General features: G+C 69.2%; 58 protein-coding genes and 3 pseudogenes (2 of these 61 running past the window's edge). 24 read left to right on the top strand and 37 right to left on the bottom strand.

The annotated features are described in order from the left end of the window. From fdh to AB0F15_RS13725, 6 genes are all read right to left on the bottom strand, one after another. Positions 1–1466: the 5' portion of a formate dehydrogenase gene (gene fdh / locus AB0F15_RS13750; protein WP_360269739.1), read on the bottom strand. It extends 1816 nt beyond the left edge of the window; the window shows 1466 of its 3282 coding nt (coding positions 1–1466); its start codon is at positions 1464–1466; its stop codon lies beyond the left edge, outside the window. A gap of 47 nt (positions 1467–1513) precedes the next feature. Next, the gene (locus AB0F15_RS13745; protein WP_360269737.1) at positions 1514–1810 is read right to left on the bottom strand and encodes a hypothetical protein; all 297 of its coding nucleotides are present in this window, start codon (positions 1808–1810) and stop codon (positions 1514–1516) included. Between the two features lie 4 nt (positions 1811–1814). Further along, the gene (locus AB0F15_RS13740; protein WP_360269735.1) at positions 1815–2294 is read right to left on the bottom strand and encodes a DUF4383 domain-containing protein; all 480 of its coding nucleotides are present in this window, start codon (positions 2292–2294) and stop codon (positions 1815–1817) included. Beyond that, on the bottom strand, positions 2291–2779 hold the full coding sequence (locus AB0F15_RS13735) for a YetF domain-containing protein (protein ID WP_360269733.1): 489 nt from the start codon (positions 2777–2779) through the stop codon (positions 2291–2293). Before AB0F15_RS13735 ends, AB0F15_RS13740 begins: the two co-directional genes overlap by 4 nt. 81 nt (positions 2780–2860) lie before the next feature. Then, on the bottom strand, positions 2861–3244 hold the full coding sequence (locus AB0F15_RS13730; protein ID WP_360269731.1) for a phage holin family protein: 384 nt from the start codon (positions 3242–3244) through the stop codon (positions 2861–2863). 468 nt (positions 3245–3712) lie between these two features. Further along, on the bottom strand, positions 3713–5188 hold the full coding sequence (locus tag AB0F15_RS13725; protein WP_360269730.1) for a potassium/proton antiporter: 1476 nt from the start codon (positions 5186–5188) through the stop codon (positions 3713–3715). A 310-nt stretch (positions 5189–5498) separates the two neighbouring features. On the opposite strand from AB0F15_RS13725, the gene AB0F15_RS13720 reads away from it, so the two are divergent. Beyond that, on the top strand, positions 5499–5630 hold the full coding sequence (locus tag AB0F15_RS13720) for a hypothetical protein (protein ID WP_360269728.1): 132 nt from the start codon (positions 5499–5501) through the stop codon (positions 5628–5630). 24 nt (positions 5631–5654) lie between these two features. On the opposite strand, the gene AB0F15_RS13715 is transcribed toward AB0F15_RS13720, so the two are convergent. Then, on the bottom strand, positions 5655–6671 hold the full coding sequence (locus AB0F15_RS13715; protein WP_360269726.1) for an SDR family oxidoreductase: 1017 nt from the start codon (positions 6669–6671) through the stop codon (positions 5655–5657). Between the two features lie 176 nt (positions 6672–6847). On the opposite strand from AB0F15_RS13715, the gene AB0F15_RS13710 reads away from it, so the two are divergent. Continuing rightward, entirely contained in the window at positions 6848–7276 is a 429-nt protein-coding gene (locus tag AB0F15_RS13710; RefSeq protein ID WP_360269724.1) for an SPW repeat protein, read from the top strand. A gap of 24 nt (positions 7277–7300) precedes the next feature. On the opposite strand, the gene AB0F15_RS13705 is transcribed toward AB0F15_RS13710, so the two are convergent. Both AB0F15_RS13705 and AB0F15_RS13700 read right to left on the bottom strand, forming a co-directional pair. Further along, a complete protein-coding gene (locus AB0F15_RS13705) occupies positions 7301–7795 on the bottom strand; it encodes a DUF4232 domain-containing protein (protein ID WP_360269722.1) in 495 nt (164 codons plus the stop codon). Positions 7796–8162: 367 nt separating this feature from the next. Next, entirely contained in the window at positions 8163–9935 is a 1773-nt protein-coding gene (locus tag AB0F15_RS13700) for a glycoside hydrolase family 15 protein (protein WP_360269720.1), read from the bottom strand. A 222-nt stretch (positions 9936–10157) separates the two neighbouring features. Between AB0F15_RS13700 and AB0F15_RS13695 the strand changes: the two are divergent. From AB0F15_RS13695 to AB0F15_RS13680, 4 genes and pseudogenes are all read left to right on the top strand, one after another. Further along, positions 10158–10324: pseudogene (locus AB0F15_RS13695) on the top strand (L-cystine ABC transporter ATP-binding protein YecC); the annotation flags it as partial. An 86-nt stretch (positions 10325–10410) separates the two neighbouring features. Next, positions 10411–10836 (top strand): hypothetical protein, encoded by a 426-nt coding sequence (locus AB0F15_RS13690; protein WP_360269718.1) that lies wholly within the window; start codon positions 10411–10413, stop codon positions 10834–10836. Further along, positions 10745–11176 (top strand): annotated as a pseudogene (locus AB0F15_RS13685) (universal stress protein); the annotation flags it as partial. The gene AB0F15_RS13690 and the pseudogene AB0F15_RS13685, both read left to right, overlap by 92 nt. Positions 11177–11261: 85 nt before the next feature. Next, positions 11262–11705 (top strand): universal stress protein, encoded by a 444-nt coding sequence (locus tag AB0F15_RS13680; RefSeq protein WP_360269716.1) that lies wholly within the window; start codon positions 11262–11264, stop codon positions 11703–11705. 354 nt (positions 11706–12059) lie between these two features. On the opposite strand, the gene AB0F15_RS13675 is transcribed toward AB0F15_RS13680, so the two are convergent. The 4 genes from AB0F15_RS13675 to AB0F15_RS13660 form a co-directional block, all read right to left on the bottom strand. Further along, positions 12060–13244 carry a ferritin-like domain-containing protein gene (locus AB0F15_RS13675; RefSeq protein ID WP_360269714.1) on the bottom strand — a complete coding sequence of 395 codons (1185 nt, stop codon included), beginning with the start codon at positions 13242–13244 and terminating at the stop codon, positions 12060–12062. Then, on the bottom strand, positions 13241–14092 hold the full coding sequence (locus tag AB0F15_RS13670) for a PhnD/SsuA/transferrin family substrate-binding protein (RefSeq protein WP_360269712.1): 852 nt from the start codon (positions 14090–14092) through the stop codon (positions 13241–13243). Before AB0F15_RS13670 ends, AB0F15_RS13675 begins: the two co-directional genes overlap by 4 nt. Beyond that, positions 14092–15219: an acyl-CoA dehydrogenase family protein gene (locus tag AB0F15_RS13665; RefSeq protein WP_360269767.1), complete on the bottom strand. Its 1128-nt coding sequence runs from the start codon at positions 15217–15219 to the stop codon at positions 14092–14094. Before AB0F15_RS13665 ends, AB0F15_RS13670 begins: the two co-directional genes overlap by 1 nt. A gap of 590 nt (positions 15220–15809) precedes the next feature. Further along, the gene (locus AB0F15_RS13660) at positions 15810–16109 is read right to left on the bottom strand and encodes a DUF3040 domain-containing protein (protein ID WP_360269711.1); all 300 of its coding nucleotides are present in this window, start codon (positions 16107–16109) and stop codon (positions 15810–15812) included. A 487-nt stretch (positions 16110–16596) separates the two neighbouring features. On the opposite strand from AB0F15_RS13660, the gene AB0F15_RS13655 reads away from it, so the two are divergent. Beyond that, positions 16597–16956, top strand: coding sequence for a nuclear transport factor 2 family protein (locus AB0F15_RS13655; protein ID WP_360269709.1), 360 nt, complete (start codon positions 16597–16599; stop codon positions 16954–16956). A gap of 43 nt (positions 16957–16999) precedes the next feature. On the opposite strand, the gene AB0F15_RS13650 is transcribed toward AB0F15_RS13655, so the two are convergent. Further along, the gene (locus AB0F15_RS13650; RefSeq protein WP_360269707.1) at positions 17000–17197 is read right to left on the bottom strand and encodes a hypothetical protein; all 198 of its coding nucleotides are present in this window, start codon (positions 17195–17197) and stop codon (positions 17000–17002) included. Positions 17198–17574: 377 nt separating this feature from the next. Between AB0F15_RS13650 and AB0F15_RS13645 the strand changes: the two are divergent. The 4 genes and pseudogenes from AB0F15_RS13645 to AB0F15_RS13630 form a co-directional block, all read left to right on the top strand. Continuing rightward, positions 17575–17820: pseudogene (locus AB0F15_RS13645) on the top strand (ion channel); the annotation flags it as partial. 412 nt (positions 17821–18232) lie between these two features. Next, positions 18233–18610: a hypothetical protein gene (locus AB0F15_RS13640; protein ID WP_360269769.1), complete on the top strand. Its 378-nt coding sequence runs from the start codon at positions 18233–18235 to the stop codon at positions 18608–18610. Positions 18611–19008: 398 nt separating this feature from the next. Beyond that, positions 19009–19437: a hypothetical protein gene (locus AB0F15_RS13635; RefSeq protein ID WP_360269705.1), complete on the top strand. Its 429-nt coding sequence runs from the start codon at positions 19009–19011 to the stop codon at positions 19435–19437. A 47-nt stretch (positions 19438–19484) separates the two neighbouring features. Beyond that, entirely contained in the window at positions 19485–21242 is a 1758-nt protein-coding gene (locus tag AB0F15_RS13630) for a chloride channel protein (protein ID WP_360269703.1), read from the top strand. A 327-nt stretch (positions 21243–21569) separates the two neighbouring features. Here AB0F15_RS13630 and AB0F15_RS13625 read toward each other — a convergent pair whose 3' ends face one another. The 7 genes from AB0F15_RS13625 to AB0F15_RS13595 form a co-directional block, all read right to left on the bottom strand. Beyond that, positions 21570–22064, bottom strand: coding sequence for a MarR family transcriptional regulator (locus AB0F15_RS13625; RefSeq protein ID WP_360269701.1), 495 nt, complete (start codon positions 22062–22064; stop codon positions 21570–21572). A 238-nt stretch (positions 22065–22302) separates the two neighbouring features. Continuing rightward, complete coding sequence (locus AB0F15_RS13620) at positions 22303–22944, bottom strand: DUF4142 domain-containing protein (protein WP_360269699.1); 642 nt, start codon at positions 22942–22944, stop codon at positions 22303–22305. Between the two features lie 66 nt (positions 22945–23010). Continuing rightward, positions 23011–23712 carry a helix-turn-helix domain-containing protein gene (locus AB0F15_RS13615; RefSeq protein WP_360269698.1) on the bottom strand — a complete coding sequence of 234 codons (702 nt, stop codon included), beginning with the start codon at positions 23710–23712 and terminating at the stop codon, positions 23011–23013. After that, complete coding sequence (locus AB0F15_RS13610) at positions 23709–23924, bottom strand: hypothetical protein (RefSeq protein ID WP_013227537.1); 216 nt, start codon at positions 23922–23924, stop codon at positions 23709–23711. The genes AB0F15_RS13615 and AB0F15_RS13610 overlap by 4 nt, the downstream gene beginning before the upstream one ends. A 4-nt stretch (positions 23925–23928) precedes the next feature. Next, positions 23929–24129, bottom strand: coding sequence for a hypothetical protein (locus tag AB0F15_RS13605; protein ID WP_360269695.1), 201 nt, complete (start codon positions 24127–24129; stop codon positions 23929–23931). Next, positions 24126–25490, bottom strand: coding sequence for a HAMP domain-containing sensor histidine kinase (locus AB0F15_RS13600; RefSeq protein WP_360269693.1), 1365 nt, complete (start codon positions 25488–25490; stop codon positions 24126–24128). Before AB0F15_RS13600 ends, AB0F15_RS13605 begins: the two co-directional genes overlap by 4 nt. Further along, positions 25487–26167, bottom strand: a complete 681-nt coding sequence (locus AB0F15_RS13595; protein ID WP_360269691.1) for a response regulator transcription factor — start codon at positions 26165–26167, stop codon at positions 25487–25489. The genes AB0F15_RS13600 and AB0F15_RS13595 overlap by 4 nt, the downstream gene beginning before the upstream one ends. Positions 26168–26276: 109 nt before the next feature. Between AB0F15_RS13595 and AB0F15_RS13590 the strand changes: the two genes are divergently transcribed. From AB0F15_RS13590 to AB0F15_RS13570, 5 genes are all read left to right on the top strand, one after another. Further along, positions 26277–26831 (top strand): TetR/AcrR family transcriptional regulator, encoded by a 555-nt coding sequence (locus AB0F15_RS13590; RefSeq protein WP_360269689.1) that lies wholly within the window; start codon positions 26277–26279, stop codon positions 26829–26831. Between the two features lie 19 nt (positions 26832–26850). Then, positions 26851–28044, top strand: a complete 1194-nt coding sequence (locus tag AB0F15_RS13585) for an FAD-dependent oxidoreductase (protein ID WP_360269688.1) — start codon at positions 26851–26853, stop codon at positions 28042–28044. Further along, positions 28041–28499 (top strand): nitroreductase family deazaflavin-dependent oxidoreductase, encoded by a 459-nt coding sequence (locus tag AB0F15_RS13580; RefSeq protein WP_360269686.1) that lies wholly within the window; start codon positions 28041–28043, stop codon positions 28497–28499. Before AB0F15_RS13585 ends, AB0F15_RS13580 begins: the two co-directional genes overlap by 4 nt. Positions 28500–28575: 76 nt before the next feature. Next, entirely contained in the window at positions 28576–29034 is a 459-nt protein-coding gene (locus AB0F15_RS13575) for a hypothetical protein (protein WP_360269684.1), read from the top strand. A gap of 395 nt (positions 29035–29429) precedes the next feature. After that, positions 29430–30149: a DUF4396 domain-containing protein gene (locus AB0F15_RS13570; RefSeq protein WP_360269683.1), complete on the top strand. Its 720-nt coding sequence runs from the start codon at positions 29430–29432 to the stop codon at positions 30147–30149. An 8-nt stretch (positions 30150–30157) separates the two neighbouring features. Here AB0F15_RS13570 and AB0F15_RS13565 read toward each other — a convergent pair whose 3' ends face one another. From AB0F15_RS13565 to ctaD, 4 genes are read right to left on the bottom strand one after another with little or no spacing between them, the layout of a single operon-like run. After that, positions 30158–30391: a hypothetical protein gene (locus AB0F15_RS13565; protein ID WP_360269681.1), complete on the bottom strand. Its 234-nt coding sequence runs from the start codon at positions 30389–30391 to the stop codon at positions 30158–30160. Between the two features lie 10 nt (positions 30392–30401). After that, a complete protein-coding gene (locus AB0F15_RS13560; protein ID WP_360269679.1) occupies positions 30402–31988 on the bottom strand; it encodes a ubiquinol-cytochrome c reductase cytochrome b subunit in 1587 nt (528 codons plus the stop codon). Beyond that, a complete protein-coding gene (locus AB0F15_RS13555) occupies positions 31988–33079 on the bottom strand; it encodes a Rieske 2Fe-2S domain-containing protein (RefSeq protein WP_360269677.1) in 1092 nt (363 codons plus the stop codon). Before AB0F15_RS13555 ends, AB0F15_RS13560 begins: the two co-directional genes overlap by 1 nt. After that, positions 33076–34782: a cytochrome c oxidase subunit I gene (ctaD, locus tag AB0F15_RS13550; protein WP_360269675.1), complete on the bottom strand. Its 1707-nt coding sequence runs from the start codon at positions 34780–34782 to the stop codon at positions 33076–33078. Before ctaD ends, AB0F15_RS13555 begins: the two co-directional genes overlap by 4 nt. Positions 34783–35021: 239 nt before the next feature. Here ctaD and AB0F15_RS13545 point away from each other — a divergent pair, with 239 nt between their 5' ends. Both AB0F15_RS13545 and AB0F15_RS13540 read left to right on the top strand, forming a co-directional pair. Further along, a complete protein-coding gene (locus tag AB0F15_RS13545) occupies positions 35022–35450 on the top strand; it encodes an SPW repeat protein (RefSeq protein WP_360269673.1) in 429 nt (142 codons plus the stop codon). 121 nt (positions 35451–35571) lie between these two features. Continuing rightward, the gene (locus tag AB0F15_RS13540) at positions 35572–36105 is read left to right on the top strand and encodes a hemerythrin domain-containing protein (RefSeq protein ID WP_360269671.1); all 534 of its coding nucleotides are present in this window, start codon (positions 35572–35574) and stop codon (positions 36103–36105) included. Between the two features lie 51 nt (positions 36106–36156). Here the strand turns inward: AB0F15_RS13540 and AB0F15_RS13535 are convergent, their stop codons facing one another. Genes AB0F15_RS13535 through AB0F15_RS13525 form a run of 3 tightly spaced genes read right to left on the bottom strand, consistent with a single transcriptional unit; the run spans position 36157 to position 42220 of the window. Then, positions 36157–39264, bottom strand: coding sequence for an FAD-linked oxidase C-terminal domain-containing protein (locus tag AB0F15_RS13535; RefSeq protein ID WP_360269669.1), 3108 nt, complete (start codon positions 39262–39264; stop codon positions 36157–36159). Positions 39265–39278: 14 nt separating this feature from the next. Continuing rightward, positions 39279–40415 (bottom strand): enolase C-terminal domain-like protein, encoded by a 1137-nt coding sequence (locus AB0F15_RS13530; protein ID WP_360269668.1) that lies wholly within the window; start codon positions 40413–40415, stop codon positions 39279–39281. Further along, positions 40412–42220 (bottom strand): thiamine pyrophosphate-requiring protein, encoded by a 1809-nt coding sequence (locus AB0F15_RS13525; protein WP_360269666.1) that lies wholly within the window; start codon positions 42218–42220, stop codon positions 40412–40414. Before AB0F15_RS13525 ends, AB0F15_RS13530 begins: the two co-directional genes overlap by 4 nt. Positions 42221–42509: 289 nt before the next feature. On the opposite strand from AB0F15_RS13525, the gene AB0F15_RS13520 reads away from it, so the two are divergent. Beyond that, a complete protein-coding gene (locus AB0F15_RS13520) occupies positions 42510–42830 on the top strand; it encodes an STAS domain-containing protein (protein WP_360269664.1) in 321 nt (106 codons plus the stop codon). A 27-nt stretch (positions 42831–42857) separates the two neighbouring features. On the opposite strand, the gene AB0F15_RS13515 is transcribed toward AB0F15_RS13520, so the two are convergent. Both AB0F15_RS13515 and AB0F15_RS13510 read right to left on the bottom strand, forming a co-directional pair. Beyond that, positions 42858–43250, bottom strand: a complete 393-nt coding sequence (locus AB0F15_RS13515; RefSeq protein WP_360269662.1) for a DUF6292 family protein — start codon at positions 43248–43250, stop codon at positions 42858–42860. 17 nt (positions 43251–43267) lie between these two features. Further along, the gene (locus AB0F15_RS13510; RefSeq protein WP_360269660.1) at positions 43268–44728 is read right to left on the bottom strand and encodes a sugar porter family MFS transporter; all 1461 of its coding nucleotides are present in this window, start codon (positions 44726–44728) and stop codon (positions 43268–43270) included. Positions 44729–45004: 276 nt separating this feature from the next. Here AB0F15_RS13510 and AB0F15_RS13505 point away from each other — a divergent pair, with 276 nt between their 5' ends. Next, positions 45005–45541 carry a copper chaperone PCu(A)C gene (locus AB0F15_RS13505; RefSeq protein ID WP_360269658.1) on the top strand — a complete coding sequence of 179 codons (537 nt, stop codon included), beginning with the start codon at positions 45005–45007 and terminating at the stop codon, positions 45539–45541. 59 nt (positions 45542–45600) lie between these two features. Here the strand turns inward: AB0F15_RS13505 and AB0F15_RS13500 are convergent, their stop codons facing one another. After that, the gene (locus tag AB0F15_RS13500) at positions 45601–46470 is read right to left on the bottom strand and encodes a trypsin-like peptidase domain-containing protein (RefSeq protein WP_360269657.1); all 870 of its coding nucleotides are present in this window, start codon (positions 46468–46470) and stop codon (positions 45601–45603) included. Between the two features lie 353 nt (positions 46471–46823). Here AB0F15_RS13500 and AB0F15_RS13495 point away from each other — a divergent pair, with 353 nt between their 5' ends. Next, positions 46824–47108, top strand: coding sequence for a YrhK family protein (locus tag AB0F15_RS13495; RefSeq protein ID WP_360269655.1), 285 nt, complete (start codon positions 46824–46826; stop codon positions 47106–47108). Positions 47109–47169: 61 nt separating this feature from the next. Here the strand turns inward: AB0F15_RS13495 and AB0F15_RS13490 are convergent, their stop codons facing one another. The 6 genes from AB0F15_RS13490 to AB0F15_RS13465 all read right to left on the bottom strand — a co-directional run bounded on the left by AB0F15_RS13490 (position 47170) and on the right by AB0F15_RS13465 (position 51928). After that, a complete protein-coding gene (locus AB0F15_RS13490; RefSeq protein ID WP_360269653.1) occupies positions 47170–47595 on the bottom strand; it encodes a hypothetical protein in 426 nt (141 codons plus the stop codon). 165 nt (positions 47596–47760) lie between these two features. Beyond that, on the bottom strand, positions 47761–48522 hold the full coding sequence (locus tag AB0F15_RS13485; RefSeq protein WP_360269766.1) for an ABC transporter permease: 762 nt from the start codon (positions 48520–48522) through the stop codon (positions 47761–47763). 23 nt (positions 48523–48545) lie between these two features. After that, positions 48546–49457: an ABC transporter ATP-binding protein gene (locus AB0F15_RS13480; RefSeq protein ID WP_360269651.1), complete on the bottom strand. Its 912-nt coding sequence runs from the start codon at positions 49455–49457 to the stop codon at positions 48546–48548. Between the two features lie 16 nt (positions 49458–49473). Next, positions 49474–50865 carry an amino acid permease gene (locus AB0F15_RS13475; protein WP_360269649.1) on the bottom strand — a complete coding sequence of 464 codons (1392 nt, stop codon included), beginning with the start codon at positions 50863–50865 and terminating at the stop codon, positions 49474–49476. Positions 50866–51071: 206 nt separating this feature from the next. Beyond that, a complete protein-coding gene (locus AB0F15_RS13470) occupies positions 51072–51263 on the bottom strand; it encodes a hypothetical protein (protein ID WP_360269647.1) in 192 nt (63 codons plus the stop codon). Beyond that, entirely contained in the window at positions 51260–51928 is a 669-nt protein-coding gene (locus tag AB0F15_RS13465; RefSeq protein WP_360269645.1) for an SAM-dependent methyltransferase, read from the bottom strand. Before AB0F15_RS13465 ends, AB0F15_RS13470 begins: the two co-directional genes overlap by 4 nt. A 224-nt stretch (positions 51929–52152) precedes the next feature. Between AB0F15_RS13465 and AB0F15_RS13460 the strand changes: the two genes are divergently transcribed. The 3 genes in view from AB0F15_RS13460 to AB0F15_RS13450 are tightly spaced (at most 39 nt apart) and all read left to right on the top strand, a layout consistent with a single transcriptional unit that may run on beyond the window. Continuing rightward, positions 52153–53379: a cation:proton antiporter gene (locus AB0F15_RS13460; RefSeq protein ID WP_360269643.1), complete on the top strand. Its 1227-nt coding sequence runs from the start codon at positions 52153–52155 to the stop codon at positions 53377–53379. 39 nt (positions 53380–53418) lie between these two features. Continuing rightward, positions 53419–53865, top strand: a complete 447-nt coding sequence (locus AB0F15_RS13455; RefSeq protein WP_360269642.1) for a CBS domain-containing protein — start codon at positions 53419–53421, stop codon at positions 53863–53865. Positions 53866–53884: 19 nt separating this feature from the next. Further along, positions 53885–54821, top strand: the 5' portion of a protein-coding gene (locus AB0F15_RS13450) for an ArsB/NhaD family transporter (RefSeq protein ID WP_360269640.1). The gene runs 356 nt beyond the window's last position; only the first 937 of its 1293 coding nucleotides appear in the window; the start codon lies at positions 53885–53887; its stop codon lies off the right edge, out of view.

The raw sequence follows: 54821 nt of genomic DNA, 5'->3' as shown, positions 1-54821 counted from the left end.
TCCGTCGAACCCTGGATCGACGCGTGCCCGCGCAGCGCGAGGATCCCGCCGCCCGGGCGGCCGATGTTGCCCAGCAGCGTCTGCAGGATCGCCGCCGTCCGGATGTACTGCACACCCACGGTGTGCTGGGTCCAGCCGACCGAGTAGGCGAAGGCGCTCGTGCGGTCCCGCCCGGAGTTCTCCGCCAGCAGCTCGCACACCTGCCGGAAGGTGGCCTGTGGGACACCGCAGATCTGTTCCACCATCTCCGGGGTGTAGCGGGCGAAGTGCCGCTTGAGGATCTGGAACACGCACCGGGGGTGCTGGAGGGTGACGTCGGCCTGCGGTTCGGCGCCGATTTCCGCGCCGCCGGAACCATGGGCCTCTCCGCGGGCCGCCTCGCTCACCGAGCTGCCCTCGCCGGTGCGCTCTTTCCACTCCTGATCACGCTGCCCCGACGCCGCCTGCATGTCAGTGCCTTCGTACTGCCAGGTCTGCGTGTCGTAGCTGCGCTGCTCGCGGTTCAGTCCGGAGAAGACGCCGTCGAGGTCCTCGGTGTCGGCGAACTCCTCGGCGATGATCGTCGCCGCGTTCGAGTACGCCAGTAGGTACTCCCGGAAGTACTTCTCTTCCTGCAGGACGTAGTTGACGATGCCGCCGAGGAAAGCGATGTCCGTCCCGGCGCGCAGCGGCACGTGGATGTCCGCGAGCGCACTCGTCCGGGTGAACCGCGGGTCGACGTGGATCACTTTCGCGCCGCGCGCCTTGGCTTCCATCACCCACTGGAACCCGACCGGGTGGCACTCGGCCATGTTCGAGCCCTCGATAAGGATGCAGTCGGCGTTCGCCAGGTCCTGCTGGAACGTCGTGGCCCCGCCACGACCGAAGGAAGTCCCCAAACTGGGAACGGTGGCGGAGTGTCAAATACGCGCCTGGTTCTCGATCTGGATCGCGCCCAGCGCCGTGAAGAGCTTCTTGATCAGGTAGTTCTCTTCGTTGTCCAGGGTGGCGCCGCCGAGGCTGGCGATGCCCATGGTGCGCCGGGTGCGCTTGCCGTCGACCTCCCACTGCCAGCCTTCGGCCCGGGCGGCGATCGTGCGTTCCGCGATCATGTCCATCGCGGTCTCGAGGTCGAGGGTCTCCCACTCGGTGCCGTAGGGCTTGCGGTAGAGCACCTGGTGTTCGCGGGCCGAACCGGTGGTCAGCTGCAGGCTGGCCGAGCCCTTGGGGCAGAGCCGGCCGCGGCTGACCGGGGAGTCGGGGTCGCCCTCGATCTGGGTGACCTTCTCGCCCTCGACGTAGACGTTCTGCCCGCACCCGACGGCGCAGTACGGGCAGACCGATTTGACCACTTTGTCCGCGTCCGTGGTGCGAGGGGTGAGTTCGAGGCTGATCCGGCTCTTGGCCGCCGCCCCCCGGCCCGTCGGGTCGTTCTCGGTCAGCTGCCGGTAGACCGGCCACTCCGAAACCCAGCGCTTCAGGCCCATCGCTCACCTCCGTCGCTCTGTTCGCGCATACCCACGCCTTCCCCCGGTCAAACCTGGCTTCCCGCGGCTCGCATCTGCGCGTCGGCGCGGACGCGCTCGGCGATCCAGCGGTGCACCGTCGTGCGGCCGGTCGGATTCTCGTGCCCCGGATTGGACAGGTCCTGTGCGGACGGTGGCAGCCCACGGGCCCGGCGTTCCTCCGGGCTCGGCGCGTCCCCGCCGTCCGCGGGCAGCCCGGTGCCGATCAGGTGGGCCAACCCGGGCGGGATGCCCAGGCGACGGCCGATCTCGGCGTAGTCCAGTTCGGCTGCGGTCATCTGCTGTACCTGCTGCCGGGTCGCCATCACGTCAGACCTTCCGCACGTCTTGCGGCGGGAAGTCGCCGCGTCGCCGGTCGAGCGCGGTGCAGCCGATACCGAGCGCGATCATGCCGACGCCGAGCCCGAGGTGCAGCCAGTTGTCGGCGTCGTTCACGGGGACGAAGTTCGGGGCGCCGGCGCTGTCCGTGCCCAAGCCGTAGACGCACAGGATGAGATAGACCAGGCCACCGATCATCAGGTAGGCCCGAGCGCCGCCGGGGTAGCGGGCCGCGATCACGCCGACGACCCCGAACAGCAGGTGGACGAGGTTGTGCAGGACCGACACGGTGAACACGTCGAACAGCTGAGCCGTCGAATGGTGGCCGGCGAACTGCAGCTGGTCGTAGTGCGTCGTGATGCCGGGAATGAACCCGAGTACGCCCACGATCAGGAAGACGGCTCCCACGACCGTCGTGGTGCGCTGCGCGAGGAGGGCCTTCGATCTGGTGTTGCGTTCGGTTTCGGTCATCGCTGCTCCTGGATCCGGTCGCGACGGCGGACGGTGAAGGCACCTTGGGTTTCGTACAGCACGGATTCGACCTCGCTGACCGAGTCGACGCCCTGCTGCCGGAGGGCCCCGTCGAGGTCGTCCCGCGTGAGCTGGGCCGCACGCATGGTGGCCTCGTCGATCCGGCCCTCGGTCACCAGCGTGCGGACTGGGTGGTCCAGCAGGCGCTTGAGCCGTCGAAGGAACCGCAGGCGTCCGACGAGCGTGTGCAGGACGAGCAAGGTGACGAGTGCGCCGAAACCGACCATGAAGGACGTTCCGGCCGCCGTGGCGGTCCGGCCGATGATCGCGCCGACGGCGACGGCCACGACGAAGTCGAAGATACGCAGCTCCGCCAGCGTCCGGCGGGGAGCGAGCCGGAGACCGACCAAGGCGGTCAGGACGAGCAGTGCGGTTTTGCCGCACGCTTCCCCGACCGCGCCCCAACTGCTGAAGAACCACGTCATGGATCCCGGCTACCTCGTTCTCCGGTGGGCAAACGTCGGGAGCGAAGTGGCGCCCATGCGTGGTTCACCGCCGGGAACACGTCACGGCACAGGGGCACTGTCGGTGCCGTCGAGCGTTTCCCTGGTTTCGCGAATCGTCTCGCGAGGAAGCGCGGACGCTTCGCGCACCTTGCCGATGCCTCGCCGGGCCAGCACTGCCCCGGCGGCCGAAACGCCGGCGCCGACGATCGCCGCGGACACCCAGGGTGGCAGGCGACGGGACAGCAGCAGCACGGCCGCCGCGATGATCGAAGCGCCGCCGTAAAGGCCGGCGACGCCCGCGGCGCCGATCATGCCGCCACCGAGCCCGGCTGACTTCGCGCTCTCACGCAGCTCTTCCTTCGCGTGGGCAATCTCCCGCCGGACCAACTCGGCGATCTGGTCCGCGATCCCTCCGACGGGGTCCGTGTGGTGCGGTTCGGCCATGACCTTTCCTCCCGATCCGTTGTCGTGCTTCCGCTTACCCGCGCCGACCGTCGTTATGCGTCCGGCCGCGCTGCGGTCGGGAAAGCTGTCTCGACCTGCTCGCGAGGCAGGGGCGCTCGTGAGTGCCAGCGCCATGACGACGGCAGTGAGGACCAGCGAACCGATGGCGCCTACCCGACCGAGCGGCCACTCAGGCGTACCAGGTGCAACTGTTGTAGTGAGAAGTCCGTACTTGCCCAGTTCGGCGAGGCGTCGCCAGACAGACGGTGGGGCGCGTACGGCGAGGGTCCTCGATGCGACGCAGCGCGCGGCGTCCATGTTCCGGCAGCATCTCGATCTCCTCGGTGGTCAGCTTGGGCCGCCCGGTGACCTGTGCGACGACATGGTCTCACCGCGCCGGCTGGCCGGGCCGGAACCGCCGAGCGATCCGGGATTGACTCCGAGGGTGAGCGGGACGCACTGAGGGGGTCATTGCTGGGAATGTGCGGTGAACAGCGCCGCCGCGTCCCGTTCGCTGTCCGGGTCGGCCAGCACCAGCACCTCGTCGTCCTGCTCGAGCGTAAGGTCGCCCCGGATTCGCAGTTGCCTGCCGCTGCGCACGACCAGGCTGACCCAGAGGTCTTCGCCGAGGTGGAGGTCGTCGACGGTGCGCCCGGCCGCCGGCGCCCCCGGCGAAATTCGGAACCGCCGAGCCCCGGCCGGTTCCTCGTTCGTGCGGATGCCCAGTGCCCAGGGGCGTGGCGGCCGCTCCCGCATCTCGATCCCGCACCGGGCGGCGACGATGGGCATCAGGCCGCCCTGGACGACGACCGAAAACAGTACGACGACGAAGATGATCTCGTAGGCCAGGACGTCCGCAGCCCGGCCGGAGACCAGGATGTAGGTACCGAGCAGGATCGGGACGGCACCCTTGAGTCCCGACCAGACGACGAACACCCGATCGCCCCACGGCATGCGCGTGGCCAGCAGCAGCGGGCCCACCACCAGGGGCCGGACGACGAACGTCAGCAAGACGGCCAGCACCAGCCCGATCCACCAGGCGTTGGTCGTGAACAGCGAGGACAACGAGACGGTCAAGCCGAGGATCACGAACGCGACGATCTCGGCGAGACTGGCCAGCGACGAGTGGAACCGCTCGATCTCGCGCTTGAACGGGGCCGCGGCGTCGCCGACGAGGACGCCCGCGATGAACACCGCGAGGAACCCGGAGCCGTGGGCGAGGGTGGCGGCACCGTAGAGCACGAACGAAACCGCGAGGGTCCGCAGGGGATAAAGTCCTTCGGAGGGCATTTCGACCCGGCGGACGAGTTGCAGCAGCAGCCAGCCGCCCACGAGCCCGACAGCCGCCCCGACCGCCATTTCCACCGCGAACTTCCCCAGCACACCGAGAAACGCGCCCCCGAACCCGTCGCTGGCGGTGACGCCGGCCAGGCTCAGCAGCAAAGCGATGCCCACCGGGTCGTTGGCGCCGGACTCGCCCTGGATGGTCGTGCCCGCCCGGCCGGTGATCTCGCGATTGCCGAGCACGGAGAACACGACGGCCGGGTCGGTGGGGGAGAGCGCGGCGCCGAGCAGGAGGGCGAGCAGCCAGGGCAGACCGAACAGCAGGTGAGCGGCCACGGCCAGCGCGCCCGCGGTGAGGAAGGTGCCCAGCACGCCGATCGAAACGACCGCGCCCAGGGCAGCGCGCAGTTTCCGGACGCCGATGGTCATGCCGCCGTCGAAGAGGATCACGACGAGGGCGACGGTCACGACGTTTTCCACGACGCCGAGTGACACCTGCCGCAGCGTCGGCACGAGGTCCGACGCCGCGGCCGCGGCGACCAGGAAGAGCGCCGGCGCGGGCACGCGGAGGGCGGAGCTGATCCGGTTGGACACCAGGGCCAGCGTGATGACCGCGGACACGATCAGGAGAGTCAGCCCGAACGACTCGATTCCGCTCACGTGTCCTCCGTCGGTCGGGTGTGGCAGCGGAAGGTCGGATACCCGTTTTCGTCGGTGTGAAAAGGCGACAATTCGGACAGTCTGTAACCCCCTGCAGCACAGCGCTTGGCGGCTGCCGCGCGAGGTAACCGACTCCGCCAGCCTGGGAAGGAAAGGAAAGGCGATGACAGGAAGCACGCGTTCATCCGACAGAGCGATCGTCGGTGGCGTTGGAGCGGAACGCGTATCAACCTCAGCCCGGTCGTGGCGCCGTCCATTCTGGGGTTGCGGTGTACTTCCTCCTGGCCACTGCTGGTGCACCAGCAGTGCGATGCTGCTCAAAGCGGTGCACAAGCGGGTCGTCCCGCCCATGGGCAAGCGGGCCGAACGTAACGTCCTCGGTCGCGAGGCCGAACTCACGATCCAGTTCGAGCTCGGCGACCCGGGCAGCAAGGTCGGCTGACAACGCTGCTGCAGGCGGGTGTCCTCAACGGTTGCCACGCCGGTGAACGAGGGCTCCTGTGGCGGCCGCGGTGGCGGCCCCGGCCACGGCGAGAAGCCCGTGGTGCTGGCTGAACCACAGCTGAGGGCTGCGCGGCAAAGCCTGGTCGTCGAACTCGCCGTGGGCGCCGAAGTCCCGGCCGTCGGTGTCGTCGGCCGGGCTCCAGAGGTTCGCCGGCCGGTCGGGGGACGTCGGTGTGCTGGTCTGCTGGCCCTGGTAGCCGGTGCGGGCCAGGTAGCGGTCGAGCAGGCCGGGAGCGACCGCATTCGCCAGCAGGGTGCCGACCGTGCTCGCCCCGGCCCAGTACTCGCGTCGACGCGGGTGGTCGGCGGCGTACAATACGGCCCGCGCCGCGATCTCCGGCTGGTAGATCGGCGACACCGGCTTGGCGTGGCGGGGGAGCCGGGACAGCACCCAGGAGAACTGCGGCGTGTTCATCCCGGGAAGCTGCACCATGGTCGTGCGGACCTTGCTGCGGTCGTGGAGCAGTTCGCAACGCAGTGCTTCATTGAACCCCTGGATAGCGTGTTTTGCTCCACAGTAGGCGGACTGCAACGGAATACCCCGGTAAGCCAGGGCGGAGCCCACTTGGACGATGGTGCCGTGGTCGCGGGGTTTCATCCGGTTCAGGGCGGCCTTGGTGCCGTGGACGAAGCCGAAATAGCACACCTCGGTGGCGCGCCGGAATTCGTCGGGCTCGATCTCGGTGAACGGTGCGAAGATGGAGCTGAAGGCGACGTTGACCCAGACGTCGATCGGGCCGAGTTCGTCTTCCACCTTGCTCGCTGCCGCGTCGACCTGCGAATAGTCGGCGACGTCGGTGGGGATCGGCGGGGGCGTGCCGCCCGCGGCGCGGACGTCCTCGGCGGCACCGTCCAGGCCTTTTCTGCCCCGGGACAACAGAGCGACACGAGCGTGCCGCCGCCCGAAGCCGCGGGCGACGGCCCGTCCGACCCCGCCGCTTGCGCCGGTCACCACGACAACGGGTGCGTTCTCGGACATCGGGCTGAGGCTCCTCTCGTGCTGGCCACTGTTCCGGGACCCGGGTACCCGGACAAGAACGCCAAACCGTTCGCCCAAGCAACTGTTACCTCGTCGAAACTCGCCGCTGCCTGTGCCCTGTTTCCCGCCTTGCGGATGGGGTACGCGGTGTCATCGAGCGATTGAGGTGAGGTCGGATGGCGAAGATCGGAACCGCGACGAGGCAAGGCACCCGCGACCAGAAGATGCGGGAAGGACGTCTCCCGATCGCCGCGGAGTTCCTCGTGGGAGTTTGGCTGGTCGTCGCGGCTTTCGTGTTCAGCTACACGGTGACATTGGCCGGTTCCGCCGGGTTCTGGAACGTGCTGCTGTGCGGCGCGGTCGTGACGGTCGTGGCCGCGGTACGGCTGGTGGCTCCCCGGGCGGCCGCGTGGCTGGGACTGGTCAACGTCGTCGTCGGATTCTGGTTGATCGCTTCGCCGTTCGCCCTCGGCTACCCGGCCGAAGGACACCGTGACGCGGCGAAGACGAATGCTCTGGTGGCCGGGATCCTGGTCGCGATCTTCTCGGTCACGGCGGTCACCGTGGCTGCTCGCCGCAAGGCGGCGGCGCGCCACCGCGCGTAAGCCGGTCGCTGCGCCCGCCGGTGATCAGGCCCGGTGCACCGTCTTGACCGCGAGCTGGTTGCCGGGAAGGTCGGTGTTCGCGCAGCCCGTTCCCGGCATGGGAACGAAGTTCGAATCGGTCTCCTGCGGCAGGTAGATCCGCAGGCCACGGACCGGGCTCGGCCGGCAGACGCTCTCCGGGTAGTTGTGCACGTTGACGAACTGGATGTCCGCGGCGGCGGTCTGACCGGGAGCCAGCCGGACCGGGGCTCCTTTCGTCCCTTCGCGGTAGGCGGCTTCACCCACCTGGTGGCCGTCGTCGCCGGCGACGTACGACACGCCGGGGAAACCCTGGATTTCGCACGGCGCCGAACTGTCGTTGGTGATCAGCAACGGCCGGTAGACCGATCCGGCACCGGCGTCTCCCTGGCCCAGTGCCAGCTTGACGTCGCCGGCCTGGCACAAGCGGTCTCCGTCCGGAGTGGTCGACGCGGGAACGGTGCTGGACGAGTCCTTGCTGCCGGCTTCGGAAGTCGTCACTGAAGGGTTCGACGCCGGGGAAGCCGGCGACGGACTGGTGGTTGCCGGCGACGCGCCGGTCCCGCCACAAGCGGTGAGCAAGAGAGCGCCGGTTGCCGCGGCGCACGTGGCCGAAAGCCATGATTTCGTCATTTGGCCTCCTTGGTAGTCGGCCCGGTTCAAGGGTATTTTATTTGTTCCCGTCCAGCCAGGCTACCGATGCATGCCTGACGTTGCTGCCGAAAAGTGCCGTACGACAGCCTTGGGTATCTGTCCTGCCATTTGACCTGGGTATCTGACGATTACCTTGCGATCGACGCTTCGGAGGTATTGAGCGACAGCCTGCTTTGTTCTCGGTGAGATGCGATGAGGTTTCCGGCCCGGTCGGTCACCGCCTGCTTCGGTCATGTGCCGGGCCGGCGAGCCGCTGGGCGGTCTCGAGGAGCAGGCCGTGCACGAAGGCCTGGGGCAGGTTGCCGCGGAGCTGCCGCTGGCGGACGTCGTATTCTTCGGCGAGCAGGCCGGGCGGACCGCAGGCGGCGCGGTTGCGTTCGAACCAGCGGAACGCCGCGACTTGATGGCCCTGCTGCCATTCGGCCAGCGCCATGACGAACCCGCAGAGGAGAAAGGCTCCTTCGGCGTCACCGAGCGGCCGGTGGTCGGCGGAGAAGCGGTAGGCGTAGCCGTCCTGGGTCAGTTCGGTGCGTACTGCCTCGAGCGTCGCCAGTGTGCGGGGGTCGTCGGCGGGCAGCGCGCCGCGCACCGGGGGGAGCAGCAGTGCGGTATCCACTTGGTCGTGTGCCGGGCTGCGCCGCCACGCGCCGCGAGAATCGACGCAGCGGCCGGCGGTCTCGGTCAGCAGGTGGTCGGCGAGCGTCACCAGTTCGGCGGCCCGGCGGGCCGGAAAGTGACGGGCGACGCTGCGCAGGCCCGCGACGCACGCAAGCCGCGAGTGGGTCCACCAGGCGCGACCGAGCTCCCAGACACCGGCGTCCGGCTCGTCCCACTTGCGAGCGATCAGATCGGCCACGACGTCGACGGCGTGGCGGGCGTCCGAGGTCAGGCGGTCGTGTCCCGCGGCCGCCGCGTAGAGCTGGAGGATCTCGCCCAGCGCGTCGAGCTGGAACTGGCCGCGGACGTGGTTGCCCAGCACGGCGGCACCGCCCGGATACCCGGGCAGGTCCAACGCGGCCTCCTTCGGCGGTGGCCGTCCATCCGTCCGGTAGGCGGGCAGGAGCCGGTCGCCGTCTTGGAGCACGCGCGCGGTCACGAACGCGAGCGCGTCGTCGAGCAGCGGATGCGGTTCCTCGACCGATACCGCGAGGCCGGCGTAGCACTGGTCCCGCAGCCACACGTACCGGTAGTCGTAGTTGCGGCCGCCTTCGGCGCGCTCGGGGAGGCCCAGTGTGGCCGCGGCGACCATGCCACCGCCGCCGGAGGTCAGGCCGCGCAGTACTGCGTAGGAGTGCTGCGCGTCTCGAGGTGCCACGCTGCCGGTGAAGGGCGGGACGGCGGAGCTCCAGCTGTGTGCGGTTTGGGTCCACAGCCGGTCGGGGTGCGGGGGTGGCGGCAACGGCTGGTCACTGATTTCGAGCACCAGGTCGTGCCGGCGACCTGCGGTGACGAGCAGGTCGAGGACCAGTCGTCCGGTTTCGTCCGGGCGGGCGTCGGCGACTCCCTGCCACCGGACGCGAAGCCCACCCGTCCGGGCGGTCCACGTTCCGTCGTCGGCGCGATGGACTTCCCGCAGCGAGCGGGTACCGAAGCGGCCGCGCACGTCGAGCTCGACCTGCATCGGGACATCCTGCTCGCCGGCCTCGATCCTGCGCAGCACGACTACCCGGTGCGGGTCGGCGGGGTAGGCGAGCGCGTCGCGGGATTCGACGATCGTGCCGGCGGTCACCCAGCGGCTGCGCCAGATCAGCGTGCCGGGTTCGTACGCGCCGCCCCAGACGCACGGGACGGCGGGGCGGACCGAGTAGACACCGCGGCCGCCGATCAGTGCGGACAGCACAGCATCGTCGCCCCAGGTCGGTGCGCACAACCAGGTGATATCGCCGAGCGGTCCGCACAGGGCGCCGCGCTCGCCGTCGGCGAGAAGAGCGTATTCGCGCAGCACGTGAGGCGGGAAATGTCGCCATTCCTGGTCTACGTCGTTCACGGTGGCCGAATACCCGGGAGAACGCGGGGGACACCACACTTTCGCGTGTGGGTGAAATCGTAAGGTGATCGTCAGGTGCGCCCTCTCCGCGATGGACAACACTGAGCAGTTCGTACTTGTCTAATGTGGACAGGCTTTCACGTTCACGTAACGGACTCAACGGAACCCGTTGCTGCCAACCGAACGGCCGACCTAACCTCGTGGTCACTCGGATCGCGAAGGGTGCGAATGACGCACGATGGATGGAGTTCGCCCGGCACGTTTCCGATCGGGTCCTGATGTTCGACCACGGCCGGATCGTCGAGGAGGCCCCGCCTGAAGAGCTCTTCACGCAACCGGCCCAGGAGCGCACGCGGACGTTCCTGAAGGCCGTGCTCGAACGCGGCTGACCGGATCGCAAGCTGATCGTCAGGTGCAGGAGTGCTCGTCCGCGAGAGGCTGGAGCCGCACGCGCGACGAAAGGAGCCGAGGACCCATGAGGACCCCGACCCTGCCCCGGCCGAGCCGCGGCGTGGCCGTACCCAGCGTGGCGCTGGCCGTGGTGCACGCCCTGACCTTCCTGACCGGCCTGTGGCTGGCGCTTTCCCCGTTCGAGCTGGACCAAGAATTCAGCGGCGGTGGTTTCAACGGCTTGTGGAACGACGTGCTCGTCGGCACGGTCGTGCTGGTGTGCGGGGCCGGGCAGCTCGTGGCGCCGACGACCGCGCACGTGTGGCGCCCGCTGCTCCCGCTCGCCGGGGCATGGCTGGTGGTGGCGCCGATCGCCCTCGGCTACAACCACGGGACCCCGGCACCCGCCACCACCGCCGGTGACGTCGCGGCCGGAGTCGTCGTGCTGGCGCTCTGGGCCGCCGGCGTCGTCGTGCTGGCCCGCGCATTGCGTGACCGTGAAGAGCGGTGACCCGGTGACCAAGACCCAGACGCGGGTGGTCGTCACCGGGTACGACGGCACGCAGGAGTCGCTTCGAGCCGTGTTCTGGGCTGCGGCGGAGGCCGATCGCCGGGAGAGTGCGCTCGTCGTCGCGCGTGCCGTGGACTGGAGCTGGCCGGGCGGGAGTTATCCGGAGGTGGCGCTCGCGCCGCTGAGCGGGGGAGCCGAACGGCTGCGCGAAGACGCTGAGACGCAGACCCAAGAGGCCGTGCGTGAGATCGGCCATTCGCATCCCGACCTCGATGTGCGGACGGTCCTGCTCGAAGACGTGCCCGGCCCGGCCCTGGCCGGCGTCGCTGCCCGGACCGGAGCGGACATGCTGGGTGGTCGGTCCGCCGGGAACCGGCCCGCTCGGCAGGGCCGTGTTCGGCTCCACCACTGCCGGGCTCGCGAAAATGTCCGGACGTCCGCTCGTCGTCGTCCGAGGCGAGGATCCCGGCGAAGGGACAGCGCGCTGTCCTGTGGTCGTCGGCCTCGACCCGGCGGCCGACAATTCCGCCGTGCTGGCCTTCGCGCTCGACTTCGCCCGGCAACACGCTGTCCCGGTGCACCTCGTCCATGCGGTGACCGGCCGGTTCCGCAAGCATGCCGGCCCGTCGGAGGCGATGGTGGCCGAGCTGGTGGGCTGGTTGTCCGCCTACCCCGACGTGCCGTTCGAGCACCAGATCGTCCGGGACTTCCCCGAACGGGTGCTGCTGGACCGCGCGAGGCACGCCGCGTTGCTCGTGGTCGGTGACCGCCGCCGCAATCCCGTTCGGCGTGTGCTGTGCACTTCGGTGAGCCGGACCGTCCTGCACTACGCGCCGTGCCCGGTGAGCGTCGTCGGAGCCGGGGGATAGCCGTGTTCGACTACGTGGAGGGCATCGTCATCGCGGCCCCGGTTCCGGCGGTTCGCGAGACGTTGCGCAGTATCGAAGGTGAGTGGCTCGGCACCCCGCCGGCATCGGATGAGCGGTCCGGGTCTTCCTGCCTGCGGCCGGCGCCGATCTTGAACCGCAGTTCGTTCGCGCGCTACCTTCCAGCGCTGCGAGGCCGTAGCTCGTCGCGGCGCCATCGTCCGGGACAACATAAGGAACTGCCACCCTTGTCGCAGCCGAGGGGGAGGTTCACCGCACTCTCCCGCCGACGTTCCGCAGAGATCTCGTGTCCTTGTGTCGCCGCAAGAGTCTCGGTGTATCGGGTGGCTGCGCGGCTCACATGAAGTTGCGGGTGTGCAGCCGGGACAGTTCGGTGGCCTCGTCATCGGGGAAGCCGATGTGGACGAGTCGGCGGCGCCGTCCTTCGTCCATTTCGGTCTGCAGCGCCTGCACCTGGTCCCAGCCGCGGCCGATCGCATCCGCGGACCACGAGCCGGCGGCCAGGACGACCAGTGCGTCGAAGACGTCCTGGTTGAGTCCCGCGGTGTCGAGCAGTGCGTCGTGCCGGCGCTCGACCGCGGCGCGCAGCCGTGGCCGCAGGTGGGGGTCGATGGTGCCGAGGTGGTGCAGGTGGGCGACGCCGAAGGCGACGTGCCGGGCTTCGTCGCGCCGGGCGAGGCCGGTCACCCGGCGGGTGACCGGGTCCGGGGCGGTGCGCTCGAGGAACTCCAAGAGGTTGAGGAATGTGCCTTCGCCGAGGACCGAGAGCATGAACGATGCCATCGAAAAATCGGGCTCGTCGAGCAGGGTGGCCAATGACTCGCGGCCGCCGGCGGACGACGTGCCCAGGTTGCCACCGTGGAGCAGGGCCCGGCGGGTGAACACCTCCATGTGCCGGGCCTCGTCGGCGGTCTGCACCGCCAGCAGCTGCATGACCTCCCGGAAGTGGGGGTGGATGCGGCCGAGCAGCCGCGCGGGGACGACCAGCGCGGCCTGCTCGTTTTCGATCAGGTAGGTCATCACCTGCACCACGGCTTGCTCGATCTCCGTGGGCAGGGCGAACTCGGTCGTCCAGTCGACGGCTTCGTCGGGGTCCCACTGCGCTGATGCCGCGTGCCGGTAGAGGGCCGGGGCGACGTCGGCCCAGACGGCGTCGCGGTGGCCGAGGTCGAACCGTGGTTCCGGGCCGCCGGCCTCGACGAGCGCGCCCCGTGCGGCCAGGCCCCAGCGTGCGGGCGGTGCGTCGGCCAGGTTCGCCGGGGAAGGGTCGCCTGCCCGCTCGGCGCCGGCCCACCGGTCGAGGTCGGCGCGTCCGCGGACGACCGAAAACCGGTCTTCGTTCACCTCGGCGCGGTGGCCGTGCGCGCGGCACCACGCCCGCAGGTGCACGGGCAGGGCCGGGTCGGAGCCGGTGACGGCCATCCGGTCGCCCGGCGCGAGGCCGGCCAGCGCGCGCTGCAGCAGCAGGTGTGCGCCGCGGTCGAACGACAGCCGGCCGAGGTCGATCCCGAGCGGAGTCACGGCTGGTACTCCGGCGCGGTGATCGCCCCGTCGGCGTCGTAGAACCCGGTTTGGTCGACCGCGGCCTCCAGCTGCCCGTACCCCGTCGTCCTCCCGGGCTCCCACTGCGTCAGCCCTTCCAGGTCCAGCAGCGGGCGTACTTCAGGGTCCCCGTAGGACATCGATGTCAGCAGCTCCCCGGGGCGGCGGGTGAGGTCGTCGGGCGCGGACCCGGCGACCGCGAGCACGCAGTGGTCGTACGGAGCCGTGGTGGCCAGGACGCGGGTGCCGCCGGAGGGCAGGGTGCCCTCCCGGGTGAAGAGCAAGTGGTTGCCGTCGGTCATCGCCGCGGCGTCGACTTCGCCGGCGGCCAGCGCCCGCGCGGCGTCCCGCTCACCGCCGATGTGGTCGCCGTGCAGGCCGACGCCGATGTCGAACCGGCGGATCGTGACGTTCTCCCCGTCGACGAGACCGGCTTGCCGCAGCAGCGCGCCGGGAATCAGGGTCGCTTGGGGGGAGTCGACCGCGCCGAGCGCCACGGTGCCGTCCGCCAGGTCGGCGACGGTCCGTTGGGGAGCGTCGGTCCGGGCCACGAGCACCGAGGTCAGGTCGCGGTCGGTGTCGCGCATGAGCAGCGGGCGGACGGACCGCCCTTCGGCCTTGGCCAGGCGGCAGCTGCGCACCCAGGCCAGCGGCGAGTGCCAGGCGACGTGGATCCGGCCGGCGACGAGGTCTTCGGTCTGGCGCTCGTAGTTCGAGTAGAGCACGTAGTCGAAGGGCAGCCCCTGGCCGCGCAGCCAGTCGCGGAACCCGGTCCAGATGGTGACCACCTTCGGGTCATAGGCGACCGCTCCCAGCAGCAACGTCATCACGCCTCCTGCGCGAACAGCGGCAGGCCGAGGGCAGCCCGGCCGACGAAGTCCTGCAGCGCCTCGGTCGTGGGCGCCATCACGCGCGCGGCCAGCGCGTCACGGAACCGGCGTTCGATGCCCAGGTCCTTGCGGAACGCCGAGCCGCCGCACAGCCGCATGACACCGTCGGCGACCTCGGCCGCCGCTTCGGCCGCGACCAGCTTCACCTGCAGCACGCGCAGCATCGCGTCCGGGCGGTCGGTGGCCAAGGCGGCCAGGGTGTCGCCGAGGAACGCGCGAACCTCGTCGGTGCGGGTGCGCAGCGACGCATACTGCGCGCGCCGGCCGGGCTGGTCGGCGAGGCTTTCGCCGAGGTGCTCCAGGCGGGTGCTCGTGAGGTGGCCGGCGGCAGCGGCGACGAGCGCCTCCATGATGCCGAGTGAGAACGCGGCGTTGAGCACCAGGAACCGCGGCAGGGCGGTGGCCAGCGCGATGTCCAGTCCCGTGCCGTCGGCACCGAGCTGGGCGTCGGCGGGAATCTCGGCGGCGGTGGCGGTGACCGGGGCTGAGGCGTTGCCCCGCAGACCGAGGCCGTCGAAGCCGCCTTGAACCGCGAGACCCGGGGTATCGGACGGCACCAGCCAGAGGGTCATCGCCCCGCTGTCGCCCAGCGGCCTGCTCGACCAAACGTAGCTGTCGGCCTCGCCGGCTGAAGTGACCCAGCTCTTGCGGGCGTCCAGCAGCACTCCGTCGCTCTCGCTTTTGGCAGTGCTCAGCGGAGCCCAGAAGTGGCTGCGGGAGCCCGACTCGGAGAAGGCGAGGGTGGTCAGGTGCTGTCTGCCGGCGATTGCGCGCTTGGTCTCTCGCGAGCCGTGCGCGTCCACCACCGCGGAGGCCGCGTAATGCATCAACACGATCATGGCCGTGGAGCCGCAGGCCTTGGCCAGCCGCTCGACCACCACCGCGGCCGCGTCCAGTCCTTCTCCGGCGCCACCGTCCTCGGGTGAGCTGAGCAAACCGAGCAAACCGGCCGAGCCCAGTGCGGAGATCGAGGCCCTCGGGAACGTCCCGGCCCGATCGACCTCCTCCGCGTTCGGCGCAACGCTGTCGGCCACGACTTCGTCCACTGCCACCGAGTAGTCCATCGGCACCGCGCTACCACCTTTCGCCGGGATAAACTTTCCGCGCGTACCCCGGCGGCCCCGCGGTCAAACGCCATCGACGGCTCGTGTGTCGACGACGCCTGGAATGGGTGACGAGCCGGGGAAGTCGTCCGTCCTGGCGTCGACGCTCTGTTGCGGCCGGGCGTGGTCCAGAAGGGTCTGCCGTGCCGCTCGTTTTCGCGGCGATGTCCAGGTGCATGGCGGTGTCGCGGTCTTCGCTGAGCGCGTCGTCGCATTCGCCGTCACGGTTACACGATCACATCAGTTTGGCTCGCCGTAAGGCAGTTCGTGTCCCGACTGCTCGCCCTCAAGGCCTTTTCGGCTCCTTCGGGAAGACCCGGTGCGGCGAGCCGACCGGACAGGGCTTCGAGGTTGTGACGATGCCAGTAGCCCCGGCAGTAGTGATGTGTTTCCATTTGGGAGTCCGGCTCGCCTTTGACGCGGTGGCATGGTCTGCAGCAGGTGCGCGCCTTGTTCGAGGACAGTCAGCCAGCCGCCTTCCGGTCGTCCGCGGGGGAGGTGGGCGGATACCGATCCTTGATCCGGGATTGAGTTGCATTGCGGCTCGTCCATCAGGTGGGGCCGGTGAACGAGTTGCGCCGGTCTCGCGCCCGGACGACGTGGATGCGCGTCAGCAAGACGGCAGCGAGGAGTCCCCACAAGACCGGCCACCCCTGCCCGGCGAAGAGGCCCGCCACGACCATGAGCACCGCCGTGACGTCGGCCAGGACGAGGATCAGCCGCCACCGGGCGGCTTGCCTGCGCCGCGCGGCTGAAAACCCCGCGGTGAACTCCGAGGCGAACCAGGGATCTTCGCTGCCCAAGCGGTCTTCGATTTGGCGCAGGATGTCGTGTTCGTTGTTGGGCACCATCGGCCGTCTCCCTCGCATTCAGGCTCATCGTGGGGTGGCGGGTATCCCGCGATTGCCGGAGGAAACTGTTCGAGCGAGGCGGAGAACCTTGCGGCTTCCTTGCGAAATCGGACACTCTCGATAGAGCAGGCGGTGAGTCGGGTGGCCGGGTCCTCGTCGGCATCGACAGGACGGCGACCAGCCGCCTGCGATGGGGTTCGCCGTCCCGGTGCTGGACGCGTTCATGCCTCGTCCGGCCGATGATGCACAGCGCGGCCGGGTGCCATCGACCGGGTCGAGCTGAGGCAACTGCCCGCGGAAGCCCCTGCTCGAAGACTCCGGCGGCGCTGCTCTGCTGGTGGTCGGCAGCCACGCTGCGCCGCACCGTGCTCGGCTCGGTCAGTCACCGGCGGGGCAAACGCAAGGTAATCGTCAGGTGCAGCCGCACTCGGATGCGGAAGGCTGGCAGTGGCACCGGCGACCGCCGGACCGTGGTGGAGGACGGCCGGTGGAGCACGAAGACCTGATCGACCTGGAACAGCAGGGCTGGCAAGCGCTCATGGCGGAGCCTGCGGCCGCGCGGAAATTTTACGATGGCGTCTTCGACGAGCGGGTCGTCTTGCTGCTTTCCGACCTCCCACCGATCCGGGTGCGTGAAGCAGCGCTTGACGCCTTGTGCGGGGCGGACTGGGAGGAGTTCCGGTTACACGGGCTGCGCTGTGTCCGGCTCGGCGAGAGCACCGGCGTGGTCCGCTACAGCATCGCGGCGACGCGCTCGGCGTTGCCGTATTCGGCGCAGGTGAGCAGTGTCTACGCGCGCCGGCCGGGCGGCTGGAAGCTCACTTTCCACCAGCGGACCCGCCGCTGAGACGGGCGGCCGCCACCGGCGTGAAGCGGCGGCCGCACGAACCTCAGAGGCCGGTGAAGGCCTCGTCGACGAACGCCTTGTTCTCGTCGACCCACTTCTGCGCGGCGGCTTTCTCGTGACCCTTTGGCGTCTGCAGGATCAGCTCATCCAGTGAGCCGAGCTGCTCATCGGTGAGCTTGAGCCCCTTGGCGACCTGGGCCAGTGTCGGAAAGTCGGTGCCGAAGCTCTTGCGGAGCGTCACGACGATCGGCTTCTTGTGTCCTGAAGGGTGATCGTGCCGTCGAGGCCGTACTCCGGGATCGCGGCTTCTGCACAATCCCGGGTTCGCCCGCGCTGGTTCAGCTCGTCGCGCGGGGGCCGCTTTCCGGGCGACGGACGGCCTCCTGGGCGCCCGTGTCGAACACTTTGTACAGTTTTGGCTTTGACTGTCGGTTATGGACTCCCGACTTTCCTTCAGAGATCGGAACAAAGGGAAATGTTGATCAGCGTCAGCATTGCATACGGCAAGATTTGATCGATCCCCGCATGAAGCGATCACGGTCCGGTAAAGTCCGTTGTGTCCGGTCCGGCGATGTGGTCGGCTGGCGGGACCCATGGTCGCGTCGGTGAAAGGGACGAATGGCCTTCTTCCTGTCTCGGCTACTTTCGCGCTGGGTACTGACGCGCGGCTGGCTCCTGCCGGTGGTGGTCGTCATGGTCGTGTTCATGACGAGCTGGCCGCTGATGTCACTGGCCGAACCAGCGGGCAGCGACCTGGTGCGGCCGGGCAACTACTGGTGGTACTTCGTCGTGACGGCCGCCACTGTCGGCTACGGGGACTTCTCGCCTGAGACCGTAGCGGGGCACGTCGTCGGCAGTTACGTCATCATCGGCGGAATCGCGACCCTGACGACGGTCTTCGCCAAACTGGCGTCGGCGCTCGAGCAGGCGAAGGGACGGCGGATGCAGGGGACGGAACCGGTACGCGTGAGCGGGCACACCGTGCTGATCGGCTACGCGTCGGGCCGGACTGAGCGGATCGTGGCCCAGCTGCTGGCCGACGGCGTGACCGGGCTGGTCCTCTGCGCCGGGGAGCAGGTACCGGTGCACCCGATGCCCGGGGAGCCGCTGGACTTCGTCCGGGGCGACCCGACGGCCGCCGACGTGCTGGCGCGGGCGGCCGTGCACCGCGCGGCGACCATTCTGGTGGACATGGCCGACGACAACGAGGCGCTGGCCGTGGCGGTCACCGTCCCACGCGAACCCGTCGGCGCACGTCGTGGTGGCGCTGAGGGACATGGAACGTGCCGAGCTGGTCCGCTACGTCGATCCGAGGATCAAGTGCGTGCAGTGGCACACGCCGCGGATGATCACCGAGGAGCTGACTTCGCCGGGAATCGCCGACGTCTACACCGAGCTGATGACCACGGGCGGGGCGAGCACGTACTCCGTGACGCTGCCGGAGTCGCTGGGGATCTTGCGGACCGAGCGGTGCCGGGTCGCGCTGGGCCGGACGTTCGGGGCCACGATCCTGGCCGCGCGGACGGCCGACGGCCTCGTCGTCAACCCCGGCTGGGACGGCGAGCTGCCAGCCGGTTCGGTGCTGTACTACGTAGGCCCGCGACGGCTGACCGATGCGGAGGTCGGGACCGCCCTGCGTGAACCGGGCAGCTGAATCTCGGTGGTCCTCTTCGGCTTCGCGGGGCGACATGGCGATCGCGGGCCCGCTGGCGCGGGGTGCTCCGCGGCCCGTTCGCGGAGTCAGGGGGCCGGTGCTCATCTCCCGCGCTGCGCTGCTTCGTGCTTTCCCGAGCCGGATCGCAAGCGAATCGTCAGGTCCGGCGGACGGTTCGTGCGGGAGGGTGGATTCCGGCGGGCCGGAGCGAACGTCGTCGTGTGCGGGAACGCGTCATGGGTTTGGGGGCGCGGACTCAGGGTGCCGTCGTGCTCCGGCCCGGCGTCGTGCGTGGCGGCGAAGCACAATGTCGTGCTTCGCCGCCGCGCTCGTCGGCGGATGTGAGAGTAAACTATTGTCGTAGGCAACGATCCTCGAGGAGGAACGCGGGAGGATTCATGGTCACGCGAGGTGCCGAGCAACACTTCTGGATCGGGCCGGGAACGGAAGGGATTCTGACGCCGAGCCTGCCCAGCTCGCTGGCCTTCGTCGCGGCGCTGTGGCTCGGCTTCGCGCCCTACGTGCTGCACTTCAGTCGCGTTCGCGGTGGGCTCGCCGACGGGATCGACGTCCTGGTGGCCGTGGTGGTCGCCGTCTTCGCGCTGGTGCGGACGGTGGCACCTCGCGATCTGCCGGTGTTGAGCGTCGTCAACGCGATCCTGGGCCTGTGGCTGGTCGTGGCTCCCGTTGTGCTGGGCTACACCCTTGTCCGGATCGTCGTCGTCGACCTGGTCGTCGGGGTCCTCCTCGTGGGGTTGAGCGGGCTCAGTGCCCTGCTGACCTATCGGCAGCGCGCGAAATCGCAGGTAACAGGGCCTGGAGAGTGACCACATGCTGAGTGTTGCATAATGCAATAGTGGCTTCAGGTAACAGCATGGGTGTCAGACGCGTCCCGGTTCCGGTCCGGCAGCCGATCGGCAGGTGGCTGCGGGAGAGCCGGTCCGGTCTGGTCGGGCTGGCCGTGCTCATCGGTGCGGGCGCCGGGCTCGGTGCGATCGTCTTCCGCTGGTTGATCACCACGTTCACGCACCTGTTCTCCGGACAGGCCGACTACGCCGACGCCGGACGGGCAGCGCATCCGTGGTTCCCGGAGCTGGGGCCATGGTTCCTGCTGCTCGCTCCGGTGGTGGCCGGGCTGGTCTACGGGCCGTTGGTGTACAAGTTCGCCCCGGAGGCTCGTGGGCACGGCGTGCCGGAGGTTATGTATGCGGTCGCCGAGCGCGGCGGGCGGATCCCGGCGCAGGTGAGCGCGGTGAAGGCGCTCGCCTCAGCGTTGACGATCGGCTCGGGCGGGTCGGTGGGGCGGGAGGGCCCGATCGTGCAGATCGGATCCGCGCTGGGCTCGACGCTGGGCCGGGTCACGAGACTGCCCGAGTCGCGGCTTCGGGTGCTGGTCGCCTGTGGTGCGGCGGGCGGGATCGCGGCGACGTTCAATGCGCCGCTGGCGGGCCCGTTCTTCGCGATGGAGCTGATCCTGCGCGACTTCGCCGCGGAGTCGTTCGGCGCGGTGGTGCTGGCCAGCGTGACCGCGAGTGTGGTGGGCCGGGCGGCGTTCGGGAACACCGCTTTCCTCGAACTGCCGCCGTTCAGCCTGCGCAACCCGGTCGAGTACTTGCTCTTCATCGTCCTCGGAGTCGTCGTGGGTGCCTGTGGAGTGCTGTTCACCCGGGTGCTGTACTGGGTCGAGGACTTCTGCGACTGGGTGTGGCGCGGTCCCGAATGGCTGCGCCCCGCCGTCGGCGGGATCTTCCTCGGCGGGCTGCTGCTGGTGCTGCCGCAGATGTACGGCGTCGGCTACCCGGTGCTGCAGAACGCCGTCGAGGGCAAGTACGTGATCGGGTTCCTGTTGCTGTTGCTGGTGGGCAAGATCGTCGCGACGAGCCTGACGATCGGGATCGGCGGCTCGGGCGGGGTGTTCGCGCCGTCACTGTTCATCGGCGCGATGGGCGGCACGGCGTTCGGCATCGTGGTGCACGCGTGGCTGCCGTCGCTGACCGCGTCGCCCGGGGTGTACGGCCTGATCGGCATGGGTGCCGCCTTCGCGGGCGCCGCTCGGGCGCCGATCACCGCGGTGATCGTGCTGTTCGAACTGACCGGCCAGTACACGATCATCCTACCGATGCTCACCGCGATCGTGATCGCCACGGCCACGAGCCGGACTCTCTCGCGGGACACGATCTACACGCTCAAGCTGCGCCGTCGCGGCGTCGACCTCGACCGGCACCCCCAGGAACGACGGCTCGCCGCGACGACGGTCGAAGCGGTCACCGAGCCGCTACCGGAACCCCTTGCCGCGGAGACGGCGCTGAACCGCGCCGCGCACGCGCTGGCGGTCTCCGGGCACGGAATCCTGCCGGTCGTCGACGACGACGGCAGCTACCAGGGCTGCGTGACAGCCCGAGCGGTCGCCGAGGCCCTGGGCAGCGACCACGACGCCACGGCGGGGGAGCTGGCGGAGCTGCCGCCCCTGATCACCTGCGAGACGTCGCTCGCCGACGCACTGACGGCTCTGGCGAACGCGCCCGGAACGGGCCTGCCCGTGCTCGACGACGAACACCGGCTGGCCGGGTGGCTTACACACCAGTCGGTGCTCTCTGCGCTCGCCCCGGCCGGGGCGAGCGGAACGGGGTGATGCCGCATGGGAGCTCCGAGTCTGGGTCTCCCGGAGCGCTGTGCCGATCATCCAGAGAGCGGGACCTGGTGCTGATCTGGTCGGCCGCGCGGCTGGAAGGTCTGTCTGAAGCACACCGCTCGCCATCCCTCGGCGGTGATTGCCAGGCTCGGAACGCACGTGGTCGTAGTGCCGGCGGAGGGGGGGAGGTTTGCCGCGGACGTCGGTGCCGGGCTCCGGAAGGCGGCCGCCCGCCGGCACCTCTGCCGGGCGGCGGCCCAGAACTCATCGAACTCTTATCCGGCTATGTCGTCGGCGGCCTGCCCCGACGGTGGTGACCGTCCGACGTCAGGTCCAGACGGCCTCGGGAGCTACGGCCGACGCAGGTGGCTCGCCGCCGGCCTCGGCGAAGGCGGTGAGGACGTCGACCAGGCCGCTGCGGGCGTCGTCGGGCATCCGGGCGACGATCTTGGCGATCTCCTTGCGCCGCCGGGCGGTGACCTGACGGACCACTTTCGCGCCGTCCTTGGTCACGGCGAGGACGATTTCGCGGCGGGAGACCGGGCTGTGCTGCCGGTCGACCATGCCGACCGCGACCAGCCGGTCGACCATCCGGCTTGCGGTGGACGGCGTGACCTGCAGGTACTCCGCCAAGTCGGCGTGCTTGAGCGGCCCCCGGGTCTGCAGCACCACCAGCAGCCTGAACTGCGGCAGCGTGATCATGTCTCCGGCGGCCGCGATCGACCTGGCCGAGACGGCGACCAGCAAGCGGGAAGCGGTCAGCACGGCGTCGGTCACGGCGTCGACGTCCGTCGTGTCGAGGGCAGGCGTACTGCGAGGCATGTTCCCAGTGTGCCGCACCGGCAGCTTAGTGTGCCGATCAGGCGCGCCAGAGGAGGGCTCGGTGCCCGATGTGTTCTGTTTGTCCGAGTGATCGGCCTCGCTGTTCACCGTTGGCGAAGTATTGCGTGCTGCAACAATGTTGGTGGGCAATGAGACTGAGATGTTCGGATGAGTCCACGAGACTGCTGGTCGCTGGGATCCCTGGCTGTCATGGTCAGCGTGTCCCTGGGCCTCGGCGTCACAGGTCCGGCACGGGAAGCTGGGTGTAGTCGACGTCGCCGGTTTTCTCCAGCAGGTTGATGTGGGTCTTGATGTAGTCGCCCGCGAGGTCCGCGAACGGGCGGACCAGGGAGTTGCGCGTGTCGGCGCGGACCGTCGAGACGAGGATCAGCGCCTCGGCGTGTGCCTTGCGGAGGGTGTTGACGTAGTCGCGGTCGAAGGTCTCGCCGAACTCGGTGCGCATGCGGTCGATGCCGGCTTGCATGTCGGGAGCCGGTTCGGCGGCGACGGGCAGGTTCATCCGGGTGCTGATGTCGGTGTCGCGGTTTTCGAGGTCCTTGTGCTGGGTGATGATCACCCGTGCTGCCTCCCGGACCGCCGGGTTGCTCGAGCGTTGCTGCGCCCACGTCGAGGTCGTGATCTCGCGGAGGCTCGTCTGTTCCACGATGGTGAGCAGCTTCCGGCCCACGGAGCTGATCGGTCCGAACGCCGTCTCGGTGAGGTCGCCCTCGGTCTGTGCGGCCGGGGTGGAGGTCGCAGGCCGAACGGAGGGAACCGGGGCCTGGGGAGCGGTCACCACTTGGGGAGTGGGCGGGGCACACGCCGTGACAGCGAGGGCGAACGTGCCGCACAGGGTGATCCACAGGTTCCGGGTTTTCATCGTCGGCCTCCAGGTGGGGAGTTCGGTGTCTACCCGGAACACGGCCCCCGGTGGCGTCTGGTTCAGTCAAACTGTTGCTTCGTCGCTCAGTTTGCCTGGGAAAGAGTTTGGCTGATCGGCGAACCGGTTGCGTCCGAGCCAGCCGATCGCGTTCCGGACCGCCTCGCGAGTGCCGTCGAACCTGATCGCCCGCTCGGCCAGCGCTTCGCGCCACGTCCGGTGCCCGAGCCACACGCCGGCGAGGGCGGAGACCGTGCAGTCGATGCGGGCCACGGTCGGCAGCCGCGGGTCGCTCTCGGTCGAGGATGCTCCCTCGGGGGAGAGGACCAGCCACCACCAGCGGGGCGGCGGAACCTCGCTGAACCGCAGGTGCAGCGCGACGCGTTCGCGGGGGAGCCGGGCCGGGTCGATGCCCCGGCAGATGTCCAGGAGCAACAGGCGTGGCTTCAGGTTCCCGCTGCCCGGCGGTGGCATCCACCGGCGGCCCCAGTACCCGAGGTGCTCGACCACCGGGGCCAGTTCGCGCCCGGCCGGGGTGAGCGCGTAGCGAACTTCACCGGTGGACGCGAGCCGGGTCACCACGCCGGCGTCGGCGAGCTGCTTCAGCCGCCGGGCCAGCAGTGCACTCGACATGCCGGGCACGCCTTCGGCGATTTCGCCGGTGCGGCTGCTGCCGTGCAGGAGTTCCCGGACGATGAGGAGTGTCCACGACTGGCCGAGCACCTCGGCCGCGGTGGCCACCGGGCAGTGCTGACGGTAGACGGTCACGAGCGTTCGAGGGTGCGCAGGACGCGGAACCGGGCCAGCCGGTGCAGCATTTCTCCCATGGCCTCAGGCACGATCTGGCCTTCGAGATCGCTGCGGGCCGACCGGACGATGGCGGTGATGTCGGCTGCAGGCAACAGGGAAGCGAACTCGCTGGTCAGCCAGCTGTCGACCTCGGCGGTGATGTCGTCGGCCTGGTGGGTTTCGACGGTCATGTCCTCATTGTGTGGGCGTCGGCGGAGCCTGCACCTGACGACTGGCTGACGATTCGGGCGGGCACGGCGTCGGTGGCGCGGGCCTGCTCGTCACCGTCGGGGTCGCCGTGGGCACCGGGGTGGTGATCGGTTCCGGCTCGTCTTCGGTGGTGACTCCACAGCTCGTGACGCACAGCAGGGTCAGCAGCGCGAGGGTGGTTTTCATGTCGTGGCCTCCGGGAGCTCGACGACGAAGCGGGCGCCGCCGCCGGGCCGGTCCTCGACCCAGACATGACCGTTGTGGCGGTGCACGTGGTCCGCGACGATGGCCAGGCCGAGGCCGCTCCCGGTGTCCTGGTCGCGACGGGCGGCGTGCAGGCCACGAGCGAACCGTTCGAAGATGCGTTCGCGCAGGGCAGGCGGGACGCCGCTGCCGGCGTCGTCGACTTCGATGCGGGCGTGGTCGCCGTGGCGGCGGACGGTGACCGCGACCGCGCCGCCGCCGTAGTGGTCGGCGTTGTCGAGCAGGTTGGCCACCACCCGATCGATCCGGCGGCGGTCCGCAACGACGAGAGGCGTGTCGGGGCCGGTCTCGATCCGGACGTCGGAAGAGGGGTGGCTGTCGACGACGTTGCGGACGAGCTCGCCGAGGTCGACCAGTTCGACAGCGCTGCCGGCCTCGTCCTGGTCGGCCCGTGAGATCTCGAGCAGGTCGACGACCATCCGCTGGAACCGCCGCAGCTCCGACCGCAGCAGCCGCAGGGCTCGCTGGGCCGTCGCCGGCATGGCGTCCTGCCGGCGTTCGAGCACCTCGCTGACGTTCACCATGGTCGTCAGGGGGGACCGCAGCTCGTGGCTGACATCGGAGGCGAACCGGGCGTCCCGGCGGACGCGTTGCTCGAGCTGCCCGGCGGTCGTGTTGAAGCTCGTGGCCAGCGGGGCCAGGTCCGGGTCGGCCTGATCGGGCAGGCGGGCCGAGAGGTCGCCCCGCGCGACCCGGGACGCGGCCTCGGTGAGAGCGGTCAGCGGGCGAAGCGCCCGGCGGGCGGCCCAGGCGCCGAGGCCGACGCCGAAGAGTGCGGCTACGACGGTGCCGGTGATGAGCAGGGTGCTGAGGTAGCGGAACGCGCGGTCCAGTTCCAGGAGCGGATAGAGTTCGACGTAGATGCTGCCGTCGCGGCCGACCGGCGTCGCCACGCCGAGCACAGGGATCCCGTCGGCGCTGAACCGCTGCCGCGCCGCCACGCCGTGATGGGCCTGGTCGACCAGGCCCTTGGGCACTACGGCGGGATCGACCTGCCGGCCGCTGGTGAGCCACCCGGCGGGCCGCGACAGCAGGACCGACGAGTCGGGCCCGGTGGCCAAGCCGGTGAGCAGCTCTTCAAGCCCCTCCGAGTCATCGGCCAGTGCGGCGTCGACGAGGCGGACGTTGACCTCGGATTGGCGGGTGACGCTCTGCTCGCGCTGGTCGAGCATGTAGCCGGTCGTGAGGTTCCAGGTCGCCACCGCGAGCACGGTCATCACCAGGGCCAGGCCGACACCGAACGCGGCCGCGACGCGCCAGCGCAGGGACAGCCGCCGGATCACGGCTCGGGGGCGATGCGGTAGCCGCTGCCGCGCACGGTCAGTACCAGGCTCGGCGAGTCGGGATCGGGTTCGACCTTGCGGCGCAGCCGTCTGATGTGGACGTCGAGCAACCGTGTGTCCCCGAAGTAGTCGTGTCCCCACACGCGCTGCAGCAACTCCTCGCGGGTCACGACCTTGCCTTCGGCCGCGGCCAGTTCGGTCAGCAGGCGGAACTCGGTGCGCGTGAGGTGCACGGGGACACCGTCGCGGTGGACGGCTTCCTCATCGGGCCGGATCTCGAGCCTGCCGAGGCTGAACCGGGCCGGTCGTGTCGACGCCGTGCGGCGCAGGAGGGCACGGATCCGGGCCGCGAGCTCGCCGGCCACCAGCGGTTTGGTGACGTAGTCGTCGGCGCCGGCTTCGAGGCCCGCGATGACGTCTTGCGTGTCGGTGCGGGCGGTGATGACGATGATGGGCAGGTCGCCGCGCTCGCGCACCCTCCGGCAGACGGTGAGCCCGTCGATCCCCGGCAGCATGAGGTCGAGCAGCACCACGTCGACGGAGCTGGATTCCAGCAGGTCCAGGCCATCCTCGCCGGTGGCGGCGGCGAGGATGTCGAAGTCCTCGTCGGCCAGCGCGAGGCTCAACGCTTCGCTGATCATGGCGTCGTCCTCGACGAGCAGAACACGCGTGGGCATCTTCAGAATTCTAGCAGGAGACAAATTGTTGCACTAACGAACAGTTGTGTTAGTCTGGGTTCGCCGAGTAGGACGACTGTTCAGGGCGATCGACCTGGTTGGAGGATTGATGACGTCACCGGCTGCTGCTCGTGGCGAAGCCGTCCGCCGCCGCCTGGTCGCGGCGGCGATCGAGCTGATCCCGGAGCGGGGATGGACCGCCGTGAGCACCCGCGTGCTGGCCGAACGGGCCGGTGTCACGCCGAGCGTCGTCCACTACCACTTCCCGTCCGTGCAAGCCGTTCTGGTGGAAGCCGTGCTGGGGGCGATGCGAGCGGTGGCGGCCGGGTTCGAGCCGCTGGTCGCTGCGGTCGGCAGCGCCGGAGAGCTGGTCGACGCGATGGTTGCGGCGGTGGAGCAGTACACCGGCGCCGACCCGACGTCACTGCTGTTCGTCGAGGCTTACCTGGCGGCGACGCGGGACGACGGGTTGCAGGCCGGGATGGCCCAGGTGCTCGCCGACCTTCGCGCGGTGGTCAGCGACCGCATGCGGCAACTCGGCGTTGCGCAACCCGAAGACACGGCGGCGGTGCTCGCTGCTGCAGTCGACGGACTGCTGCTCCATCGCGCGATCGGCCCGGAGGCGGCTCCGGATGTGGCTGGTGTGCTGCGGCGGCTCGTCTGAACGCGAAGGAGACGAAACGATGAAGGTTGTCGTGTGCGGGGCCGGGATCACCGGCTTGGCGCTGGCGAACAAGCTGGCGCGCGAGGGCGTCGAGGTCGTCGTGCTGGAGCGCGCACCGGCTCCGCGTGAACAGGGCTACATGATCGACTTCTTCGGGGCGGGGTTCGACGCGGCCGAGCAGATGGGCCTGCTGCCCCGGATCCGGGAGCTGGCCTACCGGGTCGAGGAGGCGAGCCTGCTCGACGACCGTGGCCGCCGCCGCGCGGCGATCCGGTACGCGGCCTTCGCCCGCACGATGCGGGACCGGCTGTGTGGCATCATGCGGCCGGACCTGGAACGGGCCCTGCGGGAGCAGTTACCGTCCGATGTGGACCTGCGATTCGGCGCGGGAGTCACGGCGGTCGACGACCTCGGCGACCGGGTCCGGGTGACCGCGGGCGACCACGTGGTCGAGGCGGACGTCGCCGTGGGCGCCGACGGCGTCCACTCGGCCGTCCGGCGGCTGGCGTTCGGCGAAGACGAGCGTTTCGTGCGGTACATGGGCTTCCACACCGCGGCGTTCGTGCTGGCCGATCCGGATATCGCGGCGGTCGTGGGAGACCGCTTCTGCTTGACCGACAGCATCGGCCGCCAGATGGGCTTCTACGGGCTTCGCGACGGTCGGGTGGCCGCGTTCGCCGTGCACCGGACCGAAGATCGGAGACTGCCCGAGGATCCGCGGTCGGCGCTCCAGGAAGAGTACGGCTCGCTGGGCTGGCTGGTTCCCCGCGCGCTGCGTCGCTGTCCACCTGCTGAGGCCGTGTATTACGACCAGGTGGCTCAGGTCGAAATGCCGAGGTGGAGCAGTGGGCGGATCGTGCTTGTCGGCGATGCGTGCTACGCGGTTTCCCTGCTGGCCGGTCAGGGCGCTTCGCTCGGTGTCGCCGGTGCCTACGTTCTGGGTGAGCAACTGGCCCGGGGAATTTCGATCAGTGACGCCTTCAGCGAGTATGAGCGCCTGCTGCGGCCGGTCATCGCGGAAAAGCAGGACGTCGCCCGTCGGAGCGCCCGGTGGTTCCTTCCGGCGAGCCCGTTTCAGCTCGTGGTCCGCAGGACTGTGCTCCGACTGTCCCGGCTTCCCCTGCTGGACCGGTACGTGGCGACCGTGCTCGCCGGCAAACCCACCGCGTTGGTCGCCGACCTTCGCCGCACCGCCGCCGGAGCAACGCGATGAACCGCGTCCTGCGTTGGGTCTTTCGCGCGCCGGTCCGGCTCTACGACCGCGGGCTCGGCTGGGTACTCGGCCGCCGGTTCCTCTGCCTGACCCACCTCGGACGGCGCTCCGGGCGGATGTACCGGACGGTCCTCGAAGTCGTCGGCACGAACGACGACGAGTACGTCGTGGTCGCCGGGCTCGGTGCCGGAGCGGACTGGTTCCAGAACATCCAGGCCCGGCCGCCGGTCGAGGTGATCGCCGGACGGTGCCGGTTTCCGGCCGAACACCGTGTCCTCGGCGAAGACGAGGCTGTCGTGGTCATCGCCGGGTACGAACACCGCAACCGCCTGGCTGCCCCGGTTCTGCGGTTTGCGCTGGGAAAGCTGCTGGGGTGGCGCTACAACGGCAGCGATCTCGCCCGCCGCCGGATGGCGCGGCAGCTGCCGCTGGTCGGACTCCGGCCGCGATCGTAAGGCAGTCGTCAGTTGAAACCCCCTCTTTCCGTGTCAGGGTGGAACCCGAGCGAGGAAGAAGGAAGGTGACCACGACATGACGACCGACGTAGCGGTGAAGGAGACTTCTGTAACTTGGGAGCTTCCGGAGGTCCGCCGGCTGCGCCTGGACGCGGAACGGGTCTGGGAAGCGGCGGGAGCGCACCGCAGGCTGGCGGTCGAGCTGGAGACCGGCATCGAACCCGATGGTCTGTACCGGGGCAAGAAGCAGCGCGTGCTCGCGGAAGTCGCCTCGTGCCACGCGATGGCGTATCAGGAACTCGCCGCAGCCGCCGAAGCTCGTGACGAAGCACGGCGGTACCCGCGTCACACTCCACAGTGGGCGCGGTTGGTGGAGGAGTCGTTCGCGGCGATCCGCCGGGCGGAAGCCCACCACGAACGCGCCGCGGCCCAGTCGGCGAGTGCGGCCGGCGACGAGGCGGCGGCCCGCCGGCACTTGGCGGCCGCGGAAGAAGCGGACCGGCGTGCTTTGTCGCCGATGAAGCGCAGCGCCTGAGCCGAGAATGCGGCGTTCCCGTCCCGCGCGGCCGGCCGCGCTGTACGTGGTGGCCGGCGTCCTGCCGGCGGGGTGCTCGCGCCACCCGCCCTCGGCGCCGGCCTGCTCTCCAATCAGGTCGGTGACTCCGTCGCAGCGATCGACGCCGACCGTGACGGCCACCCCGATCGCCGTGCTTTAGGACCATTACCGGAGCGTCGAGCACGGCTATGGCATCACCGCCTCCGACGTCGCACCCACTCCGGCTTGGTGGAGATCGCCGCCGACCTGAAGCGTTCGGCGGCGAAACCGGTGCCCGAGCTCCCTGGTGTACCGGCCCCCAGTCCGACGGGCGCTGTGCGACGACGTCGCTCACCGCAACGCGTGGTGGGAATCGTTGCACCGCTGGATGTTTGATGCTCCCGGCGAGCGGCGATCCGGAAGACATGGTACCGACGTGGCTGCTTTGCCTGTCCTGGATCGCGATCGCCGTGGCTGTCCTTTGTGGCGCCTGGCTGGTCATCGACATCTACGGCCGCGGCTACCGGCCACCCATGGCGATCATGGGCGTCGTCTGGCCGGTTACTGCGCTGTACTTCGGGCCGATCGCGATTTGGGCCTACGTTCGCTGGGGGCGCCCGAAGTCCGCTCGATGGCAGCGCGAACACGGGCGTGAGCCGGCCGATCCGCCCCATTGGGTCCCGGCCGCACTGGGTACCTCGCACTGTGGTGCCGGGTGCACGCTGGGCGACATCATCGCCGAGTTCGGCGTGTTCCTGCTCGGGGTCCAATTGGCCGGGAGCACGCTCTTGGCCGAATACGTCGGCGACTTCGTGCTCGCTTTGCTTCTCGGCATCGTCTTCCAGTACCTGGCCATCGCGCCGATGCGCGGTCTCGGCTTTCGCGAGGGTATCGTCCAGGCCGCCAAGGCGGACGTGCTTTCCTTGACCAGCTTCGAGATCGGCCTCTTCGGCTGGATGGCGTTGATGTCGTTCGTCTTCTTTCCCGAGCCGCACCTCCACCCCGACCACGTGACGTACTGGTTCCTCATGCAGATCGGCATGGTGATCGGGTTCCTGACCTCCTACCCGGTCAACGTGTGGCTGATCCGCAAGGGCATCAAGGAACGGATGTGACCCCCCGGTCATCGGGTGAGGTTGGTTCCCGGCCAGGTCTTGGTCCGCCGCCGACGGCGGACCAGTGCGGCGGACACGCTGACCGCCAGCACGAACGCTCCGGCGAAGACCGCCACCGGCCCAGTGCCGTGACTGCGGAGCAGCGCGGTCGTGCCCATTCCGGCCAGCGCGGCGACGCTCACCACCGCGCCCGTGACCAAGGGGCGGAACAACCGTTTTTCAGGGGATTCGCGGGTGGGCATCGGACCTCCTTCAGCTCTCCGAACCCGCCGACCGGGCGCGGTCGAGCGCTTCGGTCTCCTCGGGCGGGTCCGGCAAGATCAGCCCGCCGGCCAGCGGACTGCCGGCCAGGCCGAGGTCGTTCATGCGTTTGGGCACCGGAGCGCCCGCGTAGCCGGGCTTGTCGCGCTCGCCGTCCTCGCGAACCGAGCCCAGCGGCTGGTGGATCTCGACGAACTGGCCGTCAGGGCGCCGGACGACGATCCCCGTCTCGATGCCTTCACGCAGGATCTTGAGATCCCGGGTCTGCAGGCCGCGGCACGCGCGGTAGGTGACGGCGTAGGCCAGCGGCGGCAGGAGCAGGATGGCGAACCGGCCGACCCACACGACGACGTCGAGGTTGAAGTCGAATTCGAGCGCGATGACGTCGTTGAACCCCGACGCCAGCAGGATGGTCACGAAGGTCAGGGCCATCGCGCCCAGCCCGCTGCGCACCGGGGCGTCCCGGGGACGGTCGAGCAGATTGTGGTGCGCGCGGTCCCCGGTGAGCCGCTTTTCGATCCACGGGTAGCACATGGCGAGGAAGATGACGGTGACCGGCATGGCGACGGTGGGCCAGAACGGTGCCGGGATGCGGTAGCCGCCGAGGGTGACCTCCCAGGCCGGCCAGATCCGCGCGGCGCCGTCGACCCAGGCGATGTACCAGTCGGGCTGCGACCCGGCGGAGCCCTGCAGCGGGTTGTACGGGCCGTAGTTCCAGATCGGGTTGATCTGGAACAGGCCACCCATCAGGGTCAGCACGCCCGCGACGGCGACGAACAGGGAGGAGCTCTTCGCGGCGAACGACGGGACGATGCGGGTGCCGACGACGTTGCGTTCGGTGCGCTGCGGCCCGGGCCGCTGGGTGTGTTTCTGCCGCCAGACCAGGCCGAGGTGCACGGAGACCAGGGCGACGAGCAGGCCGGGGAGGAGGAAGACGTGGGCGGTGAACAGCCGGGGGAGGATCTGGTCGCCGGGGAACTCGCCGCCGAAGACCAGCCAGTGGATCCAGCTGCCCAGCACCGGGATGGCCAGCATGATCCCGGACGCGATGCGCAGGCCGGTGCCCGACAGCAGGTCGTCGGGCATGGAGTAGCCGGCGAAGCCCTCCACGATGGCGATGACCAGCATCAGGAGCCCGACGACCCAGTTCGCCTCCCGGGGCCGCCGGAAGGCGCCGCTGAAGAAGATCCGCATCATGTGGACGAGGATGGCGGCGACGAACACCAGCGCTGCCCAGTGGTGGATCTGGCGCATGAGCAGGCCGCCGCGCACGTCGAACGACAGGTCCAAGGTGCTGGCGAACGCGCGGGACATCAGCAGCCCGTCGGCCGGGGTGTAGTCGCCGTGGTAGGTGACTTCGGTCATCGAGGGGTCGAAGAACAAGGCGAGGTAGGTGCCCGAGATCAGCAACACGACGAAGCTGTAGAGCGCGATCTCGCCCAGCATGAACGACCAGCGGCCGGGGAAGACCTTGTTCAGCTGGGTGTGCAGACCGCTGGAGAAGTGGATGCGGTCCTCGGTCCAGCGCAGCGGCGCGGCGAGGACCGGGGCCGGTGACTTGCGTGGTTCTTCCGCCATCAGCCCAGCTCCCAGAACGAGGGTCCGATCGGTTCGGTGAAGTCGCCGCGTGCCCGGAAGTTGCCGGTTGCATCGACGGTGATCGGTAGTTGCGGCAGGGGCCGCACGGCCGGGCCGAAGACCGGGCGGGCGCCGGCGCGCAGGTCGAACTGCGAGCTGTGGCAGGGGCACATCAGGCGGTTCTCCTTGGCCAGGTCCATGCCGATGGGGCAGCCGAGGTGTGTGCAGATGCGCGAGTAGGCGTAGAAGTCCTGCCAGTTGAAGTTCTCCTGGCCGGATCGCGGGGTTACCGGAGTGCCGGGGAAGAGGCGGACGAGGTTGACCGGGCTGTCGGCACGCCGCAGGGCTTCGTGCAGCTTCTCGGGGTCGTCGCGTTCGGACTCGCGGAAGGGGACGCAGACCAGCACGGCCCCGGGGGCGAGGTCCTCGGGACGGACCAGGTGTACTTCGTCGGCTTGGCCGGTCACCCGTCGCAGGTACACGGCCTCGCCGGTCGGTGAAGCCCACGCCGTGTGCCACAGCGACTGTGGGCTCGACGGCTGGTCCCAGGGGTCTTTGACGAAGGAGCCGATCGCCCCGATGCCCGCGCCGAGGCCGCAGGCGCCGGCGGCGGCACCGACGGTCCGGGCCATCCAGGAGCGGCGGGTCAGCCCGGCGCTTTCGCGTGCTTCGTGCAGGATGGCGGCGGTCGCGTCCTGGTCGGTTTGCGAGGACGGCTCGTCGTGCCGTTCCTGGATCGCGTTTTCCTTCGGGAGGAAGTGGTGGGCGTAGGTGCCGATGCCGAAGCTGAGCCCGAGCAGGGCAAGGCCGAAGGTGGCGCCCAGCAGCGGGGTGTAGAGGTGGTAACCCGTCGCGTCGTGCCCCAGCGGTGGTACGTAGCGCCACGGCCAGACCAGGTAAACGGCCACGAAGCACAAAGCGCCGAACACCGCGAGGCCGAACCACGCCATGGTCCGGTGCCGGGCGCGCCGTTCCGCCCTGGTGCCGGCGATCGGCCAGCGGTCGGCGTAGGTTTCGAGCCGGACGCCGTCCATTTCCGCCGCGTTGCGGAGGAACGTCCGGCGACGTTCCCGGCCCTCGTCGTCGTTCACTTGTCCGATCCCTTCGAGAACCAGTGGACGTACCGGTCCGTCTTCATCCGTTCCACCTCGTCGGGATAGTGCAGGTCGAAGGCGGGCCGCTCGTTGCGGATGCGGGGGAGCTCGTGGAAGTTGTGCCGCGGCGGGGGGCACGAGGTCGCCCATTCGAGTGAGTTGCCGTAGCCCCACGGGTCGTCGACGCGGACCGGGTCGCCGTAGCGGTAGCTCCGCACGATGTTCCACAGGAACGGCAGCATCGACACGCCGAGGGTGAACGCGCCGACGGACGAAACCACGTTCAGGGTGGTGAAGCCGTCGGTAGGGTGGTAGTCCGCGATGCGGCGGGGCATGCCCATCGCGCCGAGCCAGTGCTGGACCAGGAAAGTCAGGTTGAACCCGATGAAGGTCAGCCAGAAGTGCCAACGTCCCAGCCGCTCGTTCAGCATCCGACCGAACGCCTTCGGGAACCAGAAGTAGATCCCGGCGAACGTGCTGAACACGATCGTGCCGAACAGGACGTAGTGCAGGTGGGCGACGACGAAGTAGCTGTCGTGGGTTTGGAAGTCCAGCGGCGGTGACGCGAGGATCACTCCGGTCAGGCCGCCGAGCAGGAAGGTGACCAGGAACCCGATGGCGAAGATCATCGGGGTGCGCATGGTGATCTGGCCGTGCCACATCGTGCCGATCCAGTTGAAGAACTTGATGCCGGTCGGCACCGCGATGAGGAACGAGGTGAGGGAGAAGAACGGCAGCAGCACGGCACCGGTGGCGAACATGTGGTGGGCCCAGACGGAGAACGAGAGGCCCATGATCGTGATGGTCGCCCAGACGAGTGCTTTGTACCCGAAGAGCGGTTTGCGGCTGAAGACGGGGAAGATCTCGCTCACGATGCCGAAGTAGGGCAGGGCGACGATGTAGACCTCGGGGTGGCCGAAGAACCAGAACAGGTGCTGCCACAGGACCGCGCCGCCGTTGGCCGGGTCGAACACGTGGGCGCCGAGGTGCCGGTCGGCCAGCATGCCGAACAGCGCCGCGGTGAGGATGGGGAACGCTCCGAGGATCAGGAAACTGGTGAACAGGATGTTCCAGGTGAACAGCGGCATCCGCCACATGACCATGCCGGGCGCGCGCAGGCAGACGATCGTCGTGACGATGTTGACCGTGGCCAGGATGGTGCCGATTCCGGAAAGGATCAGCCCCGCCGCCCAGAGGTCGGCGCCGACGCCGGGGCTTTCCGCCGCGCTGTGCAGCGGGGCGTAGGCGGTCCAACCGAAGTCCGCGGCACCGCCCGGGGTCAGGAACCCGCCGATGACCAGCAGACCGCCGAAGAGGAACAGCCAGTACGACAGGGCGTTCAACCGCGGGAACGCCACGTCCGGCGCGCCGATCTGCAACGGCACGAGGTAGTTGGCGAACCCGAGCGCGTTCGGCGTCGCGTACAGCAGCAGCATGATGGTGCCGTGGATGCTGACGAGCTGGTTGTACTGCTCGGCCGTCACCACCTGCATCCCCGGCTGCGCCAGCTCGGCGCGCATCAGCATGGCCAGCGCGCCGCCGAACAGGAAGAACCCGAACGTGGTGGCCACGTACATGATGCCGATGTCCTTGTGGTCGGTCGTGCTGATCAGGCGCAGCAGCGACGTCCCGAACGACGCACGCGGCCGGCGGACCGGCTCCGGCGCGAGCCGGGTCTCGACGGTTCGGGTCCGGGTCATCGGGTACCTCGCAACTGCTGGCTCGGCCGGGACGGTCCCGAGTACCCCTTCCCGCGAGACTTCAACCGTTGGATTGTCCTTGGGGCCGCCTCGTTTTTTTTGTTTCCATAGCTAACGGTTCCGGTCGATCCGTGGTGGCGCAACCTGACGAGATCGTCAGATTGCGGCCGTTTGTCACGGGGCTGTGCCGGTATCCCGAGAGAGGAGGAAACCCCGACAACGACGAGAGGGTGAACACATTGACTACTTCGACTCCCATTCAGGGGCACCCGGACCTCTTGGCCATGCGTGCGGCCTACGAACAAGCCGCGGAGACGCCGCAGGCGAGGCTGGTCGGCGGCCTCGTGCTGATCAGCGGTCTGTACATCGCGATGTCACCGTGGGTGGTGGGCTTCAGTCACTACGGTGACATGTCCGTGACGACTCTCATCTCCGGCCTGGCCCTGGCCCTGCTCGGAGCGGGCTTTTCGGCCGCCTACAGCCATACCCACACGATCGCGTGGGTGACGCCGCTGCTCGGGGCGTGGGTCGTGGTGGCTCCGTTCGCGGTGCAGCAGACCGGGACGACGACCCCGATCGTGGTCAACAACGCGATCGCGGGCGGCATCGCCTGCCTGCTCGGCTTCGGGGTCATCGCACTCGAAGCCAAGGCGCCGAAGAAACGCTGACATCCAGTGCCGTTTCCCGGAATGGCGGGTCGGGAATCCGGTCCGCCATTCCCCGACGGAGGTGCGGGGAGCCATGGAAGGGACAAACATGACAGTGAATAGCAAACCTGACATCGTGGACTTGCTGGTCGCGCAGCACCAGGAAATCAAGACGATGCTCGAGCGGCTGAAAACCGCCGAGCGCGACACCAAGCAGGCTGTCTTCGAAGACCTGGTACGGCTGCTCGCGGTCCACGAAAGCGCGGAAGAGATCGTGGTGCACCCGACCAGCCGGCGGGTCGTCGGATCGGACTCGCCGATCGTCGCCGACCGGCTGACCGAAGAGAACGAGGCCAAGCACGTGCTGGCCGAGTTGTACGGGCTGGGCGCCACTCACCCGGACTTCGACACCCGGTTCGCCGAGTTCGCTGCGTCCGTAACCGAGCACGCCGAGCGAGAAGAGGCCGACGAGTTCCCGCGCTTGCGGGAGCGCATGTCGCCTGACGACCTCATGCGGATGGCGGGCGCCTTGCGGGCCGCGGAGGCCGCCGCGCCGACGCGTCCCCATCCCCGCGTCGGCGAGTCGGCCCCGGTGAACCTGCTCGCGGGGCCGCCGCTGGGTGTGTTCGACCGCGTGCGTGACGGTGTTCGCGATTGGCTCGGCATCCGTGTGTGAAGCGTGCCGTCGAAGGGGGCCGGGCCTTGGCAGTCCGGCCCCCTTTGCGTGTTACCGGTGCCTGGCGAGATACGCGGTTCCGGTCACCGCCGCCGCGACTCCGAGAACCGGCGCCGCCATCCGGCCGGCGCGGCGGAGCGCTGACGGGCGTGGTCGGCTGTCCTTGTCCCGGGATCCGCGCGCCAAGGCCAGCACCTGAGCGGTGTGCAAGGCCGTCCGTCCACTGCCGGCATCGGCGATCTGGGTCTGACACGAGAAGCCGTCGGCGACGACGAGACAATCCGGGTCGGCCTCGCGGACCGCCGGCAGCAGGGCCTGCTCGCCGCAGTCCATCGAGATGCCGTACTTCCCGGACTCGAAGCCCCAGGACCCGGCGAGCCCGCAGCACCCGCCTTTGAGGTCGGTGACCTCGAGACCCATGCGTTCCAGGAGCCGGCGGTCCGGATCGGTTCCGCCGGTGGCGCGTTGGTGACAGTGTCCCCACAGCAGCGCCCGCCCTTCGAGCGGCGGGGGAGTGACGTCGAACTTCGTGAAGAACTCGCCGAAGTGGTAGGCGTTGGCCTTGAGGCGTTTCGCGTCGTCGTCGTGCGGGAGCATCTTGGTCAGTTCGTCCTTGAACACGGCCAGGCAGCTCGGCTCCATGCCGACCACGGGAATGTCCGCGCGCACGTAGTCCCGCAGCTCGTCGAGGACCCGGCGGAGGTAGTGTTCCGCGGCGTCCAGGAACCCGTAGTCGTACAGGGGACGGCCGCAGCAGACGTGCTTCTCCGGCATGATCACCCGCCAGCCCGCGGCTTCCAGCGCCTCGACGCAGGCGACGCCGACATCGGTGTGGAGATGGTTGTTGAACGTGTCGGGGAAGAGCACAACGGGACGGCCGCCGGGGTTCGCGGGACCGCCGCGCCGGCGGTACCACTCCTGCAGCGTCATCGGGGCGAAGCGGGGGAGTGGGCGGCGCTGGTCGATGCCCGCGGCGAACCGTGCAAGGTGGGCCAGGCCGGGGGTCTGGGTGACGAAGTTGACCAGCTCGGGGAAGCGGGACGCCAGCCGTGCGGCCTGGTCGATGAAGCCGAACGCGTAGGCGTGGCGGGGGCGCCAGCGGCGCAGTGACTTGTAGTGGTGCTGTCGGAACTCGGCCTTGTAGGTCGGCATGTCGACGTTGACCGGGCAGTCGTTGGTGCAGCCCTTGCACGCGAGGCACAGGTCGAGCGCGTCGGCGACCTCGCGGGATTGCCAGCCGTCGGTGATGACGTCGCCTTGGAGCATCTCGAACAGCAGCCGGGCCCGTCCGCGGGTGCTGTGTTTTTCTTCGCGGGTGACCTGGTAGCTGGGGCACATGGTCTCTTCGGCGTGCGGGACCCGGCACTTCCCGACGCCGACGCAACGCAGGGTGGCGTGGGCGAAGTCGCCGCCGTCCTCGGCGTAGGCGAAGCGGGTGGAAGGCCGCGGCGGGTTGTAGCCGGTGCCGAGCTTGAGGTCTTCGTCGAGCCGGTAGGCGTCGACGACCTTGCCCGGGTTCATCTTGGCCTGGGGGTCCCAGATGAGCTTGAACTCGCGCATCGCCTGGACCAGTTCCGAGCCGTATTGGCGATCGAGCAACTCGGCGCGTTGCTGGCCGTCGCCGTGCTCACCCGACAGCGATCCGCCGAAGGAGGTGACGAGGTCGGCGGCCTCTTCCATGAAGGACCGGTAGTTGGCGATGCCGTTCTTGGTGCGCAGGTCGAAGTCGATGCGGGAGTGGATGCACCCCTGCGCCATGTGGCCGTACATCGCGCCGTGCAGGCCATGCCGGTCCATCAGCTCACGCAGTGCGGTGACGTAGCTGCCGATCCGGGCCGGGGGTACCGCGGAGTCCTCCCAGCCCGGCCAGTGGTCCTTGCCTTGGGGGAACGCCGTGGATCCCAGCCCGCTTTCCCGGATGGTCCACAGGTGCTCGCTGCTGCCGCCGTCCTGGACGCTGCGCGCCACCAGCACCCGGTCGCGGGCGTACCCCTTGTCCCGGACCAGCCAGTCGACGAACTCCTCGGCGCGCCGGATCGATTCGTCCGGGGTGTCCGCACCGAACTGGACGAGCAGCCAGGCGTTGCCCTGCCGGTAGGGCAGCTCGGCGAGATCGTCGACGTTCATGGCCAGTTCCTGCTGGTTGTCGATCAGTTCCCGGTCGAGGGCCTCCAAACCGATCGGCCGCCAGGTGGCGACCATCTCGATGGCGTGTTCGGCGGCGGCGGGCAGGTGGTCGTAGCCGACCACCACGAGGGTGCGCTCCAGCATGGCGGGGGTGAGCAGCAGCTCGGCCTGCAGGACGGTGACGCAGGTGCTTTCGGTGCCCACCAGGGCCCGGGCCACGTTGAAGCCCCGCTCGGGCAGGAGTTCGTCGAGGTTGAAGCCGGAGACCCGACGGGGGACTTCCTCGGCCGAGCGGAACCCGGACCGGATCCGGTCGGCGTAGCGGTCGCGCAGGTCCCGCAGGGCGGCGTAGATCTCGCCCTTGCGGCCGCCTGCGGCGATGATCTCGTCCAGCTGCGCTTCTTCGTCGACGCCGACCCAGAAGCGGGCACCGTCGTAGGTGACCACCTCCAGAGCGTGCACGTTGTCCGACGTGCGGGGGCCGGGGCCGTAGAGCTGGGACTGGACGGAGTGGATCCCGCAGGAGTTGTTGCCGATGTTCCCGCCGATGACGCACCGCGAGTGCGAGGACGGGTCGGGGCCGAACACGAGGTTGTGCTTGCCGGTCGACCGGTTGACGTCTTCGTTGATCGCCCCCGGCTGGCAGAGGACACGCCGGTGTTCGACGTCGGTTTCGCCGATGTGGGTGAGGTACTTGGAGTGGTCGATGACGACCGCGTAGTTCACGGTCTCACCGGACAGGCTCGTACCGCCCCCGCGGTTGACGATCGGCGCGCCGAACCGGTGGCAGACCTGGTGGGTGGCTACCACGTCGTCGAGGGATTTGGGGATCACGACGCCGATCGGGACCTGCCGGTAGTTGGAGGCGTCGTGGGCGTAGAGGGCCAGCGACGCGGTGTCGAACCGGACTTCCCCGGTCACGGCCTCGGCGAGGGCCCGCTCGAGGTCGGCGACCGGCAGGCGGTGGGTGGCCCGCGGGGGCCCGGGGATCTCGGGTGACGTCTTGGCCGGGACGTCCAGGAACCGTTTCATGTGGACCTCGTGTGCTAGTGGGCTGGGATGGTGCCGTGGACGCGGTACGGCTCGGCGTCCGGCCACTTGACCGCGAGCCCGAGACCGGGGCGGTCCGGGTCGGGGTGCAGAGCGCCGTCTTTCGGGGTCAAGACGCCGTCGAACAGCAGGCTTTCGATCCGGGTGTGGTCGTGGAAGTACTCGAGGTGGCGGAGCCGTTCCACAGCGCAGAAGGCATGCGCGGAGACCGCGGGCGCGCAGTGCGCGGACAGGTCGATCTGCCTCGCGGAGGCGAGGCCGGCCACGGAGAGCACGCCGGTGATGCCGCCGCAGCGGGTCACGTCCGCCTGCAGGCAGTCCACCGAAGCGTGGTCCAGCAGATTCGTGAAGTCCCGCAGGACGAACCCGTACTCGCCGGCCGCGACTTCCAGGCGTGCGGGCGCCCGGTCCCGCACGCGTCGCAGACCCTCGAGGTCGGCGGAGCTCACCGGTTCCTCGAACCACCGCACGTCCCACTCTTCGTGGTAGCGGGCGGCCCAGTACTGGGCTTGCTTGACCGTCAGGGCGCCGTTGGCGTCGGTGAACAGCTCGGCCTCGTCACCCACCGCGCGCCGGACTTCGGTGAGCCGTCGCGGGTCCTCGTCCGGAGACCGGCCCGTCTTCAGCTTGACGCGGGGAATGCCCTGTTCCACCCAGCCCGCGAGCTGGTCGGTCAGCCGGGCCGGCGGGTAGTTCGTGAAGCCGCCGCTGCCGTAGACGGGCACCCGGTCGTGGAAGGCGGGCAGCCGCAGCGCGAGCGAGACGTCGAGCAGCCGGGCGCTCAGGTCCCACAGCGCGATGTCCACCGCCGAAACGGCCATCGCGCCCAGCCCCGGACGGCCGGCGTTCCGGATCGCCGTGAACATCGCGTGGCAGCTCGCCGCGGGGGCGAACGCGTCCCGGCCGCACACGACCGGCGCCAGCTTGTCCTCGACGAACCGGGCCAGCGAGGGTTCGCCGTAGGTGTAGCCGAGGCCGGTCAAGCCGCCGCCGTGGACCAGTACCAAAACCATGGTGGTGCTGTCCCAGCGCAGCATGCCGTCTTCCTCGACCCCGTCCGGTCCGTCCGTCGGCACGGTGAACGCGTGGACGTCCACGCGGTCCACCGGCACGCTCGTGGAGCTCGGGGTCATTCGCTGTCCCGGCCGGGGAGCTTCTCGTAGAACTCGGACAGCTTCTGCCGGAACCCCCGCACCCCCATGCCGACCTTCTCCGGGTCGTGCAGCGCCGCCTTGGCCGCCTTCTTGCCCTGCTCGTACATGATGTGCGGCGGAATCGGTGCGAACTTCCGGTCGACCTTGAACTCGAGCACGACCGGGCGGTCACTGGCGAGAGCCTCATCCCAGGCGGCGCCTACCTCGTCCGGCTTCTCGCAGTAGATGCCGCGCAAACCCAGCAGTTCCGCGTACCGCGCGTAGGGCACGTCCGGGATCGACTGCGATCCCTCGAATTTCGGATCACCGGCCATCGCTCGCTGCTCCCAGGTCACCTGGTTGAGGTCCTGGTTGTTGAACACGCAGAAGACGAGCGGAGGCCGTCCGCCGCTGAGCCGGTCGAGGTAGCGCTTGACGGTGATCATTTCGTTCATGCCGTTCATCTGGAACGCGCCGTCACCGACGAAGGCGATCACTGGCCGGTCCGGGTAGGCGAACTTGGCACCGATCGCATACGGCACGCCTGGACCCATCGTGGCGAGCGTGCCGGACAGCGAGGCTCGCATGCCGGGGCGCAGCTTGAGATGGCGGGCCCACCAGTTGGTGGCCGAGCCCGAGTCGGCGGTCAGGATGCAGTCGTCCGGCAGCCTCGGCGACAGCTCGTGGGCCACCGCCTGCGGATTGATTTCGCCGCCGAAGTGCTGTCCCGCCCGGTCGTCGAGAGTCCGGTTCCAGGTCCGGACGTCCTTTTCGATCTTCTCCCGCCAGCTGCGGTCCGATTTGCGCTTAAGCAGTGGAATGAGCGCTTTGAGGGTTTCGCGGGAATCGCCGACCAGGTGGGCGTCCATCGGATACCGGATGCCGATCATCCGGCCGTCGATGTCGATCTCCACGCCGCGGGCCTGACCCTCGTCGGGCAGCCATTCGCTGTACGGGAAGCTGGTGCCGATCATGAACAGGGTGTCGCAGTTCGTCATCATCTCGTCGCTCGGCTTGGTGCCCAGCAGGCCGATGGGCCCGGTGACGAACGGGAGATCGTCGGGCAGCACCTCCCGGCCCAGCAGGGCCTTGGCGACGCCCGCACCGAGCAGCTCCGCCGCCTCGACCACTTCGGCGGCGGCTTCCGCAGCGCCCTGTCCGATGAGGATGGCGACCTTCTCGCCTTCGTTGAGGACGTCGGCGGCGCGCCGCAGCTCGTTTTCGTCCGGCAGCATCCGCGGCTTGCTCCAGCCGACGCTGGAGAACACCGAGCCATGTTCCTTCGGCGGTGCGGGCTGGGCCTTCTCCTCCTGGATGTCCTCCGGGACGATGATCGTGGCGACCCCGCGCATCGTCAGCGCGGTCTTGAAGGCGCGGTCGATCACGTGCCGGACCTGACCTGGGTGCATGCACACCTGGACGAACTCCGAGACGTCCGCGAACAGGTTCTCCAGCGCGATTTCCTGCTGGTAGTGCGCGCCTTGGGCGGTGCGTTTCTGCTGTCCGACGATCGCCACGACCGGCTGGTGGTCGAGTTTGGCGTCGTACAGCCCGTTGAGCAGGTGGACCGCGCCAGGGCCGGACGTGGCCATGCAGCAGCCCACCTCGCCGGTGAACTTGGCGTGCGCGCAGGCCATGAACGCACCCATTTCTTCGTGGCGCGGCTGGATGAACTCCGGGTCGCCGTTCGCACGGTCGAAGGCGCCGAGCAGTCCGTTGATCCCATCCCCTGGATAGGCGAACACGCGGTGCACCCCCCACTGGCGAATCCGGTCGAGGACGTAGTCGGCCACCTTCGTTGTCATCGGCTCCAGCTCTCTGGGTTCGTCGGGCTTCGGGCAGCGAGCGCAGCTGCGCTACGCGGCGGCTACCCGGCTGCCTGCGTTCCACGCGCCAGGGCACCGCGGTCGTTACCGAACCGAGATGCATCAGCCAATTGTTGTACGAACAAATGATCGCCGATGGTCGGCACTCCTTGATCGAAAGAATTTCGTCAGGTGCAGCCGGCCTTTGGCGTGAGAAGGTAGAGCACGTCTGTGGAGGCGGTTCACTCGCGGCCGTCACGATGATTCGGAAACCGTTGGAGGATGACCGGTGGAGAATCCTGTGCCAGCCGGGGGTGAGGATGCGGTGATCAGTCGTCGTCGCACGAGGGGAGCCGTTGTCATCACGGTCGCGGGCGAAGTCGACACCCTTGACGCCGACGGCCTTGTCGAGTGCGTGAGAGAGAGCGCGACGGCTTCGGCCCCGGGCGATGATCTCGTGCTGGACTTTCGTGACGTTTCGTTTGTCAGTGTCTCGGTTCTCGGCCGTCTCGTCGCAGTCCGCGACCGGCTGGCGGCACAGGGGCGGACGGTGCACATGTGTGCGCCGGCCGGCCGCGTCGGCCGGTACTTCGCAATGGTCGGGCTCTGATCGCCTTCGGAGCCGCCTAATGCCTTCTTACTCGCCGTAGCGGTCGAGTAGCGCGCTGAGCGGATCGTCGATGGGGACTCGTGGCTCGGGTTGCGCGTCACGCCCGCGGAGGGCATCGGCGACGAACCTGGCCACCTCGTGTGGCTGGGGCAGCAAGTTGCCGCGGAAGGCCGCGATGACCCCGCGGTCCTCTTCGCCCACGAGCTCCCAGCCGTGGCGGTCGTCCCAGGTGAGAATCAGATCCCGGGGAGTTCGGTCGGGTGTCCGTTCCGACAGCAGGACGAATCCCGACGCCACTTCGCTGACCTCGCTGCCGGTGTCGTCGTCCGCCACTCCCAGTGCGGCGGCGACGACCCGGACGTAAGCGGCGAGGGCCCGCTCTTCCGGCGAAGGGAGTTCGGGTTTGCTGATCAAAGGCATGAGGCCACCTCGGTCGTTCAGCCGGTGAGCTCCTGCTGGACCTGTTCGAGGCTGCGTCCCTTGGTCTCGGGGATCTTCCGCCAGAAGAACAGCAGGGCCAGCAGGCTGATGCCGGTGTAGAGGAAGAACGTGCCCGGCCGCGTGATCACCTGGACCAGCGACAGGAAGGTCAGGGAGACGACGAAGTTGGCGGCCCAGTTGCCGACCGTGCAGGCGGACATCGCGATGTTCCGGACGGGCAGCGGGAAGATTTCGGAGATCATCAGCCAGAAGACCGGGCCGAGGCCGATGCCGAACGAAGCGATGTAGAGCAGCAGCGCGGCCAGGGCCAGCCACGGAGCCCGGTGCTGCAGGCCGGGTACGAGGAAGAACACGCCGAGAAGGGCCAGGCCGAGCACGATGCCGGCCGTGCCGGTGAGCAGCAGGCCCCGACGGCCGACCCGGTCGAGCAGCACGATGGCGATCGCGGTGAACACGACGTTGGTGACCCCGACGAAGACGGTCTGCCCGATGGCGCCACCGGTACTCAGCCCGGTCGCGGAGAGGATCGTCGGAGCGTAGTAGATCACTGTGTTGATGCCGACGAACTGCTGGGCCAGTGCGAGGCCGAGGCCGATGAGCAGCAGTGGCCTGAGCTTCCGAGTCCGCAGAGCGCCGATGCCGGTCCGGCCGGTGTCCCTGGCGGCAGTGCGGATGTCGTCGAGTTCGGTGTCGACATCGGCGTGTGGGTCGCCTTCGCGCAGTCGCTCGACGACGCGGCGCGCCTGCTCTTCGCGTCCCTGCTGGACCAGCCACCGCGGAGAGGAGGGCACGGTCAGCATGCCGACGGCCAAGGCGGCTCCGGGCAGCGCGGCGAGACCGAGCATCCATCGCCAATCGTGCGCGACGCCGGAAAAAGCATAGTTGACCAGGTACGCCGCCAGGATGCCGAGAGTGACGGCCAGCTGGTTGAACGACGTCAGGCCGCCGCGGATGCGGGGCGGCGCCATCTCGGAGATGTACAGCGGGCTGACGAAGGAGGCGGTCCCCACGGCCAGGCCGAGCAGTACCCGGAAGCCGACGAGCATCGGGACCGAGACAGCGAAGGCGGACCCGAGCGAGCCGACGACGTACACCGATCCGGAAATCACTTTCGTCCAGCGCCGTCCGATGCGCTTGGCCGTCCACCCCGACAGCGCAGCGCCCAGCATGGCGCCGACGAGGAGGGAGCTGACGATGAGCTCCTGCTCGAAGGTGCCCGCCCCGAGATCCCGTTTGATGTAGAGGAGCGCCCCGGAGATGACACCGGTGTCGTAGCCGAAGAGCATGCCGCCGATGGCGGCTATCGCGGCGATGCGGGCGATCAGCGCATTGTTACCCTCGCGGATGGTGGCGATGAAGCCGCTCATGTGATCGTCCTTCCGCTTCGCTTCCGGGCCGCGTCCTGGCGGTTGCCCGTGGTCGCCGACGGGAAACCCCGGCTCTGGATCGTCAGGCAATCGTCAGGTTCTGCGCTCGTTTTCCGTTGCCATGCGGGCTATCCGGACGTATTGGACGGTCCACGCTGAACGCGAAGAGGAACGTGATGACAACTCGATGGTGCAAAAGCCATGTCCGGACGAGCGAGGAGCGCAACCAAGACGGACGCCGATTCCGGTCCGGTCGGCAACAGGGCCGCCGAGTGGCCCGTAGCGGGGTCTGGGCCGCGGTCTGCTCGGTCGTGATGGCCTCCGGGTGTTCGTCCAGCGATCGGCCTGCACCTGGGGGAACGGCCGGTGTCACCGCGGCCGCCCACGTACGCTCCGGCCCCGAACGTGCCGGCCGGCACGCTGGGCACCAATGTGGAATTCGGGCAGCTTTCGCTGCTCAACGTGTACCTGCTGCCGTCGCCGGATGGTGACTACCGGAAGGGGGAAGCCGCCCGGGTCCGGTTCACCTTGGTCAACCGCGGCTCGACGGACGAGGCGCTGACCACCGTCGACAGTACGGCGGCGACAGCGGTCACCCTGCACTGGGACCGCGCTTGTGACGGGACGGCCGAACAGGCCTCCCACCTGCCGCTGCCGGCCCGGAACGGGGTACCGGTCGTTCCCGGGGCGTCCGGCAACCGGCGCGGCCCCTACTACGCCGAGATGACCGGCCTTGACCGGACCGTCGTGGCGACCACACTTCCGGTCACCTTCACTTTCGCCCACGCCGGAACCGTCACGGTCCAGGCGAAGGTGCGCCACCCCATGGACGGGCATGACGCACCGGGGCCGCTGGAGTGCCTCGACCGAACCGGTGCCGGGAGCGGCGTGGCTGGTTGGTGACCAGGTTGCGCCGCCAGTGCGATGCTGGAGAAGCTGGCCCTGCTCGACCACATTTTCTTTCAGCCGGTTCGGCTGCCGATCGTGACGGTGACCTGCTGGTGGTTGCTTCCGCGGACGATCTCCAGCGCGGCCTGGGCGCCGGGATCGTGGGCGCGAAGGTCCGTCAGCAGGTCGTCGACGGACCGTACGGCCTGGCCGGCGAACTTGACGATGACGTCACCGGCGCGGATGCCGGCCGCGTCGGCCGGCCCGTGGGGATCGACACCGAGAACCAGCGCACCCTGGTCGACCGGAACGCCGAGACGCTGCTGGATCGCCGGGGTGAGGCGTCCGATGGACGCTCCGAGGTAGGGGTGTTTCGCCACGCCCGACTTCAGCAGCTGGTCGGTCGTGTCGACCATGGTGGCCGTGGGGATCGCGAAGCCGATCGACACCGCGCCGGTGCTCGGCGGCAGGTAGGCCTCGTTGATGCCGATCAGCTGCCCGGAGGTGTCGAGCAGCGCGCCGCCGGAGTTGCCGGGCGAGATGGCGGCGTCGGTTTGGATCAGGTCGACCAGCGAGGCGCTCTGGGCGGTCGAGCCCGGCACGTCGCGGTGGAGACCGGAGATGATTCCCGAGGTGACGGTGTTTTCGAATCCGAGCGGGCTGCCGATGGCCAGGACGGTTTCGCCCGGGCGGGGTAGGTCGGTGCGCAGCTGGGGAGCCGGGAGGTTCTTGCGGTCGGTGCGGATCACCGCGAGGTCGGTGATCTGATCGGTAGCCAGGACGGTGCCGGGGGACTGCGTGCCGTCGGCGTAGGTGATCGAGACCTGCTTCTGGTCGGTCACGACGTGCCGGTTGGTGACGATGACGTCCGGCTTGAGCACGACGCCGCTGCCCAGCCCGTTGGCGACGGTGATGGTGACGACGCTCGGGCCGAGCTGTTCCACCAGATCGGGAAGGTTGCCGGCCGGTGCTGCGCTTGGCGGGTTCGAGGGGGTGGCTGTCGTTGAGGGCGGGTTCGAGGGGGTTCCGCTGCAGCCGCCGAGGAGCACGAGTGCGGCGGCGGCCGGTGCGAGGGCGCTGAGTTTCGGCATGGCGCCGAGATACCCGGGTGGAACGCAGAGACACGTACCTGACGGAATCGTAAGCTGGCCGCTCGTCAGGAGCTCATCACGGTCGTGAAACATGCGATAACGAACTGTTGATCAAGCCAACAGTGTTGCCGGCCCGGGTGCGGGGTAGTCGATCCCGGACGGCGCGGATCGGCCGCGTCCGGACCGTGACGGGAGGAGAGTCAGCCGTGGACGCCAAGTCCTTCATCCGCGAATTCCCCGCGGTGCACCTGGCTATCGGAGTGATAGGTAACGCGATCTTTTTCGTGGGCAGTGTCCTGTTCGTGTGGCACGCGACCGAAGTCGTCGCGATCTGGCTGTTCATCGCCGGATCGTTCGGAATGCTGCTCGGTGCCGTGGGGCAGGCGGTCTACGTGTACGAACGGCACCGGCTCAATGGCGCTCCCGGCGACCGAAGCCGGACGTCGGTACGCTGGGAAGGTCGGACCCAATCCTCGTCGTCAAGGGCGTGATTGCGTGGTATTCGTGCCCCGGCTCCTCGGTGAAGTCCAAAGGCACGTGAGTGCGGAATTGTCAGAAATCCCTATCGAACAACTCGCCGAGGTGTCGTGCGGGGAGTGCGGTCACGTCGCCATCGAGGCCGGGCCCGTCGGCCGGGGAGTTGACGGTCAGCACGGCCCGCACGGGAGCTGAAACAGCGGCGCCGAGCCGTTGAGCGCTGTTACGGACCGCAGCCGTGCGGCGTTGGACGGGCTCCTCGACAGCGACGATGTGCTCCACGAGGAAGGCGCCGCGGACGCCGGCGACGACGTAGCCGGCCGCGGTGGGGAAGACGAGCCAGCCGTGGCGTTGGAGGGTTCTCACGGAGGTGACGAACCGGTAGAAGCCGGGATCGGTGGGCCACAGTTCCGGGAGACAGCCGTGGCGCCGGTCGCGATGCAGTCCGCCGAGTACGGTCAGCATGCCGGTGATCACCGCCGCCCAGGCGTCGATGACCAAGGTGAACACCATGCCGGTCGACGCGCCGATTGCACCCGCCGCGGCCCACCGGGCCACCCTCGTGCTGCGGCGCAGTGCGGCATGGCGCTCCGTCACCGGCAGCAGGAAACCAGGGCGCACCGGGCCAGTGTGACACTCGAGCGCATTTCGGACATCTCAGAAGGGTCAGCGGTCGTGATCGGCGTGGCGCCACCAGGCCGCGGTGGCAGCGATGCCGGCGACGCCGACCAGGACGACGAGGCCGAAGCCGAACGGGCCGGGCGGATCGCTCGCGGGGCCGGCGATGCCGCTGTAGAGCGCGGGGACCGACCACGGGAAGTACCGGCCGTAGCCGAGCAGGGCGATGACCTGGGCCAGGAATACCGCGGCGATCATCGCGGCGACTCCGGGGAGGTAACCGCGCCCGGCACTGGCGGCCAGCGCGAAGGGCGTCACCAGCAGGATCGTCAGCACCGCGGTGACCAGTAGTTTCGCCAGCCCGGTGAGCGCGACCGCGGCCGACCAGCCGGGGAGGCCGATGAGGGTGCCGATCAGCAGGCCGAGCAGGAAGAGATAGCCGGCGAGCAGCAGGGACCAGCCGGCGGCGACGGTGAACTTCGCGCCGACGATCGTGGTGCGCGCGGTCGGCAGGGCGAGCAGGTCTTTCGCGGTGTCCTGGCTGAATTCGCGGCCGAAGATCCACACGACGACGAGGCCGAACAGCACCGCGCCGCCGACCGCGACGATCTGGCCCAGCAGCGCGAAGTACGCCGTCCAGTCGGCGGTACTGGCGGTGAGCGCGGCTTTCGTGCCGAGCAGCCCGAGGGATCGCGCGCGCCCGAGGTCCTGCAAGATGAACATGATCAGCCCGCCGAACGCGCCGACGAGGGTGAAGGCACCGAAGGTCACCCATGAAAGTCGGGAGCGGCGTGCTTTCAGCAGTTCCACCCGGACGGCGACCGTCGCCGCGCTCACTGCGGCCCGACCAGGCGCAGGAAGCAGGTCTCCAGGTCGTCCTGTTCGACGGCCAGGCGGAGGGGCGGACAGCCGGCGGCGACGAGGAGGGTGGCGATCTCGTCGGGGTGAGCGAGCGCGTGCTCGCTGTCGAGGAGCAGGCCCTCGCCCTCCGCTGCGGGGGCGTGGCCGGCGGTGTGCAAGGCTGCCGCGGCCGCGGCCCGGTCGCGCACGACGACGCTCAGCCGCGGGCGCGCCTGGGCCACCAGGTCGGTGGTGTCACCGGTCCAGACGAGCCGGCCGCGGTCGAGCACGCCGATCCGGGTGGCCAGCCTCGCCACCTCGGTGAGGATGTGGCTGGACAGCAGCACCGCCACGCCGTCGCGGGCCAGCTCGCCGAGCAGGGTGCGGATTTCGGCGACGCCGGCGGGGTCGAGGCCGTTGGCGGGTTCGTCCAGCACGAGCAGCTCCGGGCGGTGGATCAGCGCCTTGGCCAGCCCGAGCCGTTGCGCATTCCCGAGCGACAGCGTCCGCGCGCGGCGGTGTGCGTAGGGTTCGAGGCCGAGCCGCGCGATCACGGCGGTGATCGGTTTGTCGCCGGTCAGGCCGCGCAGTCGGGCGACCGTTTCGAGGTTCTCGGTGACCGTCAGGTCCGGGTAGGCCGCCGGGGCTTCGACGAGGTACCCGACGCGCGACCACACCGCACAGACGCCCGGGCGGATCCGGTTGCCCAGCAGCGACACACGGCCGCCGGTAGGGCGCACCATGCCGAGCAGCATCCGGATCGTGGTCGTCTTGCCCGCGCCGTTCAGCCCGAGGAGCGCGTAGATCTGGCCCGGCGCGATCGTGAACGACAGCTCGTCCACCGCGACGACGTCGCCGTACCGCTTGGTCAGGTGCTCGGCGTCGACGGCCAGGCTGTCGTTCACGTATTACCTCTTGTCCTCAGTGGACGTTCGCGTCTTCTTCGTGTTCGGCTTCGGCGGCGATGTTGCGGATGCCGCGCGGCCGGCCGGAGCGGACCCACAGGGTGTAGAGCCCGGCGGCGATGAGCAGTGCGGCGGCGATCGAGATGATCGGGTCGCCCCGGGTCAGGTTGACCACCAGGGTGAACCCGACCGCGGCAGCGCCGACGAGGTTGATCGCGAGGAAGCCGATCCGGCGGTCATGCCAGGAGAAGCGGGCCATTGCCAAGAGTCCGGCGAGGAAGCTGACGAACACGGAAGCGGCGTAGAACAGGACGAGTTCCTGGTCGCGTCCGCCGGCGGCGGCGGTGACCGCGGCGGCGGCCAGCATGAACACGACGACGCCCCAGTACGGCGTGTGGTGGCTGTTGGTGCGGCCGAGCAATGCGGGCAGGATGCCGGTCATCGACCCGTCCGGGTGGTGGTGGCGGGCCAGTGCCTTGAACAGGCCCGGTCCGGCCTGGAACGACGAGCTCGCCGCCGACAGCAGCAAGAGCGCGGTGGTGAACTGGAACGCGGCGAACACCGGGGTCGCGGTGGCGGCACGCGCAAGTTCGGCGATCTGCGTGGTGTTCTCGTGCGGGACACCGATGCCGAGGCGCACGGCCTGGGCGGTGAGGCCGAGGGTGATCGTGCCGACGACGCCGAGGGTCAGCCACAGCGTGACCCGGCCGAAGCGGCGGCGTCCGGGGTCGTCCAGCTGGCCAAGCTGCGCGATCGCCGAGGACGGCGCCTCGATGCCGGTGGCCAGGGCCATGGCGACCGGGAAGGCGAGCGCGACCGCCAGCGGCGGCGCGTGCCCGGGATCGGTACTGGTGGCCCCGACCGGGTGCGGGGTGACGAACAGCCCGGAAATCAGCACGGCGACGGCGAGAGCGATGAACGCGACGGTCATCACCGCGAACACGGTCCGGCCGAGGTGGCCGAACCAGGTGCCGCCGGCGACCCCGGCGACCAGCAGCAGTGCGATCGGGATCCGCAGGTTCGCGAGGTCGGGGAAGAACGCGATGACCGCGGATGCGCCGGCGGCGGCGCTGATGGCGATGGTCAGGACGAAGTCGACGATCAGCGCGCCGATCGGGATGAACGCGGTGGCCTCGCCGAACGCCTCGCCGGTGGCGGCCGCGGCGCCGCCGCCTTGGGGGTAACGGGCGACGAGCTGGTGGTAGTTGACGATCACGATCACGACGATCGCCACGACCAGTGCCATGGTCGGTAGCAGCAGGGCGAGGTCGCCGTGCAGGGCCCGCAGGGCGGCTTCGATGGCGTAGGCGACCGAGGACACCGGGTCGGCCATCACGGCGAAGGCGAACGCGAACAGCAGCATCGGTCTGCTGGTCGCCCGGCGTGGTGCGGTGGCGGTCGGGGTCAAGGCGGAGCTACCTCCATCGATGTCAAGCGGCTGGCGCGGATCTTTACGCAGTAACCGATGTGACTGCTGGCGGTCACCCTGACAGAACCCAGGTCACCGCAGTGCCCCGGCGATCTGGGATTCGCGCCGTTTTTACGCCGCCCGACCGGTTCGGGTGTTCTGAAATCCCGGAACCCCGGGCCGGATGAGTGCGAGGTAAGCGGGGGTCAGCTGCCTGCACGGACGGCGTACACCGAGCGTTCGATCTCCGAGACCGGCAACCGCCGGCCGGCCGGTTCGAGATAGCGGTCGGTGAACTCCCGCGGTCCCAGCTGCTCGTGCTCGGTCCAGCCGTACTCCGCCAGCAGACCAGCGACCTGCGCGGGATCCATGCCGAATCGCCACAGCCGCCGCTTCACGACGAACTCCCGATAGACGGGACACCGGCCTCGGTCAGGTACTGCGTAACCGCTTCCCACGCGACGAACGTGCGTGAGCCTGGCCGATACCCGTGCCGGATCAGCTCGGCGTGCAGGTCTTGCGTTTCGAAGTCGACCGGCACCAGCGTCACGCCTTCCGGTACGCGGCCGAAACACCGGCGCAGCGCTGCCTCTTTGCGCGCGATGTTCGCCGGGAGGTCCATTTCCCACACCGGGATCCCGGCCAGGCCGGGCACCCGGTACGCGCGGGTGTCGAACCCGGCCCCGAGGATCACGACTGCCTCGATACCGTCCTGGACCGCGTCGCCCAGCTTGTCGTCGATGTAGCGTTTGCGGCACAGCATGCTCGCCCACAGCCCAAGCATCTTCTTCTCGGTCGCCTTGACCGTCGACCGCCGCGCCGCCGGCCATTTCGCGAGCCTGACGGCCAAGCGGCCGCTCAACGGCAGCAGTTCGGCCGCCCACGGGTCATGGATCAGTGGGGAGGGTTCGAACTGCTCCACGGCGACGATCACCATCGGACCCACGGCGGTCCGATCCGCTCCGGCTGGCATGGCGTGCTCCTCGGTCGTCGAAACGTCGCCGACCAGGCTTCCCGGCACACCGGGGACGACGATAGCAACAGGTTGATCGGCCGCACCCACATGACGACCATCGGGACCGCCAGAGGGCGAGCTCCGCCATCGGCCGACGGAGGTGAACCAGCCGGTCAGGCAGCCGTGACCGTCGACACAACGAGATCGGTGGCTTCCGGTTTGCCCCGGGACCGTCTTTGCGGCATCTTTACGCGAGGAGTGCCGGGAAGTCTGGTCGGCCTGTCCGCGTCCGGCCCGGGCGGCGGGCGGTTGGACCGACCCGTGGGAGTCCGATGGCACTCATCTTGGCGTTCGGTGTCGTGCTGCTGATCAGCGTCTCGCTGTCCGGTGTCGCCGCCCGCACGATCCTGTCGACGGCCCTGTTGTTCCTGCTGGCCGGAGCACTGATCGGACAGGGCGGGTTCGGGCTGGTCGAGATCCACCCGCGCGATCCGCTGGTGACCGCGCTGGCGGACATCGCGTTGTTCACGGTCTTGTTCACCGACGGCCAGCGGGCCAGCCTGCCCGCGCTGCGGGAAGGCTGGCGGCTGTCCGGGCGGGCCCTCGGGCTGGGGATGCCGCTGACCATGATCGGCGTCGCCGTGCCGGCACACTTCCTGGTCGGTCTGGACTGGCCGACCGCGCTGCTGGTCGGGGCGATCCTGTCGCCGACCGACCCGGTGTTCGCCGCGGCGATCGTCGGGCGCGACGACGTGCCGCTGCGGCTGCGGCGGCTGCTCAACGTCGAGTCCGGCCTCAACGACGGTCTGGCACTGCCGTTCGTGCTGATCTTCCTGGCCACGGCTGCGCACACCGAGTCCGACCTGGGCACGGTCGCGATCGAGCTGGTCCTCGGCCTGGTGCTGGGTATCGCGGTGCCCGCGCTGGTGTGCCTGGCGTGGCGGCTGAAGGTCCTCACCGCCGAGCCGCGGCTGCAGGCTCTCGGCCCGCTCGCGATCGCCGTGATGCTCTACGCCGGCTGTCACCTCACCCACGCCAACCCGTACCTGGCCGCGTTCGCCGCGGGCGCGACGCTCGCGACGCTCGACAAGGTCGCCGCCGAGCACTTCGAACCGCTCGGCGACCTGCTGTCGGAAATCACGAAGTTCGCCGCGCTGCTCGTGTTCGGGGCCCTGATCACGCCCGATCGGCTGTCGCACCTGAGTGTGGGGGCGTGGGTCGTCGCGGTGCTGGCGATCGTGCTGGTGCGGCCGGCCGCGGTGCTGCTGTCGCTGCTGCGCACGCCGATGTCCGGGCGGGAACGGTCGACCGCCGCGTGGTTCGGGCCGAAAGGGTTCGCGTCGGTGGTGTACGGGCTGTTGGCGTTGCAGTCCGGCATCCCGGACAGCGAGTTGGTGTTCGACCTGGTCGCCGTGACGATCGCGTTGTCGATCGTGCTGCACTCCTCCACCGACGTCCCGATCGCGAAGGCGCTGCGGGTCGAGCCACCGGACAACCTGCCCACCGGCCACGCCACCCGTGACGAGGACCGTCAAGAAACCGACAGGAGAAGCCCATGAACCCCGGCGCCCCCGCCTGGGACGTCGTACGCTGGGACGATGCACGCCGCCCAGATGGCCGAGGAATACCCGGTCGTGGAGCTGGACTCCGACGCGCTCGAGGCCGCGCGGCTGCTCGCCGAACGACGGTTGCCCGGCCTGGTCGTGACCGACAAGACCGGGTGCCCGCAGTCGGTGTTGCCCGCCTCGCAGGTGGTGCGGTTCCTGGTACCGAGCTACGTGCGCGACGACCCCTCGCTGGCCGGGGTCCTCAACGAGTCCATGGCCGACCGGGTCGCCGACAAACTCGGTGGCAAGACCGTCCGGTCCCTGCTGCCGGAGGAAACCACGGAGCTGCCGCGGGTGAACTCCGACGACACGATCGTCGAGGTCGCCGCGATGATGGCCCGGCTGCGGTGCCCGCTGGTCGCGGTCATGGAGGACAAGACCTTGATCGGCGTCATCTCGGCGTCGCGGCTGCTGGAGCTGGCGCTGAAGCCGCACTGACCCTCACGGGGGCGGTGGCGTGAGCACCGCCATCGCGGTCACCGTGTTCGTGATCGCCTACGTCTTCATCGCGACCGAGAAGATCCCGAAGATGGTCGCCGCGCTGGCCGGTGCCGGGGTGGTACTGGCCCTCGGGATCAGCGGGGCGGACGACGCGTTCTTCTCCGAGGACACGGGGATCGACTGGAACGTCATCTTCCTGCTGCTCGGCATGATGATCATCGTCGGGATCCTGCGGCGGACCGGCGTCTTCGAATACGTCGCGATCTGGGCGGCCAAACGGGCCAAGGGATCCCCGGTGCGGGTGATGATCCTGCTGTCCCTGATCACCGCGGTGGCATCGGCGTTCCTGGACAACGTGACGACCGTGCTGCTGATCGCCCCGGTGACGCTGCTGGTCTGCGACCGCCTCGACATCAAACCGGTCCCGTTCCTCATCGCCGAGGTGCTCGCCTCCAACATCGGCGGCACGGCGACCCTGATCGGCGATCCGCCGAACATCATCATCGGGAGCCGCGCCGGGCTGGCGTTCAACGACTTCCTGGTCAACCTGGCCCCGATCGTGGCGATCGAGCTGGTCGTCTTCACCCTGGTGCTGCCCCGGTTGTTCCGCGGCTCGTTCACCGTCGATCCGGCCCGGGTGGCCGACGTCATGGCGTTGAACGAGCGGGAAGCGATCCAGAAGCCCAAGCTGCTGATCAAGTGCGGAGTCGTGCTGGCTGCGGTGTTCGCCGGGTTCGTGCTGCATTCGGTGATCCACATCGAGCCGTCGGTCGTCGCGCTGCTGGGCGCCGGCGTGCTGGTGCTGCTCTCCGGGACCGAGCCGAAGCAGTACCTCGCGGGCGTCGAGTGGGAGACGCTGTTGTTCTTCGCCGGGTTGTTCATCATGATCGGCGCCCTGGTGAAGACCGGCGTGATCGGGACGCTCGCCCGGTTGGCCGCCGACGCCACCGGCG

The sequence above is a fragment of the Amycolatopsis sp. NPDC026612 genome, from assembly GCF_040638285.1.
Classification (GTDB): domain Bacteria; phylum Actinomycetota; class Actinomycetes; order Mycobacteriales; family Pseudonocardiaceae; genus Amycolatopsis.
This window is presented reverse-complemented; position numbering and strand designations above follow the sequence as displayed.

What these genes read in the sequence shown, in the direction of transcription:
- AB0F15_RS13585 (WP_360269688.1), top strand. Translation starts at nt 26,851, where the DNA reads ATGAAGGTTGTCGTGTGCGGGGCCGGGATCACCGGCTTGGCGCTGGCG.
- AB0F15_RS13535 (WP_360269669.1), bottom strand. Translation starts at nt 39,264, where the DNA reads ATGAAACGGTTCCTGGACGTCCCGGCCAAGACGTCACCCGAGATCCCC.
- AB0F15_RS13660 (WP_360269711.1), bottom strand. Translation starts at nt 16,109, where the DNA reads ATGGTGCCCAACAACGAACACGACATCCTGCGCCAAATCGAAGACCGC.
- AB0F15_RS13560 (WP_360269679.1), bottom strand. Translation starts at nt 31,988, where the DNA reads ATGGCGGAAGAACCACGCAAGTCACCGGCCCCGGTCCTCGCCGCGCCG.
- AB0F15_RS13525 (WP_360269666.1), bottom strand. Translation starts at nt 42,220, where the DNA reads ATGACAACGAAGGTGGCCGACTACGTCCTCGACCGGATTCGCCAGTGG.
- AB0F15_RS13720 (WP_360269728.1), top strand. Translation starts at nt 5,499, where the DNA reads ATGCTGCTCAAAGCGGTGCACAAGCGGGTCGTCCCGCCCATGGGCAAG.
- AB0F15_RS13665 (WP_360269767.1), bottom strand. Translation starts at nt 15,219, where the DNA reads ATGGACTACTCGGTGGCAGTGGACGAAGTCGTGGCCGACAGCGTTGCG.
- AB0F15_RS13690 (WP_360269718.1), top strand. Translation starts at nt 10,411, where the DNA reads ATGAGGACCCCGACCCTGCCCCGGCCGAGCCGCGGCGTGGCCGTACCC.
- AB0F15_RS13680 (WP_360269716.1), top strand. Translation starts at nt 11,262, where the DNA reads ATGTCCGGACGTCCGCTCGTCGTCGTCCGAGGCGAGGATCCCGGCGAA.
- AB0F15_RS13625 (WP_360269701.1), bottom strand. Translation starts at nt 22,064, where the DNA reads ATGCCTCGCAGTACGCCTGCCCTCGACACGACGGACGTCGACGCCGTG.
- AB0F15_RS13565 (WP_360269681.1), bottom strand. Translation starts at nt 30,391, where the DNA reads ATGCCCACCCGCGAATCCCCTGAAAAACGGTTGTTCCGCCCCTTGGTC.
- AB0F15_RS13530 (WP_360269668.1), bottom strand. Translation starts at nt 40,415, where the DNA reads ATGACCCCGAGCTCCACGAGCGTGCCGGTGGACCGCGTGGACGTCCAC.
- AB0F15_RS13460 (WP_360269643.1), top strand. Translation starts at nt 52,153, where the DNA reads ATGGCACTCATCTTGGCGTTCGGTGTCGTGCTGCTGATCAGCGTCTCG.
- AB0F15_RS13735 (WP_360269733.1), bottom strand. Translation starts at nt 2,779, where the DNA reads ATGACGTGGTTCTTCAGCAGTTGGGGCGCGGTCGGGGAAGCGTGCGGC.
- AB0F15_RS13570 (WP_360269683.1), top strand. Translation starts at nt 29,430, where the DNA reads ATGCTCCCGGCGAGCGGCGATCCGGAAGACATGGTACCGACGTGGCTG.
- AB0F15_RS13715 (WP_360269726.1), bottom strand. Translation starts at nt 6,671, where the DNA reads ATGTCCGAGAACGCACCCGTTGTCGTGGTGACCGGCGCAAGCGGCGGG.
- ctaD (WP_360269675.1), bottom strand. Translation starts at nt 34,782, where the DNA reads ATGACCCGGACCCGAACCGTCGAGACCCGGCTCGCGCCGGAGCCGGTC.
- AB0F15_RS13640 (WP_360269769.1), top strand. Translation starts at nt 18,233, where the DNA reads ATGGAACGTGCCGAGCTGGTCCGCTACGTCGATCCGAGGATCAAGTGC.
- AB0F15_RS13575 (WP_360269684.1), top strand. Translation starts at nt 28,576, where the DNA reads ATGACGACCGACGTAGCGGTGAAGGAGACTTCTGTAACTTGGGAGCTT.
- AB0F15_RS13455 (WP_360269642.1), top strand. Translation starts at nt 53,419, where the DNA reads ATGCACGCCGCCCAGATGGCCGAGGAATACCCGGTCGTGGAGCTGGAC.
- AB0F15_RS13630 (WP_360269703.1), top strand. Translation starts at nt 19,485, where the DNA reads ATGGGTGTCAGACGCGTCCCGGTTCCGGTCCGGCAGCCGATCGGCAGG.
- AB0F15_RS13740 (WP_360269735.1), bottom strand. Translation starts at nt 2,294, where the DNA reads ATGACCGAAACCGAACGCAACACCAGATCGAAGGCCCTCCTCGCGCAG.
- AB0F15_RS13730 (WP_360269731.1), bottom strand. Translation starts at nt 3,244, where the DNA reads ATGGCCGAACCGCACCACACGGACCCCGTCGGAGGGATCGCGGACCAG.
- AB0F15_RS13515 (WP_360269662.1), bottom strand. Translation starts at nt 43,250, where the DNA reads ATGCCTTTGATCAGCAAACCCGAACTCCCTTCGCCGGAAGAGCGGGCC.
- AB0F15_RS13605 (WP_360269695.1), bottom strand. Translation starts at nt 24,129, where the DNA reads ATGAAAACCACCCTCGCGCTGCTGACCCTGCTGTGCGTCACGAGCTGT.
- AB0F15_RS13580 (WP_360269686.1), top strand. Translation starts at nt 28,041, where the DNA reads ATGAACCGCGTCCTGCGTTGGGTCTTTCGCGCGCCGGTCCGGCTCTAC.
- AB0F15_RS13710 (WP_360269724.1), top strand. Translation starts at nt 6,848, where the DNA reads ATGGCGAAGATCGGAACCGCGACGAGGCAAGGCACCCGCGACCAGAAG.
- AB0F15_RS13595 (WP_360269691.1), bottom strand. Translation starts at nt 26,167, where the DNA reads ATGCCCACGCGTGTTCTGCTCGTCGAGGACGACGCCATGATCAGCGAA.
- AB0F15_RS13745 (WP_360269737.1), bottom strand. Translation starts at nt 1,810, where the DNA reads ATGGCGACCCGGCAGCAGGTACAGCAGATGACCGCAGCCGAACTGGAC.
- AB0F15_RS13610 (WP_013227537.1), bottom strand. Translation starts at nt 23,924, where the DNA reads ATGACCGTCGAAACCCACCAGGCCGACGACATCACCGCCGAGGTCGAC.
- AB0F15_RS13620 (WP_360269699.1), bottom strand. Translation starts at nt 22,944, where the DNA reads ATGAAAACCCGGAACCTGTGGATCACCCTGTGCGGCACGTTCGCCCTC.
- AB0F15_RS13590 (WP_360269689.1), top strand. Translation starts at nt 26,277, where the DNA reads ATGACGTCACCGGCTGCTGCTCGTGGCGAAGCCGTCCGCCGCCGCCTG.
- AB0F15_RS13635 (WP_360269705.1), top strand. Translation starts at nt 19,009, where the DNA reads ATGGTCACGCGAGGTGCCGAGCAACACTTCTGGATCGGGCCGGGAACG.
- AB0F15_RS13670 (WP_360269712.1), bottom strand. Translation starts at nt 14,092, where the DNA reads ATGACGTTGCTGCTGGGAGCGGTCGCCTATGACCCGAAGGTGGTCACC.